The 54,831-nt window shown below is 73.3% G+C and carries 55 protein-coding genes (2 of these 55 only partly in view); 31 read left to right on the top strand and 24 right to left on the bottom strand.

The genetic code is table 11. From position 1 onward, the window contains the following. The 3 genes from AC6JBM_RS15065 to AC6JBM_RS15055 form a co-directional block, all read right to left on the bottom strand. Positions 1-241 carry the beginning of an outer membrane protein assembly factor BamB family protein gene (locus AC6JBM_RS15065; RefSeq protein WP_497984237.1) on the bottom strand. Its footprint begins 1,163 nt before the window's first position, so the window shows 241 of its 1,404 coding nt (coding positions 1-241); it begins with the start codon at positions 239-241; its stop codon lies off the left edge, out of view. Between the two features lie 618 nt (positions 242-859). Beyond that, complete coding sequence (locus AC6JBM_RS15060) at positions 860-1,117, bottom strand: CATRA system-associated protein (protein ID WP_497984236.1); 258 nt, start codon at positions 1,115-1,117, stop codon at positions 860-862. Between the two features lie 19 nt (positions 1,118-1,136). After that, positions 1,137-1,508 carry a sensor histidine kinase gene (locus tag AC6JBM_RS15055; protein ID WP_497984235.1) on the bottom strand — a complete coding sequence of 124 codons (372 nt, stop codon included), beginning with the start codon at positions 1,506-1,508 and terminating at the stop codon, positions 1,137-1,139. A 12-nt stretch (positions 1,509-1,520) separates the two neighbouring features. On the opposite strand from AC6JBM_RS15055, the gene AC6JBM_RS15050 reads away from it, so the two are divergent. Then, a complete protein-coding gene (locus AC6JBM_RS15050; RefSeq protein ID WP_497984234.1) occupies positions 1,521-1,775 on the top strand; it encodes a hypothetical protein in 255 nt (84 codons plus the stop codon). On the opposite strand, the gene AC6JBM_RS15045 is transcribed toward AC6JBM_RS15050, so the two are convergent. Further along, on the bottom strand, positions 1,768-3,741 hold the full coding sequence (locus tag AC6JBM_RS15045; protein WP_497984233.1) for a PQQ-dependent sugar dehydrogenase: 1,974 nt from the start codon (positions 3,739-3,741) through the stop codon (positions 1,768-1,770). The genes AC6JBM_RS15050 and AC6JBM_RS15045 overlap by 8 nt on opposite strands. Before the next feature lie 1,078 nt (positions 3,742-4,819). Between AC6JBM_RS15045 and AC6JBM_RS15040 the strand changes: the two genes are divergently transcribed. Genes AC6JBM_RS15040 through AC6JBM_RS15030 form a run of 3 tightly spaced genes read left to right on the top strand, consistent with a single transcriptional unit; the run spans position 4,820 to position 7,460 of the window. Beyond that, a complete protein-coding gene (locus AC6JBM_RS15040; protein WP_350626385.1) occupies positions 4,820-5,710 on the top strand; it encodes an amino acid ABC transporter permease in 891 nt (296 codons plus the stop codon). After that, on the top strand, positions 5,710-6,465 hold the full coding sequence (locus tag AC6JBM_RS15035; protein WP_497984232.1) for an amino acid ABC transporter ATP-binding protein: 756 nt from the start codon (positions 5,710-5,712) through the stop codon (positions 6,463-6,465). Before AC6JBM_RS15040 ends, AC6JBM_RS15035 begins: the two co-directional genes overlap by 1 nt. A gap of 17 nt (positions 6,466-6,482) precedes the next feature. Beyond that, on the top strand, positions 6,483-7,460 hold the full coding sequence (locus tag AC6JBM_RS15030) for an ABC transporter substrate-binding protein (RefSeq protein ID WP_497984231.1): 978 nt from the start codon (positions 6,483-6,485) through the stop codon (positions 7,458-7,460). Here AC6JBM_RS15030 and AC6JBM_RS15025 read toward each other — a convergent pair. Further along, complete coding sequence (locus AC6JBM_RS15025; RefSeq protein WP_497984230.1) at positions 7,457-8,473, bottom strand: polysaccharide deacetylase family protein; 1,017 nt, start codon at positions 8,471-8,473, stop codon at positions 7,457-7,459. The two genes, AC6JBM_RS15030 and AC6JBM_RS15025, sit on opposite strands and share 4 nt — an antisense overlap. Before the next feature lie 116 nt (positions 8,474-8,589). Between AC6JBM_RS15025 and AC6JBM_RS15020 the strand changes: the two genes are divergently transcribed. After that, positions 8,590-8,979 carry a hypothetical protein gene (locus tag AC6JBM_RS15020; RefSeq protein ID WP_497984229.1) on the top strand — a complete coding sequence of 130 codons (390 nt, stop codon included), beginning with the start codon at positions 8,590-8,592 and terminating at the stop codon, positions 8,977-8,979. Positions 8,980-9,054: 75 nt separating this feature from the next. On the opposite strand, the gene AC6JBM_RS15015 is transcribed toward AC6JBM_RS15020, so the two are convergent. Genes AC6JBM_RS15015 through AC6JBM_RS15005 form a run of 3 tightly spaced genes read right to left on the bottom strand, consistent with a single transcriptional unit; the run spans position 9,055 to position 11,641 of the window. Then, complete coding sequence (locus AC6JBM_RS15015; RefSeq protein WP_497984228.1) at positions 9,055-9,390, bottom strand: TraR/DksA family transcriptional regulator; 336 nt, start codon at positions 9,388-9,390, stop codon at positions 9,055-9,057. After that, positions 9,378-10,055 (bottom strand): response regulator, encoded by a 678-nt coding sequence (locus AC6JBM_RS15010; protein ID WP_497984227.1) that lies wholly within the window; start codon positions 10,053-10,055, stop codon positions 9,378-9,380. The genes AC6JBM_RS15015 and AC6JBM_RS15010 overlap by 13 nt, the downstream gene beginning before the upstream one ends. Further along, complete coding sequence (locus AC6JBM_RS15005) at positions 10,052-11,641, bottom strand: sensor histidine kinase (protein ID WP_497984226.1); 1,590 nt, start codon at positions 11,639-11,641, stop codon at positions 10,052-10,054. The genes AC6JBM_RS15010 and AC6JBM_RS15005 overlap by 4 nt, the downstream gene beginning before the upstream one ends. A 54-nt stretch (positions 11,642-11,695) precedes the next feature. Between AC6JBM_RS15005 and AC6JBM_RS15000 the strand changes: the two genes are divergently transcribed. Further along, positions 11,696-13,081: a cation:dicarboxylate symporter family transporter gene (locus AC6JBM_RS15000; RefSeq protein WP_497984225.1), complete on the top strand. Its 1,386-nt coding sequence runs from the start codon at positions 11,696-11,698 to the stop codon at positions 13,079-13,081. A 51-nt stretch (positions 13,082-13,132) separates the two neighbouring features. Here the strand turns inward: AC6JBM_RS15000 and AC6JBM_RS14995 are convergent, their stop codons facing one another. Then, on the bottom strand, positions 13,133-15,004 hold the full coding sequence (locus AC6JBM_RS14995) for a putative bifunctional diguanylate cyclase/phosphodiesterase (protein ID WP_497984224.1): 1,872 nt from the start codon (positions 15,002-15,004) through the stop codon (positions 13,133-13,135). Between the two features lie 331 nt (positions 15,005-15,335). On the opposite strand from AC6JBM_RS14995, the gene AC6JBM_RS14990 reads away from it, so the two are divergent. The 8 genes from AC6JBM_RS14990 to AC6JBM_RS14955 are packed head-to-tail and all read left to right on the top strand — an operon-like array spanning position 15,336 to position 21,850. Next, a complete protein-coding gene (locus tag AC6JBM_RS14990; RefSeq protein ID WP_497984223.1) occupies positions 15,336-15,485 on the top strand; it encodes a hypothetical protein in 150 nt (49 codons plus the stop codon). Positions 15,486-15,494: 9 nt separating this feature from the next. Further along, the gene (locus tag AC6JBM_RS14985; protein WP_497984222.1) at positions 15,495-16,592 is read left to right on the top strand and encodes a YeiH family protein; all 1,098 of its coding nucleotides are present in this window, start codon (positions 15,495-15,497) and stop codon (positions 16,590-16,592) included. Next, entirely contained in the window at positions 16,589-17,380 is a 792-nt protein-coding gene (locus tag AC6JBM_RS14980; RefSeq protein ID WP_350625194.1) for an ABC transporter permease, read from the top strand. The genes AC6JBM_RS14985 and AC6JBM_RS14980 overlap by 4 nt, the downstream gene beginning before the upstream one ends. A 14-nt stretch (positions 17,381-17,394) precedes the next feature. Next, a complete protein-coding gene (locus AC6JBM_RS14975) occupies positions 17,395-18,426 on the top strand; it encodes a taurine ABC transporter substrate-binding protein (RefSeq protein WP_497984221.1) in 1,032 nt (343 codons plus the stop codon). Next, a complete protein-coding gene (locus AC6JBM_RS14970) occupies positions 18,410-19,192 on the top strand; it encodes an ABC transporter ATP-binding protein (RefSeq protein ID WP_497984220.1) in 783 nt (260 codons plus the stop codon). The genes AC6JBM_RS14975 and AC6JBM_RS14970 overlap by 17 nt, the downstream gene beginning before the upstream one ends. After that, positions 19,189-20,025, top strand: a complete 837-nt coding sequence (locus AC6JBM_RS14965) for a TauD/TfdA dioxygenase family protein (RefSeq protein ID WP_497984219.1) — start codon at positions 19,189-19,191, stop codon at positions 20,023-20,025. The genes AC6JBM_RS14970 and AC6JBM_RS14965 overlap by 4 nt, the downstream gene beginning before the upstream one ends. Beyond that, a complete protein-coding gene (locus AC6JBM_RS14960; protein WP_497984218.1) occupies positions 20,022-20,957 on the top strand; it encodes a sulfotransferase family protein in 936 nt (311 codons plus the stop codon). Before AC6JBM_RS14965 ends, AC6JBM_RS14960 begins: the two co-directional genes overlap by 4 nt. Positions 20,958-20,968: 11 nt before the next feature. Then, the gene (locus AC6JBM_RS14955) at positions 20,969-21,850 is read left to right on the top strand and encodes a glycoside hydrolase family protein (RefSeq protein ID WP_497984217.1); all 882 of its coding nucleotides are present in this window, start codon (positions 20,969-20,971) and stop codon (positions 21,848-21,850) included. A 2-nt stretch (positions 21,851-21,852) separates the two neighbouring features. On the opposite strand, the gene AC6JBM_RS14950 is transcribed toward AC6JBM_RS14955, so the two are convergent. Then, entirely contained in the window at positions 21,853-23,325 is a 1,473-nt protein-coding gene (locus AC6JBM_RS14950) for a tetratricopeptide repeat protein (protein ID WP_497984216.1), read from the bottom strand. A gap of 9 nt (positions 23,326-23,334) precedes the next feature. Then, positions 23,335-23,640, bottom strand: coding sequence for an alpha/beta hydrolase (locus tag AC6JBM_RS14945; RefSeq protein ID WP_497984215.1), 306 nt, complete (start codon positions 23,638-23,640; stop codon positions 23,335-23,337). On the opposite strand from AC6JBM_RS14945, the gene AC6JBM_RS14940 reads away from it, so the two are divergent. Next, positions 23,611-24,105 (top strand): TetR/AcrR family transcriptional regulator, encoded by a 495-nt coding sequence (locus AC6JBM_RS14940; RefSeq protein ID WP_497984214.1) that lies wholly within the window; start codon positions 23,611-23,613, stop codon positions 24,103-24,105. The genes AC6JBM_RS14945 and AC6JBM_RS14940 overlap by 30 nt on opposite strands. A 91-nt stretch (positions 24,106-24,196) precedes the next feature. Here the strand turns inward: AC6JBM_RS14940 and AC6JBM_RS14935 are convergent, their stop codons facing one another. From AC6JBM_RS14935 to AC6JBM_RS14920, 4 genes are all read right to left on the bottom strand, one after another. Continuing rightward, complete coding sequence (locus tag AC6JBM_RS14935) at positions 24,197-25,546, bottom strand: hypothetical protein (RefSeq protein ID WP_497984213.1); 1,350 nt, start codon at positions 25,544-25,546, stop codon at positions 24,197-24,199. Positions 25,547-25,599: 53 nt separating this feature from the next. Next, complete coding sequence (locus tag AC6JBM_RS14930; RefSeq protein WP_497984212.1) at positions 25,600-26,184, bottom strand: hypothetical protein; 585 nt, start codon at positions 26,182-26,184, stop codon at positions 25,600-25,602. Next, positions 26,181-26,471, bottom strand: coding sequence for a hypothetical protein (locus AC6JBM_RS14925; protein WP_497984211.1), 291 nt, complete (start codon positions 26,469-26,471; stop codon positions 26,181-26,183). The genes AC6JBM_RS14930 and AC6JBM_RS14925 overlap by 4 nt, the downstream gene beginning before the upstream one ends. 470 nt (positions 26,472-26,941) lie before the next feature. Continuing rightward, positions 26,942-27,103 carry a hypothetical protein gene (locus AC6JBM_RS14920; protein WP_497984210.1) on the bottom strand — a complete coding sequence of 54 codons (162 nt, stop codon included), beginning with the start codon at positions 27,101-27,103 and terminating at the stop codon, positions 26,942-26,944. Between the two features lie 295 nt (positions 27,104-27,398). Here AC6JBM_RS14920 and AC6JBM_RS14915 point away from each other — a divergent pair, with 295 nt between their 5' ends. Beyond that, a complete protein-coding gene (locus AC6JBM_RS14915) occupies positions 27,399-28,376 on the top strand; it encodes a helix-turn-helix transcriptional regulator (RefSeq protein ID WP_497984209.1) in 978 nt (325 codons plus the stop codon). Between the two features lie 210 nt (positions 28,377-28,586). On the opposite strand, the gene AC6JBM_RS14910 is transcribed toward AC6JBM_RS14915, so the two are convergent. The 5 genes from AC6JBM_RS14910 to AC6JBM_RS14890 are packed head-to-tail and all read right to left on the bottom strand — an operon-like array spanning position 28,587 to position 33,949. Beyond that, positions 28,587-29,675, bottom strand: a complete 1,089-nt coding sequence (locus tag AC6JBM_RS14910) for an LLM class flavin-dependent oxidoreductase (RefSeq protein ID WP_497984208.1) — start codon at positions 29,673-29,675, stop codon at positions 28,587-28,589. Beyond that, entirely contained in the window at positions 29,672-30,712 is a 1,041-nt protein-coding gene (locus AC6JBM_RS14905; RefSeq protein ID WP_497984207.1) for an LLM class flavin-dependent oxidoreductase, read from the bottom strand. Before AC6JBM_RS14905 ends, AC6JBM_RS14910 begins: the two co-directional genes overlap by 4 nt. Continuing rightward, on the bottom strand, positions 30,709-32,034 hold the full coding sequence (locus AC6JBM_RS14900; protein WP_497984206.1) for an NtaA/DmoA family FMN-dependent monooxygenase: 1,326 nt from the start codon (positions 32,032-32,034) through the stop codon (positions 30,709-30,711). The genes AC6JBM_RS14905 and AC6JBM_RS14900 overlap by 4 nt, the downstream gene beginning before the upstream one ends. Further along, entirely contained in the window at positions 32,031-33,182 is a 1,152-nt protein-coding gene (locus AC6JBM_RS14895; RefSeq protein WP_497984205.1) for an LLM class flavin-dependent oxidoreductase, read from the bottom strand. Before AC6JBM_RS14895 ends, AC6JBM_RS14900 begins: the two co-directional genes overlap by 4 nt. After that, complete coding sequence (locus AC6JBM_RS14890) at positions 33,179-33,949, bottom strand: glutathione S-transferase C-terminal domain-containing protein (RefSeq protein ID WP_497984204.1); 771 nt, start codon at positions 33,947-33,949, stop codon at positions 33,179-33,181. Before AC6JBM_RS14890 ends, AC6JBM_RS14895 begins: the two co-directional genes overlap by 4 nt. Before the next feature lie 202 nt (positions 33,950-34,151). On the opposite strand from AC6JBM_RS14890, the gene AC6JBM_RS14885 reads away from it, so the two are divergent. From AC6JBM_RS14885 to AC6JBM_RS14835, 11 genes are all read left to right on the top strand, one after another. Then, positions 34,152-35,774 (top strand): ABC transporter substrate-binding protein, encoded by a 1,623-nt coding sequence (locus AC6JBM_RS14885; RefSeq protein WP_497984203.1) that lies wholly within the window; start codon positions 34,152-34,154, stop codon positions 35,772-35,774. Positions 35,775-35,781: 7 nt separating this feature from the next. Then, a complete protein-coding gene (locus AC6JBM_RS14880; RefSeq protein ID WP_350625234.1) occupies positions 35,782-36,702 on the top strand; it encodes an ABC transporter permease in 921 nt (306 codons plus the stop codon). A gap of 2 nt (positions 36,703-36,704) precedes the next feature. Beyond that, positions 36,705-37,541, top strand: coding sequence for an ABC transporter permease (locus AC6JBM_RS14875; RefSeq protein WP_350625236.1), 837 nt, complete (start codon positions 36,705-36,707; stop codon positions 37,539-37,541). Beyond that, the gene (locus AC6JBM_RS14870) at positions 37,541-39,136 is read left to right on the top strand and encodes a dipeptide ABC transporter ATP-binding protein (RefSeq protein ID WP_497984202.1); all 1,596 of its coding nucleotides are present in this window, start codon (positions 37,541-37,543) and stop codon (positions 39,134-39,136) included. The genes AC6JBM_RS14875 and AC6JBM_RS14870 overlap by 1 nt, the downstream gene beginning before the upstream one ends. Further along, positions 39,133-39,831, top strand: a complete 699-nt coding sequence (locus AC6JBM_RS14865) for a GNAT family N-acetyltransferase (RefSeq protein WP_497984201.1) — start codon at positions 39,133-39,135, stop codon at positions 39,829-39,831. The genes AC6JBM_RS14870 and AC6JBM_RS14865 overlap by 4 nt, the downstream gene beginning before the upstream one ends. A gap of 168 nt (positions 39,832-39,999) precedes the next feature. After that, positions 40,000-40,809, top strand: a complete 810-nt coding sequence (locus AC6JBM_RS14860; RefSeq protein ID WP_497984200.1) for an LLM class flavin-dependent oxidoreductase — start codon at positions 40,000-40,002, stop codon at positions 40,807-40,809. A 353-nt stretch (positions 40,810-41,162) separates the two neighbouring features. Beyond that, on the top strand, positions 41,163-42,161 hold the full coding sequence (locus AC6JBM_RS14855) for an LLM class flavin-dependent oxidoreductase (protein ID WP_497984199.1): 999 nt from the start codon (positions 41,163-41,165) through the stop codon (positions 42,159-42,161). Positions 42,162-42,219: 58 nt separating this feature from the next. Then, positions 42,220-42,729 carry a flavin reductase family protein gene (locus AC6JBM_RS14850; RefSeq protein ID WP_497984198.1) on the top strand — a complete coding sequence of 170 codons (510 nt, stop codon included), beginning with the start codon at positions 42,220-42,222 and terminating at the stop codon, positions 42,727-42,729. Positions 42,730-42,759: 30 nt separating this feature from the next. Further along, positions 42,760-43,260 (top strand): hemerythrin domain-containing protein, encoded by a 501-nt coding sequence (locus tag AC6JBM_RS14845; RefSeq protein WP_497984197.1) that lies wholly within the window; start codon positions 42,760-42,762, stop codon positions 43,258-43,260. Continuing rightward, on the top strand, positions 43,260-44,240 hold the full coding sequence (locus AC6JBM_RS14840) for an LLM class F420-dependent oxidoreductase (RefSeq protein ID WP_497986458.1): 981 nt from the start codon (positions 43,260-43,262) through the stop codon (positions 44,238-44,240). Before AC6JBM_RS14845 ends, AC6JBM_RS14840 begins: the two co-directional genes overlap by 1 nt. Positions 44,241-44,462: 222 nt before the next feature. Then, the gene (locus tag AC6JBM_RS14835) at positions 44,463-45,245 is read left to right on the top strand and encodes a DUF7919 family protein (RefSeq protein WP_497984196.1); all 783 of its coding nucleotides are present in this window, start codon (positions 44,463-44,465) and stop codon (positions 45,243-45,245) included. On the opposite strand, the gene AC6JBM_RS14830 is transcribed toward AC6JBM_RS14835, so the two are convergent. After that, a complete protein-coding gene (locus AC6JBM_RS14830; RefSeq protein ID WP_497984195.1) occupies positions 45,160-47,415 on the bottom strand; it encodes a catalase in 2,256 nt (751 codons plus the stop codon). The genes AC6JBM_RS14835 and AC6JBM_RS14830 overlap by 86 nt on opposite strands. A 292-nt stretch (positions 47,416-47,707) precedes the next feature. On the opposite strand from AC6JBM_RS14830, the gene AC6JBM_RS14825 reads away from it, so the two are divergent. Both AC6JBM_RS14825 and AC6JBM_RS14820 read left to right on the top strand, forming a co-directional pair. Continuing rightward, positions 47,708-47,926, top strand: a complete 219-nt coding sequence (locus tag AC6JBM_RS14825) for a CbtB domain-containing protein (RefSeq protein WP_433089431.1) — start codon at positions 47,708-47,710, stop codon at positions 47,924-47,926. A 14-nt stretch (positions 47,927-47,940) separates the two neighbouring features. Continuing rightward, positions 47,941-48,801, top strand: coding sequence for a CbtA family protein (locus tag AC6JBM_RS14820; RefSeq protein ID WP_497984194.1), 861 nt, complete (start codon positions 47,941-47,943; stop codon positions 48,799-48,801). A 48-nt stretch (positions 48,802-48,849) separates the two neighbouring features. On the opposite strand, the gene AC6JBM_RS14815 is transcribed toward AC6JBM_RS14820, so the two are convergent. Together AC6JBM_RS14815 and AC6JBM_RS14810 are read right to left on the bottom strand one after the other, a co-directional pair. Further along, entirely contained in the window at positions 48,850-49,617 is a 768-nt protein-coding gene (locus AC6JBM_RS14815) for a class I SAM-dependent methyltransferase (protein WP_497984193.1), read from the bottom strand. A 73-nt stretch (positions 49,618-49,690) separates the two neighbouring features. Next, positions 49,691-50,629 carry a TIGR03557 family F420-dependent LLM class oxidoreductase gene (locus tag AC6JBM_RS14810; RefSeq protein WP_497986457.1) on the bottom strand — a complete coding sequence of 313 codons (939 nt, stop codon included), beginning with the start codon at positions 50,627-50,629 and terminating at the stop codon, positions 49,691-49,693. Between the two features lie 91 nt (positions 50,630-50,720). Here AC6JBM_RS14810 and AC6JBM_RS14805 point away from each other — a divergent pair, with 91 nt between their 5' ends. Together AC6JBM_RS14805 and AC6JBM_RS14800 are read left to right on the top strand one after the other, a co-directional pair. Further along, complete coding sequence (locus AC6JBM_RS14805; protein ID WP_497984192.1) at positions 50,721-51,869, top strand: M48 family metalloprotease; 1,149 nt, start codon at positions 50,721-50,723, stop codon at positions 51,867-51,869. Positions 51,870-51,898: 29 nt separating this feature from the next. Next, positions 51,899-53,260, top strand: a complete 1,362-nt coding sequence (locus AC6JBM_RS14800; protein ID WP_497984191.1) for a helix-turn-helix transcriptional regulator — start codon at positions 51,899-51,901, stop codon at positions 53,258-53,260. A 51-nt stretch (positions 53,261-53,311) separates the two neighbouring features. Here the strand turns inward: AC6JBM_RS14800 and AC6JBM_RS14795 are convergent, their stop codons facing one another. After that, positions 53,312-54,831 carry the 3' portion of a putative bifunctional diguanylate cyclase/phosphodiesterase gene (locus AC6JBM_RS14795; protein WP_497984190.1) on the bottom strand. The gene runs 763 nt beyond the window's last position, so 1,520 of the gene's 2,283 nt are visible here — the last part of the coding sequence; its start codon lies off the right edge, out of view; it ends in the stop codon at positions 53,312-53,314.

The following is a 54,831-nucleotide window of genomic DNA, read 5'->3' as shown; positions in this document are numbered from 1 at the left end:
GGTCATCCAGCCATTCCAGGCCGAGCACCTCGCGGCCCAACTCGTCCTCGAACATCGACACAGTCGCGCTCATCTCCAGGTCCAGCACGAGCAGCTCGCCCTCGAAGAAGTAACCGCCGTCGTACTTGCCGGTACCGACCGCCAACAGCGGCAACGTCGGGTGGAACGCGAGCGCGTGCACGGGGTACCGCGACCGGAGAACCGCCCGGCAGCTCAGGTCACCGGTGTTGTAGACGGCCACCGGCGCCCCGTGGGACTCGCGGACAAAGTCGCCCGCGACCGCCAGACGGCCTTCGCCATGACCGCCAGAGCGGGCTCGCCGACCTCGGTGAAGGGGCGCTCTCCCAACGTCCGTTCGACGCGCAGCGGATCGATCACGTTCGGAATCATCGCAGGATTGGGGTTGAGCCCGACGCCGCATCAGGTCGTAGGTTCGCAACGCACCCCGTAAGGCGCCTGCATTCGCGTCTTCGCCATCCCGGCCTGTGTGTCTTCCGCCTTGTCGCCGCCGTCATCCTGCTCCCCTCCGGTCTCCGGCTCACCGTCCGCGCCGCCCGACCCGACGGCACCGACCGGCCACCTCTCTCTCACACCGCCACACGCAGCCGCGCCACCCACCGGAATACCGCAGGTTTCGAATACGTGACCTTCAGCAGCACTGGTCGCGGTTCGCCGCGGCGGTCATCACCACCAGCTCGGCGCCCGCCGGCACCACACGCCCGACGATCGTCACGTCGCGGGGCGGCCCGGAGCGCGTGGACGGCGTTGACGACGAGGTTCTGGGTGATCTCCACGCCCACGCGAAGAGCTGCACGAGGGCTGTGCGCGCCCGTCGATCGACGGATGCGTTGCCGAGGGGTCAGGAAATGCCGGCGCGCACGCGGCGGATGAGCGTGTCGATCTTCTCCGCGAGCGCCGGCGGGCACGCCGAAATGCCGTGGCCGCCGATCGACGGCGTCGGCCCGGGCCGCAGCAGCTCGAGGCGCTGGTGCGCGTCCCGCAGCGCGGCCGGATCGTCGTCGCGCAGCGCCCGGTCGACGCGAGCGGTTAGCCCGTCGAGCAGAATCCACGCCGCGGCGGGCAGCCGCCACCGCTGCGCGTCCGCGAGCGTGTCCACGATCCCGCGAGGCGTCCGCTCAGCCAACGCGACCCGCCGGGAAGAGCACCTCGACGCTCAGCCCGCCACCGGGGCAGGACCGAGCCTGGATGGTCGCCCCGTGCGCGGTCGCGATCGCGCGGACGATGGACAGCCCCAAGCCGTGGTGGCCGTCGTCGGCGACGCGGCGCAGGCGCTGGAACGGCTCGAATAGCCGCTCGACCTGGTCGGGCGGCACCACGGGGCCGGTGTTGGCGATGATCAGACGAGCGTACCCGTCCAGCCGCCGCACGCCCACCTCCACCGTGCCCCCGGGCGCGTTGTAGTGGATCGCGTTGTCGAGCAGGTTCGCCACGAGCCGAGCCAGCAACGTCGGGTCGCCGACGACGCGGGCCGGCCGGATCGTCGCCACCACGGTCAGCTCGTGCGGGGTGCTGTGAACCAGGTGTTCAACGCGGACGGCACGCCGTTCACGGCCGAGCAGAACAGGTCGTGCATGACCGGCGAGATGGCCAAGGACTTCGACTGCCTGGGCACGAAGAACCTGCATTTCCAGTACACGTACCAGCCCGGCAGCCGCTACTGGCCGTTCCAGTGGCTGGAGCTGGCGGCGTATTCGGTGCTCGCGGCGGCGCTGAGCGCGTTCGGGTTCTGGTGGATTCGCCGCCGGGTCAGCTGAGCTGCACGTGGAAGAGCTTCTCGTCGCTGTTGTTCGGAATGCTGTCCTTGTCGCCGAGGTTGGACGTGGTCAGCCAGAGGCCGCCGTCCGGGGCGGGTTCGACGGTGCGCAGGCGGCCGTAGGTGCCGTTGAAGTACACCTGCGGCGTCTGCAGCTCGGTGCCGTTGATCTGGGCGCGGTACAACCTGGTCCCGCGCTCGCACGCGATGTAGACGACGTTCCGCACGACGGTGAGCCCGGAACAGGAGCCCTCGGCCGTCGGGTACGTCCGCTTCGGCGCGATGTACCCGGCGGTGCCGCAGGTCCCCGAGGTCCCCTCGCAGGCGGGCCAGCCGTAGTTGCCGCCCCGGGTGATCAGGTTTGTCTCGTCCATGATCGAGTTGCCGAACTCCTGCTCCCAGAGCCGGCCCTGCGAGTCGAACGCGAGGCCCTGCGGGTTGCGGTGGCCGTAGCTCCACACGTAGTTGCCGAACGGGTTGTCCGACGGCACCGAGCCGTCCGGGTTGAGCCGCAGCACCTTGCCGTTAAGGCCATTGGTGTTCTGCGCGTTGTCGCCGTTCTGTGCGTCGCCGGTGGCCGCGTAGAGCTTGCCGTCGGGCCCGAAGCGCAGCCGCCCGCCGTCGTGGAACTTGTTGCGCAGGATGCCGCTGAGCAGCACCTGCTCGCTGCCCAGCCGGTCGCCGTCGAGCTGGATGCGCACGATCCGGTTGTCGGTCGGCGAGGTGTGCATGATGTAGAGCCAGTGGTCGGCCGCGAAGGTGCTCGCGATCGCGAGGCCGAGCAGCCCGCCCTCGCCGTCGGTGTTCTCGACGTTCGGGACCGTGCCCACGGTGGTCTTCGCGCCCGTCGCCGGGTTGAGCTTGACGATGTCGTGGGCGTCGCGCCGCGTGTAGAGGATGCTGCCGTCGGGCAGCGTGACCAGCCCCCACGGGATGTCGGTGTCGGTGCCGACCTGCGTCACCGCGCACACCGGACTGCCGCAGTCCGCGCCAGTGGTGACGGTCGCGGTGTTGCTGTGCGGCGACACGTTGGCCTGGGCGTCGCGGGCCACGACGTAGTACTGGTAGGTCGTGCTCGGCGCCAGCGCACTGTCGATGAACGTCGTCGCGGTGGCGCCCGTGACAGTGCCGACCTTGGCGTTGTCGCGATAGATGTCGTAGGCCCGCACGCCCACGTTGTCCGAGGCCGCCGCCCACGCCAGGCTGACCGACGTGCCGCTCGCGGTCGCGGTGAGGTTCCCGGGAGCCGTCGGCGCCTGCGTGTCGGGCTGGCACTGCGGCGGCGTGATGGGCACCGTCTTGCTCGCCTGCGAGACGTTCCCGGCGGCGTCCCGCGCGTTCACGTAGAGGCCCCAGGTCACCCCGGCGACGACGGTCAGGCCGGTCGAGAGCGTCGTCCCCGGGACCGACTTCATGAGCTGCCCGTCGTGGTACACGTCGTAGAACGCGACCCCGACGTTGTCGCTCGCCGCGTCCCACGAGAACGTGACGGCGTCGCACACCAGCTCGCTGACCCGCGGATTCCCCGGGACGGTGGGCGCCTGCGTGTCCCCGTTGCCGAGGCTGGTCCGCCACTGCTGGTTGCTCTGCCCGTGGCAGGTCCAGAGGTTCACCGGCGTGCTGTTACCGGTCCCGCCCCCGTCGACGTCGAGGCACAGCCCCGACTGCACGCCGACGATGCTCCCGTCGGCGTTGATGCGCCACCGCTGGTTGCTGCCACCGTTGCACGTGTAGATCTGCGCCCGCGCCGGCGAGGTGGTGTCCTGCCCCTCGACGTCGAGGCACTTCGTCGAGTCGTACACGCGCAGCTCCCCCGCCGCCGTGAACGTCCACGCCTGGTTGTCCTGCCCGTTGCAGTCGTAGATGTTGACGCCGGTCTTGTCGGCGTGGTTCTGCCCGACGACGTCGAGACAGCGCCCGGAGGCGACACCGACAATGGTGCTACCGGCCGCGGCTTGCGCGGGCACGAGCACAGCGGAGGTGACCCCGCCGACCGCAACGACGAGCGCCGCACCCCCGACGGCCAACCTCCCCCGCCGCCCAGCCATGCCGCGGACATGCCGCCCCGAAACCCGAGACGCCACAGCGCGCCAACTGCCCGTCCTCGCGGCCCTCCCCGCCGAGGCGCCCCCGGCCGAGTCGCCGGCTCCCGCCGAGCCTGCGGTGGACCGCCGAGCGGGCGCCACCACGTCACGGTCATGCCACGAACGCGGAGCAGGTCGCATCAGCCCTCCAGCCAGCCCGGCCACGACTCGGGCCGCGGCACTCTACGCACCCAGGCGCGCGCGCTGCGAGTAGAACCCGGGCGTGGGAGCGGCTGGCGGACCGCCCCACACATCCGGACATACACCATCGAAGATGCGCGATCCCCACATGTCAACCGCTGCAGCGAGAAATAAGGACCTACAAACGCAGCGTTAACCACCAGCCCAGCCACGCCTACCCCTCGCCCCGCTCGACCGCCGACCCAGACCGGATCGCGCCACCCATGCACGGCAAATTCCACCGTCACCACGCCCTCTGGCAGCACAATCGGCATACACGCGGCACCGCCGAGCCTGAAACGGCGGAGCGCACGATGCACACGAGAACGGCCGTGCACACGACGCGCGCGGGCTGGCCGAGTGCACGCTGCGTGCGGAGTGGCCGGACGTGCGGTGCGTCAACGGACATCTGGTGGTCGCGCGCGCGGCACCGCGTCCTCGTGGCCGGTGGCGGGTGGTGCATCAGCCGCTCCTACGTCTCGAGCGCGACCGGCGGCACCACGCCCGCCTGCCGAAGCCAGCCGTCGTGGAGCGCGGTAAAGAGCAGAGCGAGAGGGCTAAATACTAGTTTTCCGATAGGGATTGACAAGTTAGTCCCGCGCTCCTTATGTTGCCCTGTAAGCGGATGCGACCACGGTGTCCGTGTCGACGAAGGGGCGATGCCATGAACGCCGCGCAGTGTCGCGCTCGCCGTTCGGCCTGACGCCCCCCGCGACCGGCCCGCGCCGTCGCCCCGTCGTGCTCTCCAGCAACCCGGCCGTACCCGGATGGAGCAACTCGCATGAGCGAGACCGCAACCCTGCCGTCGCCCCCGAAAGACCGATTCGACCCGCTCCTGGCCCAGCGCCGGGTCACCCCGCGCCTGCGGCCGTGGCGGTGGGTCGTGAGCGCCGCCGTGCTGGTCGTGCTCGCCCAGTTCGTCGTGGGCGTGTTCACCAACGAGCACTACGAGTGGCCCAAGTTCTGGTCGTTCTTCACCCGCGAGTCGATCCTCGACGGCGTCGTGGTCACGCTGCAGGTCGTCGGGCTCAGCGCGGTCTTCGGGCTGCTGCTCGGCGTGGTCGTCGCGCTCGGGCGGCTGTCGGGCAACCCGCTCATCGGCGGGCTGGCCTGGGCGTACGTGTGGTTCTTCCGCGCCCTGCCGCTGCCCCTGCTGCTGATCATCACGTTCAACTTCTCGTACTTCTACCCCCGCCTCGGCGTCGGCATCCCCTGGGGCCCCGTCTTCGCCGAGGTGCAGACGAGCAGCCTGACCCCGCTGGCCATCGGCGTCATCGCGCTGAGCCTGAACGAGGCGGCCTACGCGGCCGAGGTCATCCGCGGCGGCATCCTGTCCGTCGAGCACGGGCAGATCGAGGCGGCCACCGCGCTCGGGCTGTCCAAGGCGCGGCAGCTGCGCCGGATCGTGCTGCCCCAGGCGCTGCGCTCGATCGTCCCGGCGTACGGCAACCAGCTGATCGGCCTGATCAAGGCCAGCTCGCTCGTGTACTACGTGTCGCTGCTGGACCTGTTCGGCGCCGTCTTCGTGCTGGAGTCGCGCCACCCCGAGTCCCTGGTGCCGATCCTCATCGTCGGCGCGGCCTGGTACCTCGTCATGACCGCCGCCCTGTCGGTCGTGCAGCACTACGTCGAGCGGTACTTCGCCCGGGGCACCGCGCGGAGGGGGTTCTGATGCCGGAGCCGGCGCTGGAGATCCGCAACGTGCACAAGTCGTTCGGGCCGCGGGAGGTGCTCAAGGGCGTCGACCTGACCGTCCGCCCCGGCGAGACGGTCGCGATCCTCGGGCCGTCCGGCTCGGGCAAGTCGACGCTGCTGCGCACCATCAACCACCTCGAGCGGCCCGACCTCGGCTACGTCGCCGTGCACGGGGAGCTGATCGGGGTCGAGGTCCGCGGCACGCACCTGCACGAGCTCCCGGAGCGGGCGGTACGGCGCCAGCGCACCCGGATCGGCTTCGTGGCCCAGAGCTTCAACCTGTTCCCGAACCTGACCGCCCGCGACAACGTCGCCGAGCCGCTCGTGGCCCACAAGAAGCCCGGGGCGCGGGAGCGGGCGATCGAGCTGCTGGCCCGGGTCGGGCTCGGCGACCGCGGCGACGCCTACCCGAGGCAGTTGTCCGGCGGGCAGCAGCAGCGGGTGGCGATCGCCCGGGCCCTGGCGCTGGAGCCGAGCCTGCTGCTGTTCGACGAGCCCACGTCCGCGCTCGACCCCGAGCTCGTCGGCGAGGTGCTGTCGGTGATCCGGCGGCTGGCCGAGGCCGGCACCACGCTCGTGATCGTCACCCACGAGATCGGCTTCGCCCGCGAGGTCGCCGACACCGTCGTGTTCCTCGACGAGGGCGTGATCGTCGAGCAGGGGCCGCCGGCCGAGGTGCTCGCCAACCCCCGACAGTCCCGCACTCGCGAGTTCCTCGCCAAAGTGCTGTAAATATCCCAAGGAGAGCCATGAAGCGAGCGGCAGCGTTGTTGTCCCTGGTCCTGCTGGCCGGCTGCGGCACCGGGGCCCAGGCGGAGCCCGATGCGCAGAACCCGGACACGGTGCGCATCGGGGCGCAGGCGAAGGGCATCGCGAAGCCCGCCGAGCTCAAGGTCGGCAAGCAGCAGAGCATCGCCGACGAGGTACCGGATGCGATCAAGGCCGACGGCAAGCTCACGATCGGCCTGGGCGCCCTGCCCACCGGCTTCCCGCCGCTGGCCCTCGTCGGCGACGACGACAAGACCGTCACCGGCGCCGAGCCCGACCTCGGCCGCCTCGTCGCCGCCGTGCTCGGCCTGAAGCCCGAGTTCAACAACGACACGTGGGACAACCTGTTCGTCGGCATCGACTCGGGGCGCAACGAGGTCGGGTTCTCGAACATCACCGACACCGAGCAGCGCAAGGAGAAGTACGACTTCGCCTCCTACCGCCAGGACAACCTCGGCTTCGCGGTGAAGGCGAGCAACCCCTGGACCTTCGGCAAGGACTACACGAAGCTCGCCGGGCTCAAGGTCGCCGTCGGCGCGGGCACCAACCAGGAGAAGATCCTGGTCGCCTGGCAGGACAAGCTCAAGGCCGAGGGCAAGACGCTCGACATCAAGTACTTCGCGGACACGCCGAGCACGTTCAAGGCCCTCGTGTCGGGGCAGATCGACGCGTACTTCGGCCCGAACCCCGGCATCGCCTTCCAGATCACCCAGACCCAGGGCACCGCCGACGCCGTGCGCAACGCCGGGGTCTACTCGGGCGCGGGCGAGTCGCTGCAGGGGCTGATCGCCGCGACCACCAAGAAGGACAACGGGCTCATCAAGGCCGTGGCCGACGCCATCAACTACCTGATCCAGAACGGCCAGTACCAGCAGTGGCTCGCCGCGTACAACCTCGACACCGAGGCCGTGCCCACCTCGCTGGTGAACCCGCCGGGCCTGCCGAAGTCCAACTCCTAGGAGACAGCCTGACCGAGCCGGTCGACGGTGACCAGGCCGTAGCCGTCGCTCAGCAGTGACTCGATGATGGTCGGCAGCGCTTCCACGGTCTGGGAGCGGTCGCCGCCCCCGTCGTGCAGCAGGACGATCGAGCCCGCCGTGGCCTTGTCAAGGGTACGGCGGGCGATCGCGTCCGCACCCGGGCACGCCCAGTCGCTGGACTCCACGTCCCACAGGGTGACCACCGACCCCTGCGCGGCGAGCCAGCCGAGCACCTCGGGCGTGCGGGAGCCGTACGGCGGCCGGAAGTACGCCGACGCCGACGCGCCCGCCCGCGCCAGCGCCTCGCTCGTCCGCTCGACCTGCCCGGCGAGCTCGGGCCGCGAGAGGTCGGGCAGGAACGGGTGCGACCACGAGTGGTTGGCCACGAGGTGTCCACTGTCGACGATGCGGGCCACCTCGTCCGGGTGCGCGGCGGCGTGCAGCCCGACGCAGAAAAACGTGGCCCGCACGTCGTAGCGCGCGAGGACGTCGAGGATCCCGCGGGTGTACGGCGGGCAGGGCCCGTCGTCGAACGTCAGCGCGATCTCCGCCCGGTCCCGGGCCCCGTGCGCGAGGAACCGTCCGGAGCCGGCCAGGTCCGCCTCGGCACCGGCGCTGGCCGCGATGCCGAGGCTGTACTCCTCGCCGCGCCCGTCGAGCGCCCCGCCGCCGGGCGCGATGCGCGCGAGGCCGGCCGCGGACCGGCGACCGGCGTCGGCGAGCGCGGCCGCGGTGACCGACCCGAACGCGGGACGCCCGGGCAGCTGGGCCGGGTCCGCGCGGTACACCTGGAAACCGGCGCTGAGCAGTCCGCCCTCGACGGTGCCGTTGGTGCTGTCGAAGACCACGGCGACGTCCCGCCCGGCGGCCGGCAGCGCCGCGACGACCTCGCCCGGGGTCCGCGCCCGCCGCCGTGCGACCGTCCGGCCGTCCTCGCCGGCCACCTCGATCTCGTACCCGTCGGCGGTCCAGGCAACTCCGGCGAACAGCATGCGAAGCAGTCTAGGGCCGCCGGCGGGTGGCACGTTTCCGGGATTTGACGCGCCGCGGGGCGCCTTAACGTTCTTCTCAACACCAACACGAAGTTTGATGCAGGGGAGATAGCGACATGAGCGACGTCGACTACGGGCAGTACGAGGCCGGCCAGGAGAGCGCCGAGCTGGACCAGCTGCACCAGGCCGAGGGTTCCGAGGCCGACTACAACAGCCAGTTCGGCGTGTACGAGCAGGACCACTCCGCCGCCGAGTCCACCGACTTCTCGCAGGGCCACCACGTCGAGTACGACGCCCCCGGCGCCGTGCACTACGAGTCGGACGACTACACCAACTACTCCCACGACGCCTCCGTCGACGACCACGTCTTCGCCGCCGAGGGCTCCGAGTCCTCGCACCAGGCCCAGTTCTCCGAGCTCGACATGCTCAAGGAGCGCTTCGCCTCCGGCTTCGAAAGCGGCACCATGTTCAGCGGCACCAACGCCGAGCTCGAGGCCGCGAACTGAGCACCCTGGCGTGACAAGCCCAGGGCAGCAGCACGGCCGGTCTCCTGTGGAGGGGTGACCGGCCGTGCTGCGTTTTCAGGCGCAGACGACGCAGGTGCGGGCGGCCGGGCGGGCCAGCAGGCGCTCGGGCGGGATCGGGCGGCCGCAGCGCTCGCAGATGCCGTACGTGCCCGCGTCCAGGCGGGCCAGGGCGTCGTCGAGGTCGGCGAGGCGCCGGCGGGTGGCGGCCAGGACCGCGGTGAGCTGGGCGCGCTCGTAGGCGATGGTGCTGCCCTCGGGGTCGTGCTCGTCGTCGGCGTTGGACTCGCGGGACGCCTCGAACACGGCGCGCAGGTCGGCCTCCAGCGCGGCGGCCTCGGCCGCGGCCGCGTCCCGGCGGTGCCGCAGCTCCGCCCGCATCACGGTATCCACCGGTACTCCACCTCCGGGCGGCCCGCGCCGGTGCCGTAGCGCAGGTGGCGGGCCGCGGCGCCGCGCTCGGCCAGATATTCAAGATACCGCCGCGCGGTCACCCGGGAGGCCTGCAACGACTGGGCCACCTCGGCCGAGGAGAGGCCGCCGGACGCCGTGCGGATCAGGTCCGCGACGGCCGCCAGGGACTCGGGGCTCATCCCCTTCGGCAGGTGGTTCGGGGACTGCCCGCGCAGGGTCTCCAGCAAACCGTCGACCTCGCCCTGGTCCGCGACGGACTCGGTGCGCGCGATCTGGGTCCGGTACTGCCGGTACCGCTCCAGCTTCTCCCGCAGCGCGGCGAAGGCGAACGGCTTGAGCAGGTAGTGCACGATGCCCTGCGACACCGCGGCGCGCACCACGTCCAGGTCCCGGGCCGAGGTCACGGCCATCACGTCGGCGGGATGGCCGGCCGCCCGCATCGCGCGCACCAGGTCCATCCCGTGCATGTCCGGGAGGTTCATGTCCAGCAGGACGAGGTCCACCCGCTCCTTCACGAGCACGCGCAGCGCCTCGGCGGCCGTCGCGGCCCGGGCCGCCACCGCGAAGCCGGGGACGCGCTCGACGTACATCACGTGGGCGTCGGCCGCGATGGGCTCGTCCTCGACCACGAGCACCCGGATCACGGCGCGACCGCCGCGGCGCGCATCGGCAGCCGGACGGTGAACGCGGCCCCGTCCACGTCGATGCCGCCGCCGTGGCGGTGCACCGCCTGCCCGGCGAGGGCCAGGCCGAGCCCGCGGCCCATGAGCGCCCCGGCCGCTGGCTTCGTCGACCAGCCGCGCTCGAAGGCGTGGGTGACGTCGGCGGGGTCGAGGCCGGGGCCGCTGTCGGCCACGCGCAGCACCAGCGCCCCGTCGCGCAGCAGCGCGGCGAACTCGACCCGGCGCGGGGGCGGGGCGGCGACGGCGGCGTCGATGGCGTTGTCGAGCAGGTTGCCCACGATCGTCACGAGGTCCCCGGGTGGGAGGGCTGCCTCCGGTACCTCCGCGTCGGCCGCGACCTCGAGGTCCACGCCGCGCTCGGCGGCCTGCGCGGCCTTGGCGAGCAGCAGCGCCGCCAGCACCGGCTCGCGCACGGCCCCCACCACCCGGTCGGTGAGCCGCTGCGCGACCGCGAGCTCGTTGGCGGCGAACGCGATCGCCTCCTCGGTGCGGCCCAGCTCGATCAGGGAGAGCATGGTGTGCAGGCGGTTCGCGGCCTCGTGGGCCTGGGCGCGCAGCGACTCGGCGAAGCCGCGCACCGAGTCGAGCTCGCCGGTGAGCGCCTGCAGGTCGGTGTGGTCGCGCAGGGTCACCACGGTGCCGAGCGGCGCGCCGGCGCCGGCGGTGCTCGCGGGCGCCTGGTTGATGACGAGCACCCGGTCGCCGGCCAGGTGGATCTCGTCGGTGCGGGCCCGGCCCTCGGCCAGCGCGCCGCCGAGCGCGGCGGGCAGCCCGGCCTCGCCGATCGGCCGGCCCAGCGCGTCCTCGCCGAGCGCGAGCAGGCGCCGGGCCTCGTCGTTGGCCAGCAGCAGGCGGCCGTTGCGGTCGAGCAGGAGCAGGCCCTCGCGGACGGCGTGCAGGACAGCGTCGTAGAACTCGTACATCCGCGCCAGTTCCGCCGGCCCGAGGTCGTGGGTCTGCCGGCGCAGCCACCGGCTCACCAGCCAGGAGCCGGCCCCGGCGAGCAGCATCGCCAGCGCGGCGGTCACGAGCAGCGACGGGATGCGGCCGCGGACCTGGCGGGCGACCGAGGTGAGCCGGATGCCGACCGAGACCAGCCCGGCGATCCGGTCGCCGTCGCGCACCGGGACGACGGCCCGCATCGACGGGCCGAGGGTGCCGGTGTAGGTCTCGGTGAGCGGGCGGCCCTCGGCGGCGGGGCCGATGGTGCCGAGGAAGTGCCCGCCGATCTGGCGACGATCCGGATGGGTGTACCGGATGCCGCCCGTCGTCATGATGACCACGAAGTCGGTCTCGGCGTCGCGGTTGAGCTGGTCGGCCAGCGGCAGCAGGACGGCGGTCGGGTCGGGGGCCGCGAGCCCGTCGCGCACGGCGGGCGAGTCGGCGACGCTCCACGCGATGCCGAGGACCTTCTGCCGGGCGGCGTCGAGGCTGGCCCGGTCGGCCTGCACGTACGCGCCGCCGAGGGTGCCGGCGACGAGCACGGTGATGACGGTCAGCTGGAGGCCGAGCAGCTGACGGGCGAGGCTCCAACGGCGCGGGGACATGTACGCAATGTACTTAATAGTGACCGGGGTCACTGCGGCTCGCATGCTCACGGTATGACGCCCCCAGACACCACCGCGGCCGCCCCCGCCCGGCGGCGCGACCGAACCCATCTGCTGTATCTGGCCGTGATCGTCGCGGTCGTCGCCGGCGCCGCGTTCGGCCTCCTGGCGCCCAAGGCGGCGCTGGAGATGAAGCCGCTCGGCACCGGCTTCGTCAGCCTCATCCGCATGATGATCAGCCCGATCATCTTCTGCACGATCGTGCTCGGCATCGGCTCGGTGCGCCGGCTCGCCCGGGTCGGCCGGGTCGGCGGCCTGGCCCTGGGCTACTTCCTGGTCATGTCGACCGTGGCGCTCGCGATCGGCCTCGTCGTGGGCAACATCCTGCAGCCCGGGGCGAACCTGCACCTGACCGAGGCGGCGAAGGCGGCCGCGGAGAAGCAGGCGCAGAGCGGCTCCGGCTCGACGACCGACTTCCTGCTCGGCATCATCCCGACCAGCTTCTTCTCGTCGCTCACCTCGGGCCAGGTGCTGCAGGCCCTGCTCGTGGCGCTGCTGACCGGCTTCGCGCTGCACGCGATCGGCGAGTCGGGACAGAAGATCCTGGCCGGCATCGGCCACCTGCAGAAGCTCGTCTTCCGCGTGCTCGCCATGATCATGTGGCTGGCCCCGATCGGCGCGTTCGGCGCCATCGCGGCCGTCGTCGGCGCCGGCGGCTGGAGCGCCATCGAGAGCCTGCTGCAGATCATGGCCGGCTTCTACCTCACCTGCGCGATCTTCGTGTTCGTGGTGCTCGGCGTCATCCTGCGCGCGGTGGCCGGGGTGAACATCCTGCTGCTGCTGAGGTACCTCGCGCGGGAGTTCCTGCTCATCCTGGGCACCTCGTCGTCGGAGTCCGCGCTGCCGCGGCTCATCGCCAAGATGGAGCACGCCGGCGTCTCGCGCACGGTCGTCGGCCTGACCGTGCCGACCGGCTACTCCTTCAACCTCGACGGCACCGCGATCTACCTGACCATGGCGTCGCTGTTCATCGCCGACGCGCTCGGCCAGCCGCTGAGCATCCCCCAGCAGATCTCGCTCCTGCTCTTCATGATCATCGCGTCGAAGGGCGCCGCGGGCGTGACGGGCGCCGGCCTGTCGACCCTCGCGGGCGGCCTGCAGGCGCACCGCCCCGAGCTCGTCGACGGCGTCGGCCTGATCGTGGGCATCGACCGCTTCATGTCCGAGGCCCGGGCCCTGACCAACTTCGCGGGCAACGCGGTGGCCACCATCCTGGTCGGCAGGTGGACGCACGACTTCGACCGCGCCCGCTGCGACGAGGTCCTGGCCGGCCGCCTGCCGTTCGACGAGCGCACCATGGTCGACGACCACACCCCGCGCCCCGCGGACGACGAGGAGCCGGCACCGCCACCGGCCCCGAGGACCGAGGCGGCGGTCTGAGCACCCCGGGGGGCGGGCGGGTCACCGCTCGCCCCTCGCCGTGCCCCGGCGTCAGCGCGCGCCGAGCCTCGCCGCCCCGTGCGTGGCCATCGCCCGGGTGCCGAGCCAGGTGACGACCTCGCCGGAGGGCATCGGGCGGCCCAGGTAGTAGCCCTGGATCTCGTCGCAGCCGAGGGCGTGCAGCTGCTCCCAGGTGGCCGCGTCCTCGACGCCCTCGGCGACGACGTGCATGCCGAGGTTGTGGCCGAGGTCCACGGTGGAGCGCACGATCGCGAGCTCGCTGGTGCGCTCGCGCATGTGGGTGACGAAGGAGCGGTCGACCTTGAGCTCCTGCACCGGGAGGTTCTTGAGGTAGGCCAGCGACGAGTAGCCGGTGCCGAAGTCGTCGATCGACAGGCGCACGCCGAGCTCGTGCAGGCGGTTGAGCACCTCCAGGGCGCGGTCCGGGTCGGTCATGATGACGCTCTCGGTGATCTCGACGACGAGCCGGTCGGCCGGGACGCCGTACTGCTCGGTGAGGCGCCAGATCTCCTCGGGCAGCTCCAGGTCGAGCAGGCAGCGGGCGGACACGTTCACCGACACGGAGATGTCGTGGCCGGCCGCGCGCCAGGCGTGGCAGTCGCGCAGGGCGGTCTCGAGGACGTACGAGGTGAGCTGGCGGATCAGGCCCGTGGTCTCCGCGAGGGGGATGAACTCGTTCGGGCCGAGCAGGCCGTGCTCGGGGTGCTGCCAGCGGACCAGGGCCTCGGCGCCGAGCACCCGGCCGCTGCCGGCGTCGGCCTTGGGCTGGTAGAAGATGACGAGCTCGCCGGCGGTGACCGCGCGGCGGAGCTGGCCGAGCAGCCCGAGGCGGTAGGGGTTGTGGCGGTCGAACCGGGGGTCGTAGACGACGTGGTGCTCGTGGCCGCTCTTGGCCGCGTACATCGCCACGTCCGCCCGCTGCAGCAGCTGGGCCGAGTCGGTGGCGTGCTCCGGGTAGACGGCCACCCCGATGCTGCTGTCCACCTCGAGCGACAGGCCCCCGAGCGCGAACGGCTCGTCGAGCGCGGCGGTGATCTCGGCCGCGGCCGCCGTCGCGTCCCCGGTGCCGCCGATGTCCGGCAGCAGTACCGCGAACTCGTCCCCGCCCAGCCGGGCCACCGTGGCACGCTCGCCCAGCACCCCGGTGAGCCGCCGCGCGACCTGCCGCAGCAGCAGGTCCCCGTTGTGGTGCCCGAGCGTGTCGTTGACCTCCTTGAACCGGTCGAGGTCGATGAGCAGCAGCGCGCTGGACCCGCCGCGGCGGTCGGCCGCGAGCAGCACCTGCTCGGCCCGCTCCAGCAGCAGCGCCCGGCTCGGCAGCCCGGTCAGCTGGTCGGTGAACGCCTGCTCGGTCAGGGCCTGCTCGCGCAGCCGCCGCTGGACGTCGTGCAGCCGCGCGGTGATCCAGCCGACGGACTCGCCGGCCAGCACGCACGTGGCCGTGACGTAGTACACCGAGCGCCCCAGCCCGGGAGCGTGCGACGCGATCGCCAGCGGAATCCAGTACGCGATCGCCAGGACGGGGCTGAGCGCGAGGGTGGTGCCGCGCCGCTGGGCGGTGCCGACCCAGACCGCGAGCAGGAAGTAGAGGATGGCGGCGAGGTACGGGTCCGGCTCCGCCCAGTTGCCCACCCCGAGCAGCAGCAGCGCGGGCACGACCGTCCACAGCGACGCGCGGCGGGGCCAGCGATGCCAGGGCAGGCGCCACATCACGAACCCGGCGACCATGGCGACGACGCCGACGACGCAGACCACGAGCGCGGCCATGCCGGACAGCGTCAGCGGGAGCCCGAGGGTGAGCAACCCGCCGGCGACGAACATGGCGCTGATGGCCCGGCCGGCGACCCGGCGGAACTCGCCGTCGGGCTCTTCCCGGGGTTGCGTTCGGGCAGTCGACCTCACGGCCCCTCCATCGGACCGCGCCCGCGCGCCTTGAAGGGGGCCCGGGGACCGCACCCGGATTGCTCCCGCAAGATCCGCCTCGGCCGGGCCTGGCGCCGCGGCCTAATTCTCTATCGGATAGATAGGGGATTGACCGACGGCGTTGCTATTGTCTACCGTATCGGCATGAATTCGCTCCGGTTGACCAGTCGGCGGTACGTCGACTGCTGCCGGACCTGCGCGTGCCTGTGTCCGGCCCGAGCCGTCTGACCGCCGCGCCCCAGCAAGCCGAAGCACCCGCGACCCGGCCGCCGCCGGGCGATTCCCCGTGCCCAGAACCCCGGGAGCCCCCATGTCCGAGAACCCGGAGACCGGGACGCGGCGCCGCGTCCCGCTCGACTGGATCGCCGTCGCTGTCGCCGCGGCCGTCGCCGCGCTCGCCGCCGCCCGCCTGCTGCCCGACATTCCGTGGGACAGCGTCACCGTCCCCCTCATCAAGTAGGACGCCGCCATGACCGCCGTGACCGCCGACCCGCCGAGCCGGGCCGAACGCTTCACCGCCATCCCGGTCCTGCGCTATGTGCCGGGCGTGCTGCTGCTCATCGCGATCGGCCTGGCCGGCAAGTGGGCCCAGGCCGAGCTCAAGGTCGTCGCCGCGAGCACGCACACGCACCTGCCCGACGTCGAGTACGTGCTGTGGGCCATCGTCATCGGGCTCGTCGTCGCCAACACCGTCGGGCTGCACCCGATCTTCCGGCCCGGCGTGGGCACGTACGAGTTCTGGCTCAAGATCGGCATCGTGCTGCTCGGGGCCCGGTTCATCCTCGGCGACCTCGCCAAGGTCGGCGGGGTCAGCCTGGGGCTCATCCTCATCGACGGCACCATCGCGGTCACCACCGTGCTGCTGCTGAGCAGGCTCTTCGGGCTCAAGGGCAAGCTGGGTTCGCTGCTGGCCATCGGTACCGCCATCTGCGGCGTGTCCGCGATCATCGCCGGCAAGGGCGCCATCGAGGCCGACGACGAGGAGTCCGGCTACTCGATCGCCGCGATCCTCGCGCTCGGCGCCGTCGCCCTGTTCTCGTTCCCGGCGATCGGCCACGGCCTCGGGTTGAGCCAGCACGAGTTCGGGCTCTGGGCGGGCCTGGCCGTCGACAACACCGCGGAGACCACGGCCACCGGCGCCATCTACGGCGCCGAGGCCCAGAACGTCGCCGTGCTCGTGAAGAGCACCCGCAACGCGCTCATCGGCTTCGTGGTGCTCGGGTTCGCGCTGTACTGGGCCTCCCGCGGCCAGGCCGCCACCATCGAGAAGGGCAGCCGGGCGAGGTTCCTGTGGGAGAAGTTCCCCAAGTTCGTGCTCGGCTTCATCGCCGTCTCGGCCCTGGCCACCTGGGGCGTGTTCACCAAGGCGGACATCACCAGCCTCGGCAACGTCTCGAAGTGGGCGTTCCTGCTGACGTTCGCCGGCGTCGGGCTCAACACCGACTTCCGTGCGTTCGCGCGCAGCGGCTGGCGGCCGTTCATCGTGGGCGCGCTCTCGCTCGCCGTCGTCGCCGTCACCTCGCTGCTGCTCGTGCTCGGCGCGACCGCCGTCTTCGATCTCGGATGAGCACCGCCGTCCGGACCGCGCCGCCGGCCCAGCGGGCCTGGGGCCTGCGGCTCGTCTCGATCGTGACGCTGGGCGTGCTGTGGCAGATCACCGCCACCGTCATGCACAACCCGGCGTTCATCCCCGCCCCGGCCGCCGTGTGGCACCGGCTCGTCCAGACCTCGACCGACGGCTACAGCGGCCACACGCTCGCCGAGCACCTGGGCGTGAGCCTGCGCCGCATCCTCATCGGCTCCGCGATCGGCGTCGCGGGCGGCCTGCTCGCGGGGGTCGTGATGGGCACCGTCGCCTGGGTCCGGGTCGTCACCGAGCCCGTTGTCACGTTCGTGCGGGCGCTGCCGCCGCTGGCGTACTTCAGCCTCTTCATCATCTGGTTCGGCATCGACGAGACGCCGAAGCTGTGGCTGCTGTCCATCGCCGCGCTCCCGCCCGTGGCCGTGGCCACCGCCTCGGCCGTCGGCTCGGCCCCCACCGCGCTCGTCGAGGCGGTCCGCGCGCTCGGCGCCGGCCGGTGGGCGGCCGTGCGCGACGTGGTGCTGCCCAGCGCCCTGCCGGAGATCTTCACCGGCATCCGGCTCGCCGTCGGCATCGCGTACTCCTCCGTCGTGGCGGCCGAGACCATCAACGGCGTCCCGGGCATCGGCGGCATGGTCCGCGACGCCCAGCGCTACTCGCAGACCGACGTCGTGGTGCTCGGCCTCTTCGCTATCGGACTCTCCGGGCTCGCCATCGACGGCGTGCTCCGGCTCATCGAACAGCGCCTCATTCCTTGGCGCGGCAGAAGCTGACCGAAGGAAACCCCTTGCGAATCAAGCGTCTCGCGATCCTCGCCGTCACCACCGCACTCCTCGCCGCGTGCGGCAACGGTGCCGCCGGCGGAAGCCCGGACAAGAGCGAGAAGACCATCCGGATCGCGTACCAGGCCTTCCCCAGCGGCGACCTGATCGTGAAGAACCAGGGCCTGCTCGAAAAGGCCCTGCCCGACTACAAGATCACGTGGACCAAGTTCGACTCCGGCGCCAGCATCAACACCGCGTTCGTCGCCGGCAGCGTCGACATCGCGGCCATCGGCTCCAGCCCGGTCGCGCGCGGGCTGTCGGCCCCGCTGAACATCCCGTACCAGGTCGCCTTCGTCCTCGACGTGGCCGGCGACAACGAGGCCCTCGTGGCCCGCAACGGCACGAACATCGCCACCGTGGCCGACCTGCGCGGGCACAAGGTCGCCACGCCGTTCGCCTCCACCGCGCACTACAGCCTGCTCGCCGCGCTGGACCGGGCCGGCGTCAAGGAGTCCGAGCTGACCATCGTGGACCTGGAGCCGCAGGACATCCAGGCCGCGTGGACCCGCGGCGACCTCGACGCCGCCTACACCTGGCTGCCGTCGCTGGACGAGATCAAGAAGACCGGCAAGGTGCTCGTCTCCAGCCGCGAGCTGGCCACCGCGGGCAAGCCGACGCTCGACCTCGGCGTCGTGTCCACCGCGTTCGCGACCGCGCACCCGGACGCGGTCGACGCCTGGCGCAAGGCCGAGGCGAAGGCGCTCGGCATCATCGCCGGGCAGCCGGACGCGGCCGCCGCGGCGGTCGCCAAGGAGCTCAACATCACGGCCGCCGACGCCGCGCACCAGCTGAGCCAGGGCGTGTTCCTCAAGCCGGCCGACCTGTCGTCGCCGGAGTGGCTCGGCACCGACGGCAAGGTCGGGGACCTCGCCCGGAACCTGCTCGCCGCGGCCCAGTTCCTCAAGGCCCAGAACAAGATCGACGCGGTGCCCGACGCGGCGGTCATCGAGAAGGCCATCTACACCAAGGGCCTGCCCGGTGTCCTCGCCGCCTGAGCCGGCCGTCCTCGTCGAGGACGTCGAGCACCGCTACGGGCCGGTGACCGCGCTCGGCCCGCTGAGCCTCACCGTCGCCGCGGGCGCGTTCCTCGTCCTCGTCGGGGCCTCGGGCTGCGGCAAGAGCACCCTGCTGCGGCTGATCGCCGGCTTCGAGCGCCCGAGCGCCGGCCGGGTCCGGGTCGCCGGCGCCGAGCCGGTGCCGGGGCGCGGCGCGGGGCTGGTGTTCCAGGCCCCGCGGCTGCTGCCGTGGAAGACCGTCGGCGGCAACGTGGCCCTGGCGCTGCGCTACGCCGGGGTCCCGCGCGAGGAGCGGGCCGGGCGGGTCGCGGAGCTGCTCGAACGCGTCGGGCTGCACGACGTGGCCGGGCGCCGGACCTGGGAGGTCTCGGGCGGCCAGCAGCAGCGCGTGGCGATCGCGCGGGCGTTGGCCGTACCGAATCCGCTGCTGCTGCTCGACGAGCCGTTCGCCGCCCTCGACGCCCTGACCCGTGAGCGGCTGCAGGAGGACCTCCGGCGCGTGAGCGAGGCGAGCGGCCGCACGTGCGTGTTCGTCACCCACAGCGTGGACGAGGCCGTGTTCCTCGGCAGCCGGGTCGTGGTGCTCGGCGACCGGCCCGGCCGCGTCGCGCTGGACCAGCCGATCGACCTGCCGCGCAGCGGCGTCGACCCGGAGGAGCTGCGGCGGTTGCCCCAGTACGCCGCCTACCGCGCCGAGCTCGGGCACGCCGTCCGGGCCCCGGAACAGCAGAGGAGTACCGTATGAAACTCGATCCGCTCGGCCCGGCCTTCGGGGCCGAGGTGTTCGGCGTCGACCTGGACCGCGCGACCGACGAGTCCATTGTGGACATCCGGGCGGCGCTCGTCGAGCACAAGGTGCTGTTCTTCCGCGACCAGCAGCTCGACGACGACGGGCAGGTGCGCCTCGGCCGCCGGCTCGGCGAGCTGACCGCGTCGCACCCGGTCGTCGGCGGCGTGGACGAGGCCCACCCGGAGATCTACGCGCTGGACAGTTCCGACGGCGGGTTCGCCGACGTGTGGCACACCGACGTGACGTTCATGCGCCGCCCGCCGCTGGGCTCGATCCTGCGCGCGGTCACGCTCCCGCCGACCGGCGGCGACACCAGCTGGGCCGACAGCCAGCTCGCCTACGAGTCCCTGTCGGCGCCGGTGCGCCGCCTCGCCGACGAGCTGACCGCGGTGCACGACGGCAACCGGGAGTTCGGCTATTACCTGGCCCAGCGCCGCGGCGGCCGGGGCAGCGAGTGGGACGGCGAGGTGGTGACCCGCCTCGACCCGGTCGAGCACCCGGTGGTGCGGGTCCACCCGGAGACGGGCCGCCGCGGGCTCTTCGTGAACCCGGGCTTCACCTCGCACATCGCCGGCGTGTCGGAGGCGGAGAGCCGCGGCATCCTCGACCTGCTCTACGCGCACCTCACCAAGCCCGAGCACATCGTGCGGCACCGCTGGCGGGTCGGCGACGTGGCGATGTGGGACAACCGCAGCACCGCGCACTACGCCAACCGCGACTACGGCACCGCGCACCGGGTCATGCACCGCATCACGCTGCGCGGCGACATCCCGAGCGGGGTCGCATGAGCCTCCCCGACTTCCTCATCGCCGGGGTGCCCAAGGCCGGTACCTCGGCGCTGCACGCCGCGCTCGCCCCGCACCCGCGGCTGCACCTGTCCGCCGTGAAGGAGCCCAAGTTCTTCCTGAGCGACGGCCCGCCCCCGCGCCGCGGCGGCCCCGGCGACGTGCAGACCTACCAGGAGCACGTGTGGCGGCGGGCCGACTACGAGGCCCTGTTCGACCCGGCCCCGCCCGGTGCCCTGCGCGGCGAGGCGACCCCGTTCTACCTGCACGACCTGGACTCGCACGCCCGCATCGCCGAGCTGCTGCCGGGCGTGCGGATCATCCTGGTGCTGCGCGATCCGGTCGACCGCGCCCACTCCAACTGGGCGCACCTGTTCGGCGCCGGCCTGGAGTCCGAGGCCGACTTCCTGCGCGCGGTGGAGCTCGAGCCGCGGCGCGTCGCCGCCGGCTGGGCGCAGTTCTGGCACTACACGGGGCTCGGGCGCTACGGCAGCCAGCTCGAGCACCTGCTGGCCCACGTGGAGCGGGAGCGGGTGCTGCTGCTGCGGTACCGCGACCTGCGCGACCGCCCGGCCGAGACCCTCGACCGCGTGTGCGCGTTCCTCGGCGTCGAGACCGGCCTGCTCGCCGAGGCCCCGCCGGAGAACGTGCGCGCGTTCGTCGACGACACGCGGGCCAACGCCGTCATCCGCCTCGCGTTGCGCACCGGCGGGCGGATCGGGCACCATTTTCCCCTGCCGGTGCGCAAGGTCTTCCGCACACCGCTGCTCGGCCTGCTGCACCGCCGGCACGGGTCGCGGCCGCGGGTGACCGCCGCGCAACGCGCGGCCCTGCTGCCTCGTTTCGCCGATGAGATCCGCAAGCTGGAGGACGTGAGCGGGGAGTCGTACGCCGACTGGCTCAGCCTCGAACACGCCAGCCGCTACCAGCCGTGAGGGGACGTACCGTGTCCGTGCCGCCGCTGCCCCGCCTGCACGACTCCGCCGTGGCGGTCGCCCCGCCCGACGGCGGCACCGGCACCTGGGCGGGCGCGCCGAGCGCCTGGCGCGAGGGCGAGGAGATCTACCTCGCGTACCGGCTGCGCCGCCCCGTCGGCGAGGGCCGCGGCTACGCGAACGTCGTGGCCCGCTCGGCCGACGGGGTGACGTTCACGCCCGTCGCCGAGGTGCACAAGGACCGCTTCGGCGGCGCCTCCCTCGAGCGCCCGGCCCTCGTGCGCACCCCCGACGGCCGGTGGCGGCTGTACGTGAGCGTGGCGACGCCCGGCACCAAGCACTGGCGCGTCGACGTCCTGGAGGCCGACTCGCCGGACGGGCTCGGCGACGCCCCGGCGCGCACGGTCCTGCCCGGCGACCACACGATCGGCGTCAAGGACCCGGTGGTGTACTTCGACGGCGTCCAGTGGCACCTGTGGGCGTCCTGCCACCCCCTGGAGTCCGACGAGCACGCGGACCGCATGTCGACCTGGTACGCGACCAGCCGCGACGGCCTGCAGTGGCAGTGGCAGGGCGTGGCCCTGGCCGGCCGCCCCGGCGCCTGGGACGCCCGCGGGGTCCGGGTCTCCGCGATCGTGCCCACGGCGACCGGCGTGCTCGCCACCTACGACGGCCGCGCGAGCGCCGAGGAGAACTGGGAGGAGCGCACCGGCGTCGCCACGGGCACCTTCGACGCCCTGACCGCGACGGACGCCGAGCCCCTGACCTCGCCGCACGCGCCCGGCGGGCTGCGCTACCTGAGCCTGGTCACCCTGCCGGACGGCCGCCACCGCGTGTACTACGAGATGACCCGCGAGGACGGCGCACACGAGCTGCGCACCGAGCTAGTCTGACGTCAATGCTGCGCCGCGAGGCGCCGGCGGAACTCGGCATGGGCGGACTGGCCGACCCCGTTGAGGCGCTCCAGCTCGGCCGGTGACGGCTCGCGGCGCAGGTGCACCTCGATCTTGAAGTCGCCGTCCTCGATCCGCACGCGCAGGTCCTCGAGCAGGTCCGGTGGCAGCTTGCTCAGCACGAACGCGCGGAACGCCTCGGCGAGGGTGCCGGGCATGTCGCCGCAGCCGCACGTGCGGCCCTCCAGCACCGCGCCGAGGTGGCTGCGCCCGACCATCGCGTCCGGGTGCACCGGGTCGAGCACGGCCAGGCCCTCCTCGATGACGGTGCGGGCCTCGCCGAGGCGGTTGCGGTGCTGCAGGAACAGTCCCAGCGCGATCCGGCCGCGGCCCAGCAGCTCCGGGTCGGCGCCGGTCTGCGCGATCCGCACGGCGTCGCGCAGGCACGGCTCGGCCTCGGTGAACCGCTCGGCCTCCTGCAGGGCCAGGCCCCAGTTGCGCAGCACCTGGCTGACCGGCTCGGGCCGGCCGATGCGCACGGCCCGGTCGTGGGCGGCCGAGTACGCGCGCAGGCCCGCCTCCGTCTCGCCGGCCTCGCCGTGCGCGAGGGCCAGGCCCATCGCGGCCATGAGCGCGGCCTCGGCGTTGCCCTGCCGGTCGTAGGCGGCGAGCACCCGCCGGATCGCCTCGACCCGCCCGGCCTGGTCACCGGCGTCGCGGCCGAGGTTGGCCAGGCTCGACAGGGCGTTGAGCGTGGCGCGGTGGTCCGGGCCGAGCCGCGCCTCCAGCAGCCGCACCAGGTCGCGGACGATGCCGGCGTACAGCCGCGGGTCCCCGGCCTCGATCCGCCGCTGCACGGCCAGCGCCAGCTGTTCGAGCACGGGCCCGGGCAGCCGGTCGGCGTCGGCGAACGCCTCCGCCCGCGGGTCCGCGGCGCGCACGATCTCGGCCCGCAGCGCCAGCGCGACCGCGACCCGCTCGTGCCCGTTGCGCCACAGGTTCGCGACCATCTCCTCGGCGGCCTCGTGCGCCGCGGCGAGGGCGCCCCGGCTCAGCAGCAGCTCGGCCACGGGCTCGAGGCCGAACGCGTAGCCGGGGTGCTCGCGGCCGTAGAACGCCTCGCGGGCGGCGAGCCCGGCGCGCAGCTCCGCCTCGGCCTCGTCCAGCCGGCCGGCGAGGCGCAGGGCCAGGCCGAGGTTGCTGCGGTACGTCAGGTGGTCCTTGTGCAGGCCGGGGAAGTCCCGCGGCGACACCGACACCGCCGCGCGGAAGCAGTCGACGGCCCGGCCGAGCTGGTCGGCGTTGAGCAGCACGTTGCCGAGGTCGCACTGGGCCGAGGCCCACTGCGGGCTGCCGGCGCCGTGGCGGGCGGCGACGGCGTCGAGTTCGCGCACCATGACGGCCTCGGCCTCGACCAGGCGGCCGTCCTGCAGCAGCGCCACGGCGGCATCGAACGGGGTGGGGGTGATGGTCACCGCGGGAGTCTAGGCCAGGTGCTCCCGGAGGAACGCGGCGATCTCGGTCCGCGCCGCCTTGGCCCGTCGCTGCACGCCCGGCATGCTCAGGAACGCGTGGACGGCGCCCGGGTGCTCGGCCAGCGTGACGGGCGTGCCGGCCGCGCGGAGCCGGTCCGCGTACGCGCGGCCCTGGTCGGCGAGGGGGTCGTCGGCCGGCACGACGACGAGCGCCGGGGCGAGCCCGGACAGGTCCTCGGCGAGCAGGGGCGAGACGGCCGGCCCCGCTCCGGCGTCGACGACGCGGTGTTCGCGGCCGCCCTGCGCACGGTCCACGAGCTCGGCTACGAGCGCGCGACCGTGGAGCGCATCGCGGCCGCGGCGGGCGTGGCGAAGACGACGATCTACCGGCGCTGGCCGGCGAAGGGCGCCCTGATCACGGCCGCGCTGGTGGACGCGTTCGGCCCGGCGCCCCTCGACGGCGACGATCCCCCGGCGATGCTCGCCACGGCGATCCGCTGGATCGCCGGGAAGATCGGCGAGCCCGGCGTCGGGGCGGCCTTCGCGGGCGTGTTCACCGACGCCGTCAGCGACCCGCAGCTGCGCGGCATCCTGCGCACGCGGCTGCAGGACCCGTACCGGATCGCGTTGCAGGAGGCCCTCGGCGAGCCCGAGCAGCGGGTCCTGTTCTTCATCGACGTGGTCGTCGGCACCCTGCTGCACCGGATGGGCATGACCGGCGAGCCGATGGTGGACGCCGACGTCGACGCGCTCGTGGCGATGGTGACGCGGGCCTTCTAGTGCTGGAGGTTCTCACGCCCGATGCCGCCGGCCGGTACGGCCGGAAAGGGGCGGCCCCGCCGTAGCGGAGCCGCCCCTTCCGGGTTCCGGGTCAGACCATGATCATCGACACGGGCCACTGGCCGCCGTTGTTGACCGCGCTCACCGTGGTGGCGTGCACGCCGGTGCTGCCCTTGTGCCAGCCGCTCGCGTCGCCGTAGATCTGGTACAGCGTGCCGCTGTCGGCCGCCATCGTCTGCGGCCACGTGCCGCTGAGGTACACCGCCGAGATCGAGGCCGTGCTCGACACCGCGACGCCGGTGTTGGCGTCGTGCCAGCCGGTGCCGTCCGCGTAGACCTCGTGCAGCACGCCGCCGGAGACCGTCATGCTGGTCGGCCACTGGCCACCCATGTTCACCGCGGACACCTTGGTCGCCGACTTGCCGGTGCTGCCCTTGTGCCAGCCGCTCGCGTCGCCGTAGATCTGGTAGAGCGTGCCGCTGTCCACGGCCATGACCTGCGGCCACTGCCCGCCCATGTTCACCGCGGAGATGCTGGAGCCGTTGGGCAGGGAGATGCCGGTGCTCGCCTTGTGCCAGCCGCTCGCGTCGCCGTAGATCATGTAGAGCGTGCCGTTGTCGACCGCCATGGTGTGCACCCAGGCGCCGGTCATGTAGGCCGCGGAGATCGAGGCGCCGGCCGAGAGCGTGATCCCGGTCGAGGCGTCGTGCCAGCCGGACGCGTCACCGTAGATCTGGTGCAGCACGCCGCCCTCGAGGGCCATCGTCTGCGGATGCGCGTCGCCGGGGACGAGCGCGGAGGTCATCGCCTGGACGTTGGAGCCGGTCGAGCCGTCGTTCCAGCCGTCGGTGTCGGCGTAGACCTCGTGCAGGCCGCCCGTGCCGGTGCCGCTGCCGCCGCTGCCGTCCTCGACGATCTTGTTGTACCGCCGGGCCACGTAGTCGCCGTTCGGGTGCGAGTCGAAGGTCGCGGCGTTGATCGAGACGTGGGTCTTGTGCTTCACCGGAGTGGAGCCGAAGGAGTAGTACGAGAAGTAGACGTGGTCCGGCTCCCACTGGTCGAACAGGATCACGTGGTCCTGGGCCGAGTTGAGGATGTCGCCGGGGCGCAGGTCCGACCGGTTGATCTGGGCGGAGATGTCGGACAGGTTGCCGGTCCAGTTGTCGGTCGACGTGTGCCAGGACATGTCCACGAAGCCGGAGCAGTCTCGGCGGTAGCTGCGCGAGCCGGTTGGATCGGGCGAGAACCCGGTCTGGCTGTAGGTTCCGGGCTGATGGTCCACCCAGTACTGCGCGCGTTCGATGACTTCCGAGCGGGTGATCGAGCCGCCGACCGAGGAGGTGAACGCGGCGTGGGCGGGCGTCTGGAGGGCGGCGAGACCGGTGAGGGCGACGGTCGCGGCGAGGGCGCTGCCCAGCAGGCGGCGAGCGAGGGTCTTCATGGCGTGGGCGCCTTTCGGGGATCGAGGGATGGGGCGGAAACGGTGCGGGTGGATCAGCAGGTGCCGAGCTGCTCGGCGACCGCGTCCGGCACGAATCCGGTGCAGTAGTCGGCGGTGCCGAGGTTCAGGGCCACCCACCGGTGGGTGGCGGACAGGTAGGCGAAGACGACGGTCGAGGGCTGCATGCGGCCGTCCGGCCTCGTGTGCGCGGTGGCGAAGCCCTGGGCGCAGGCCGGCTTCTCCAGCGCCGCCGGGCTGCCGGCGCGTTCGTGCATGTCGGCGTTGGCGTGCAGAGCGGTGAAGAGCGTGTCGGCGGTGACCGGGCACACGGCCGGGTCGACCGCGCCAGCCTTCGGCGCGCCGCCGACCGGCCGGGCCGGGATGACGGTCGAACCGGTGGCCGGGTTGGCGGCCGGATTGCCGGTCGGGTTGGCCGTCGGATTGCCGGTCGGGTTGACGGTCGGATTGCTGGTCGGATCGCTGCTCGGGTTGGCGGTCGGCCTCGCCGCGGCGGGGGACGTGGGGGTGGCGGCCGCGGGCCGCGCGGCCGGTGCGGGCGACGATGTGCCGCAGCCGGCGAGGGCCAGGGTCGCGGTGGCGGCCAGCATGACGCCGGCCAGGGCGCGTGCGCTGTTCATCGGAGTGCTCCCCGTGTGATGTCGTCGATTCGCCAGCCGGCGAAGATGGGCGTGTCGGCGACGGCCCGCCGCGCGAGCCGCTCGGCGCGGTCGCGGGCCGACTCCTCGGTCTCGGTGCGGTAGAACAGGCCCACGTCCAGTCCGCGCGCGGCCCGGCGGGCGCTGAGGTGTTCCAGTGCCTCGGTGGGCTCGGCCCGGGCCTGCAGTGCGTGCCGGGCGTCGGCGGGGTCGATGCTCTGGTACGCCGCGCCTGCGGTGGGCGACAGGTGCAGGATCACGAGGTGCATCGCCAAGCCCCTGTTCGCTTCGCCCGGCGCGCGGGCGGCGCCGGTCCGGCTCCGCGGACGGCCGCCGCCGGCCCGGCGGGGTGACGCCGGTGCGAGGGGGCCGGCGGCCGTTGGTCCTGGCGCTGCCGGTGGCCGGATCCGGTCCTCGCCGTGGGCGCAACCGGCCTGCGCCTGGTTCGGGCGGATGCGGCCATGACGATCCGCGCCGTGGTGTCCGATCGATTCATGAGAAACTCCCGGTGACAATTCCTCGTCCACTCGCCAGCCGGCGAAGATGGGTGTTTCGGCAATGGCCCGGCGCGCGAATCGAGCGGCGCGGCCGTGGGCCGTTTCCTTGGAATCGGTGCGGTAGAAGAGGCCTCGGTGGGCCCGGTCCGCGCCCGCAGCGCGCCGGCGGCGTCCTGCAGCCCGATGTACCGGTGCGCCGCGGCGCTGGCGGGCGACAGGTGCGGGATCACCGGCCGCACCGGCTACCCCCAGGTCCAGCCGTCGGTCGTGAACACCACCGCGTCGCCCGGGCCGTCGGCGCGCGTCTCGGCGCCGGTGGAGTGCGCCGGACCGAGTGCGAGGAATGCCGCGGTGGCCAGCAGGATGAGCGCGACAATGTTCTTGCGACGGCTGGAAAACGACATGGCTTCGCCCCTGTTCGAAAGCTGTGGTGTGATTTCGGTCCGTTTCCCGGTGGCTTTTCGTCCCGCCGGTGAGCAATACATTGCCGGACGCCGGGACCGCCGGAAAGGCTTTGCGGCTGGACGGTTCCGGCCTGGCCGGAACCGTCCAGAGAGGCCGCTTCCGGTCGCGGTATTGCCCGGATTCGAGGCTTTGCTGCCCCGTTTCGCCGATATCGACCTCTTGCTATGGACCGCTCGGCGCTGGGAAGATCTCTTCGCGCCCGCATCGCCGGGCGCTGCTACACGGGGGATCAACGTGCTTGAATATTTGGGACTGAACGCCACTTCGGAGGGCGTTTACCGCCTCATGCTCGACCACCCGTCATGGGGCGTGGCCGAGCTCGCCGAGCGGCTCGGCGCCGAGCCCGGCGAAGTCCGGTCCGCCCTGGACGAGCTCTTCGAGCTGGCACTGCTGCGCCAGTCGGTGGAGCGCGACGGGGGACTGCGGCCGGTCAGCCCGGCGGTCGGGCTGCAGATGCTGCTGGCCCGCCAGCAGGCCGAGCTGGAGCATCGCAAGCAACGCATCGCCGAGGGGCAGGCCGCGGTGGCGGCGATGGTCGCCGAATACTCCGCGCGCCCGGCCACGGTGGCCGAGGAGGCCGAGCGCGTGCTCGGCATGGACCAGATCCTGCGGCGGCTCGAGGAGCTCGCCGACACGGCCCGGGTCGAGGCGCTGAGCATCACGCCCGGCGTGCAGTCGGCGGCCTCGATCGAGGCGGGGCTGCGCAACAACGCGGCGCTCGTGGCCCGGGGCGTGAGCCTGCGCACGGCCATGCAGGACACCGCCCGCAACGACCGGCCGACCCTCGCCTACGCGCAGAGCCTCACCGACGCCGGCGCCGAGGTGCGCACCGCGCCGGTGCTGCCGCCGCGGATGCTCATCGCCGACCGCGCCACGGCGATCGTGCCGATGGACCCGGGCGAGACCTCGGCCGGGGTGCTCGTGCTGACCGGGCGCGGCGTGGTGGCCGCGCTCGTGGCGCTCTTCGAGCAGGTGTGGTCGACGGCCGTACCGCTGGGCGCCGCCAAGACCCGCGACCGGCAGGGCGTCACGGCGCAGGAGCGTGAGCTGCTGCACCTGCTCGGGCAGGGCCACACGGACGAGTCGGCGGCCAAGCGGCTCGGGCTGTCCGAGCGCACCTGCCGCCGGATGATGGCCGACCTCATGGAGCGCCTCGGCGCCCGCAGCCGCTTCGAGGCCGGCCTGCTGGCCGTGCGGGAGGGCTGGCTCTAGGGCCTGTTTCACAACTGGGGTGGGAGCGAGGCGGAGTCCAGATTTCGCGACGCCAAGGCTGGCCCGGCGCGCTGCGCCAGGCCGGCCCAGCCAAGGCGCTGCGTGTGCCCCGCGGAGGCCTGGCTACCGGTGTTGTAACCCGGCCTTCGCGGGGTGCGCGCAGGCGGAATCTGGGCCCGCCGCAGCCCCGCCTCAGTTGTGAAACAGGCCCTAGATCCAGGCGTCCGCCAGCAGCTCGAACGAGCGCACCCGGTCCGCGGGGTCGTGCGTGATGGTCGTGACGAGCAGCTCGTCCGCGCCGGTGACCCGCCGCAGGGTCTCCAGCCGCTCGGTGACCTGGCCCGCGTCCCCGACGAACCGGGTGTCCAGCCGGTCCCGCACGAGAGCCTGGTCCTCGTCGCTCCACGGCAGCGCGGCGGCCTCGGCCGGGGTCGGGAAGGGGATCGCGCCGGTGCCCGTGCGGATGCTGCGGACCCAGTGGCGGTACGGCGAGCCGAGGTGCCGGGCGAGCGCCTCGGACTCGGCCACGAGGACGTCGGCGGAGACGAGCACGTAGGGCCGGTCGAGCACCGCCGACGGCCGGAACGCGGCCCGGTAGGCCTCCACCGCCTCGAGCACGTTCGACGGCGCCACGTGGTAGTTGGCCGCGAAGGGCAGGCCCCGCTCCCCCGCCACCCGGGCGCTCTCGCCGCCGCTGGAGCCCAGGATCCACAGCTCGGCCTTGGCCCCCTCGCCGGGCGTCGCGTGCACGTCGAGCCCGTCGCGCTCGAAGGTGCCCGCGATCAGGTGCTGGATGTCCGCAACGGTCGCGGCGAACGGCGGCGGGGTGGCCCCCGGCTGGCGCAGCAGGCCCCCGTACAGCGCGAACCTCGGCGACCCGGCCAGCGTCGCGAAGTCGAACGGCGCCGGGATCAGCAGGCCGTCCACGACGCGGTCGGCGGCCGGGGTGACCGCGCCCGGCTTGCCGCCCGAGCGCCCCAGGCCCAGGTCCAGCCGGCCCGGGTGGATCGCGTCGACGAGGCCGAACTGCTCCACGATCGACACGGCGGTGGAGTAGCCGACCTGGACCGCGCCGGAGCCGACCCGGATGCGGTCGGTCGCGGCGGCGATCAGGCCGATGAGCACGGCGGGGGCGGCGCTGGCCACGCCGGCGGCGAAGTGGTGCTCGGCGACCCAGTACCGGTGGTAGCCCAGCGCGTCGGCGCGCCGGGCCACGTCGATCGTCGTGCGCAGCGCGGCTCCGGCGTCGGAGCCGGAGCTGATCGGGGCGAGGTCCAGGATGGACAGGGGGACGCTCATGCGCTCACCTCCAGGGCGGGGAACGGGCGGCTGGGGATCTCGCGGCGCAGCACCGGGGCGACCTCGGACTGGAACAGCTCCAGCGAGGCGCGGTGCTGCCGCTCGGTGAGGCCGTCGGCGTCGGCCTGCACGTGCATCACCTCGTGGCCGAGGCGGGCGTGGTATCGGTGGACCTTGTCGATGATCTGCTGCGGGCTGCCCACGAGGATGGAGCTGCGCTCGACGGCGTCCTCGATGCTCGTGAACACCGGCGGGACGCCGTAGCGCTTGAACGTCTCCAGCCGCGCCTCGAAGATCGGGCGGTAGGCGTCGATCGCCTCCTGCGAGCGCTCGTGCACGTAGAACCCGGCCGACCCGGCGCCGACGAGCGCGGTCGCGGGGTCGTGGCCGTGGAAGGCCAGCCGCTCCCGGTAGTGGTTGACGAGCTCCTCGTACGGCTCGACCGGGTTGGTGACGTTGGCCGAGAACAGCGGGTCGCCGTGCTGCGCGGCCAGCTCCACCGACGCCTTGCTCGTGGCGCTGCCGTGCCAGATGCGGATCGGCTGCTGCAGCGGGCGGGGCAGCACCTCGGCGTCGGTCAGCGACGGGCGGAACCGGCCGGACCAGGTGACCTTCTCCTCCCGCCACAGCTTCGTGAACAGCTCGTAGCCCTCGCGGTTGCGGTCCCACTGGTCGTCGGCGGTCACGTGGAACAGCTCGGCCTGGGCCGCGCCGTTGCCCTTGCCGACGATGAGCTCGAGCCGCCCGCCGGAGAGGTTGTCCAGCGTCGCGTAGTCCTCGTAGGCCCGGACCGGGTCGAGCAGGCTCAGCGTGGTGACGGCGGTGAACAGCCGGATGGTGCGGGTGCGGGCCGCGATGTGGCTGAGCACGACCGGCGGCGAGGAGGAGATGAACGGCCGCTCGTGGCGCTCGCCGACGCCGAAGCCGTCGAAGCCCAGCTCCTCGGCGAAGACCGCGTTGTCGACGACCTCGCGCAGCCGTTCGCGCGGGGACTTCCCGCGGTCGTGGACGATGAGGGTGATGGCCAGGAATTTCATGCGGTCAGCCCGAGGTGCTCGCCAAGGGTCGTGGTGGTGTAGTCGCGGCGGAAGACGCCGCGCTCCTGCAGCAGGGGCACGACGGTGTCGACGAACTCGTCGAGGCCGCCGGGCACGATGTGCGGGACGAGGATGAAGCCGTCCGCGGCGTCCTGCTGCACGAAGTCGTCGATCGTCTCCGCGATCTTGGCGGCGGTACCGATGAAGGTCTGTCGTCCCGTGAGCTCGATGACGAGATCGCGGATCCCGAGCCCCTTCTCCTCGGCGATGGCGCGCCACTTCGCCGCGGTCACCAGCGGGTCGTCGAAGATCCGGGCCCGGCCCTTGATGATCGAGTCCTGCTCCGGCACCGGGTCGAACGACGGCAGCGGCCCCTCGGGGTCGTGGTCGCTGAGGTCCTTGTTCCACAGCTGCTCCAGCAGCAGGATCGCCGTCTGCGGGCTGACCTGCTGCCGGCGCACGTGGCGGGCCCGCTCCTGCGCGTCGGCCTCGGACGAGCCGAGCACGAAGGTGCTGGCGGGCAGGATCTTCAGCTGGTCGGGGCGCCGGCCGTGCCTGGCCATGCGGCCCTTCACGTCGGCGTAGAAGGCCTTGCCCTCCTCGAGGGTGCCGTGCCGGGAGAAGATGGCGTCGGCGTCGCGGGCCGCGAACTCGCGCCCGGCGTCGGAGTCGCCGGCCTGGATGATGAGCGGGCGCCCCTGCGGGCTGCGCGGCACGTTGAAGTGCCCGTGGATGTCCACGTGCCGGCCGGTGTGCGCGAACGCGCCCGGGTCGGCGTGGCGGGACCAGGTGCCGGCGGCGCGGTCGGCGACGATCTCGTCCGCGGCCCAGGTGTCCAGCAACTCCTTCACGGTCTGCAGGACCTCGGCGGCGCGGCTGTAGCGGTCGTCGCGCTCGAGGTAGCCGCCGCGGCGGAAGTTCTCGCCGGTGAAGGCGTCCCAGGAGGTGACGACGTTCCAGCCGGCCCGCCCGCCGGAGAGGTGGTCGAGCGAGGCGAGCTTGCGGGCCAGCTCGTAGGGCTCGTTGAAGGTGGAGTTGACGGTCGCGGTCAGCCCGAGGTGGGTGGTGACCGCGGCCAGCCCGCCCAGCACGGTGACGTTGTCGGGCCGCCCGACGACGTCGAGGTCGTGGATGCGGCCCCGCTGCTCGCGCAGGCGCAGGCCCTCGGCGAGGAAGAAGAAGTCGAACTTGCCGCGCTCGGCGGTCTGCGCGAGGCGGCGGAACGACTCGAACGCGATCTGGCTGCCGGCCTCGGGGTCGCTCCACACCGTGGTGTTGTTGACGCCGGGGAAGTGCGCGGCGAGGATCACCTGCTTGGTCACGCCGAGACCTCCTGGGGCGCGTAGCGGTTGGCGGCCGCGGGTAGCCCGAGGTGGCCGCGCAGCGTGGTGGACGTGTACTCGGTGCGCAGTGCCCCGCGCTCGCGCAGCAGCGGCACGAGGCCGGTGACGATCGCGTCGAGGTCGGCGGGCAGGACGCCGGGGCGCAGCCGGAAGCCGTCGAGGCCGGCCGAGCGCCATTCGAGGAGCAGGTCGGCGAGGCCGGCCGCGTCGCCGGCGTAGGTGTGGGCGTCGCTGGCGTAGGGGGCGCCGGCGAGCGCGTCGAGCCGGGCCTTGCGCTCGGGGTCGAGGAACACGTTGAGGTCGGCGAAGACGAGCAGGGGCCGGTCGGTGAGCGAGCGGACCTCGCCGGCGATGGCCCGGGCGTGCTCCGCGCTCGCCGGGGTGACGTAGACGACGTCGGCCGCGGCGGCGGCGAACTCGTACGGCACCCTCGCGTGCGCGAGCGCGGTGACGACCGGCTGGCCCTGCGGCGGCCGGGGCGTGATCGAGGGGCCCTTCACGCTGAAGTGCCCGCCCGCGAAGTCGATGTAGTGCAGCTTGTCCCGGTCGATGAACCGGCCGGTGGCGGCGTCGCGGATGACGGCGTCGTCCTCCCAGCTGTCCCAGAGCCGGCGCACGACCTCGACGTGGTCGGCCGCCTCGGCGAAGAGCTCGGCGACGAGGGCCCGCACGGGCGGGGAGTCGAGGTCGGCGGTGGCCGGGTCGATCGCCGGGATCGCGCGCCGGCCGAAGTGCTCGGCCTCACCGGGGCGGGCCGAGACCTGGGCCCGCCAGCCGGCCCGGCCGGTGCTGAGGTAGTCGAGGGTGGCCAGCTGGGTGGAGACGTGGAACGGCTCGGTGTGGGTGGTGGTGACCGTCGGGACCAGGCCGATGTGGCTGGTCAGCGGGGCGACCCGGGCGGCGACGAGCAGCGCGTCGAGGCGGCCGCGGACCGTGCCGGGGCCGGGGAGGCCCAGGGAGTCCTCGATGGTGACGAAGTCCAGGGTGCCCCGCTCGGCGAGGCGGACCAGGCGCAGCCAGTACTCCGGCGTGAACAGGTCCCCGGTCTCGGCGGACGGGTCGCGCCAGGCCGCCGGGTGCCAGCCGGCCCCGTCCAGCGCGACGGCGAGGTGCAGGTGATCGCTCATGCGAGGGTCCAGTCGGGGTGGGCGAAGGTGGTGAAGTCGGTGGTGTCGCGGAACGCCGGGATCGCGTACAGGGCGCGGGCGTAGCGCAGCAGGTTCGGGTGGTCGGCGAGGCTCGGGCCGAGCCGGGCCAGGTGCACCCACAGGCGGATGTCGGCCTCGGTGAGCACGCCGCCGACCAGGTACTCGCGCCCGGCCAGCCGCTCGTCGAGCGCGGCGAGCCTCGCGGGCGAGCCGATGGACAGGTCGAGGCTCTCGATCTCCTCGCGCAGCGCCTCCGGGTAGGTCTCGGCCACCGGGTTCGCGAGCCGGCCGAAGCGGGTGGCCAGGTCGATGCCGATGCCCGCGAAGTCGTTGCTGACCACCCGGGCGAGGTGGCGGTCCCAGAGCGTCGGCACGCTCACGTGCCCGTCGAAGCCCTCCTCGGTGGCCTCGTACGCGTGGCGCAGCAGGGTGAAGCCGTTGACCGGGTCGGGGCCGTAGCGCTCGCGGAACGCCCAGCCGCGCCCGTCGCGCTGGTTGTCCACGTAGGACACGGTCACGGCGTCCTCGAGCCCGGCCAGCGCCCGGGCGATGGTGACGCGCTGTGACCACGGGCAGAACCAGCCCGCGTAGATGTGGTACCGGCCGGGCTGGGGGTCGTCGACCACGTGGCCGGTGAACCGGTACAGCGGGCGGGGGTCGTCGGGGCGCTGGGGTATGCGGTACTCGCCGTGGGCCACGGTGTCGACCGGGCTGGCCAGACGGCTGGAGCGGGGCAGGCTGGACATGGGGACCTCCGTGGAGCCGGAAGCAATAGCCGACTAATCCTACATGTAGAGTAGGATTATGGCGAGACCCGCGTGACATGCCCCTCACCGACCCCCATCGAACGTTGACAGTCACGCAGGGTCGCTGCTGCACTGGCCGACACCACCCGAGCCGAACGCCTTGGCGCGCCGGGTCTTCGCCGTCTGAAATCGAGGCATCCCCATGCGTAAATCCCTATCGATGCTTGCCGCGGTCGCCCTCCTGGCCGCCGGCTGCGGTGGCACCGCGTCCGGCGAGCCCGGGGCCGGCGCCGGCGCCCCGGTCACCGGCGGCAGCCTCACCTGGGCCGTGGAGACCGAGCCGGTCACGTTCAACCCGCACCTCTACGCCCAGGCCAAGGCCCGCCTGCTGGTCTGGAACAGCTTCGAGGCGCTGCTCACGCACGACGAGCATGGCGGCTACGTGCCCTGGCTGGCCAAGTCCTACGAGGTGTCGGCCGACGGCAAGGCGTACACCTTCAAGCTCCGCGACGACGTGACCTTCCACGACGGCGAGAAGTTCGACGCCGCCGCGGTCAAGGCGAACCTCGACCAGCTCCTCGTGCCCGGCTACGCCCCGGGCGTCACCTCGACGCAGCTGAAGCACTACGCGGGCGCGAAGATCGTCGACGCCTCCACCATCGAGGTCGACCTCAAGCAGCCCGACGTGCTCATCCTCGACTTCTTCGCCTCCCCGCAGGGCGCGCAGATCTCGCCGAAGTCGCTCAAGAGCCCGGACCTCAAGGCGGGCGGCCCGGACGTGGTCGGCACCGGCCCGTTCATCCTCGACCGCTACAGCAAGGGCCAGGAGGTGCACTACAAGAAGAACCCCGCCTACAAGTGGGCTCCGGCCAATGCCGGCCATCAGGGTCCCGCCTACCTCGACGAGGTGACGTACCGCTTCCTCAAGGAGTCCTCGGTGCGCGTCGGCGCCCTGACGTCCGGGCAGGTCGACGTGATCGAGGGCGTCCCCGCCACCGAGCAGGGGCTGGTCAAGGCCGACCCGAGCCTCCAGTTCGCCCAGCACCTCAACAGCGGCACGGCGTACAACTACTACTTCAACCAGGCCAAGGCGCCCTTCGACGACATCAACGTGCGCAAGGCGTTCCGCGACGCGGTCGACGTCGACGGGGTGCTGCAGGGCGTGTACCGCGGCACCGCGACCCGGGCGTGGAGCGTCCTGAGCCCGTCGGGCCCGTTCTACGACCCGTCGCTGGAGAAGACCTACGGCAACGACCCGGCCGAGGCCAACCGCCTGCTCGACCAGGCCGGCTGGGCGGCGAAGGACGCCGACGGCTTCCGCACCAAGGACGGCAAGCGGCTCACCGTGCGCATCGTGCTCTCGGCGCCGTTCGTGCGGGACAAGCGCGACATCCTGGCCCAGGCCGTGCAGGCCGCGGTCAAGCAGTCCGCCGGCATCGACCTGCAGGTGAAGGTCGTCGACCAGGGCACCGCCACGGACGCGCTGAACAAGGGCGAGTTCGAGGTCTTCGACAACTCCCGGGCCGACACCGACGCCGGCGCCGCGCTCACCCTGATCGTGCCGAAGGGCGCGCCGATCAACCGGCACGGCTTCACCAGCCCGGAGCTGGACGCGCAGGTCGCGGCCGGCTCGGCGACGAGCGACACGGCCAAACGCAAGGAGATCTACACCGGCATCCAGAAGACCCTCACGGACAACGCCACCCTGCTGCCGCTCTACGCCCCGGCCGACCAGATCGCGGCGCAGAAGACCGTCGGGGGCGTCGGCTTCGAGCCCACCGCGGGCGTGCCGGCGAGCGCGTACAACGTGTGGATCGGAAAGTAGGCAACCCATGTGGCGTCCCGTCCTGCGGCGCCTCGGCAGCGGGGTGGTGGTCCTCTGGGCCGCCGCCACCGCCGCCTACCTGGCGCTGCACCTGGCCCCGGGCGACACCGTCGACACCCTCGTCGGCGACGGGCCCGACACCCCGCAGATCCGCGCGCAGATCGCGGCCGACCTCGGCCTGGACCGCCCGGCCGCGGTGCAGTACGTCACCTACCTGTGGCGGCTGCTGCACGGCGACTTCGGCCGCTCCTACGTGCTGCAGCGCCCGGTCCTCGACATCATCGGCAGCCAGGTCTGGCCGACGGTGAAGCTGACGCTGGTCGCGTGCGCGTTCAGCGCGGTCATCGCGGTCGTGGTCGCGCTGGTGAGCACCGGCCGGTCCCGCTGGGTCCGCGGGCTGGTGTCCGCCCTGGAGCTCTCGGTCGTCTCCGCGCCCGGGTTCCTCATCGGCATCCTGCTGCTGAGCGTGTTCTCGTTCCGGCTCGGCTGGTTCCCGGTCTCCGGCGACCGGGACGTCTCCGCGCTCGTGCTGCCCGCGCTGTCGCTCGCCCTGCCCATCGGCGGGCTGCTCAGCCAGGTGCTGCGCGAGGGCCTGGAGCGGGCGCTGGACGAGCCGTTCGCGGTGACCGCCCGGGCCCGGGGCCTGACCCGGCGGGCGCTGCTGTGGCGGCACGCGCTGCGCCACGCCCTGCTGCCCGCCGTCACCCTGGCCGGCACGCTGATCGGCTTCCTGCTCAGCGCGGCCGTCGTGGTGGAGCGGGTCTTCGGCCGGCCCGGGCTCGGCCAGGTCGCCACCGACGCGGTCGGCACCAAGGACATCCCGGTGGTCCTCGCGGTCGTGATGCTCTCGGCCGCCATCTACGTCGGGCTGAGCACCCTCGCGGACCTGACGTACCTCGCCGTCGACCCCCGGCTGCGGAAAGGCTGACCATGTCCATCGCCCTGCCCGTCCCCGCCGCCGCGCCGCGCCTGGCGCGCTGGTGGTGGGCCCCGGCGCTCGCGCTGGCCGTCATCGTGCTCGCCGCGCTCGCGCCCCGGCTGCTCTCCGGCGCCGACCCGCTGGCCGCGGACCCGCTCGCCGCGCTGCAGCCGCCGAGCGCCGAGCACTGGTTCGGCACCGACCAGCTCGGCCGGGACGTCTTCACCCGCACGGTCTACGGCGCCCGCTACTCCCTCGCCATCGGCGCCGCGTCGACCCTGCTCTCGCTGGTCGCGGGCGGGCTCGCGGGCCTGCTGGCCGGGCTCGCGCCGCGCTGGGCCGACGAGGTGCTCAGCCGGGCCCTCGACGTGCTCTCGGCGTTTCCCGAGGTGCTGCTGGCGCTGCTGTTCATCGCCTTCACCGAGCCGGGCACGCCCAGCCTGGTGCTGGCCATCGCGCTGGCGTTCGCGCCCCGCTACGGCCGGATCGTGCGGGCGCAGACGCTGCTGGTGCGCCGCTCCGGCTACGTCGAGCAGGCGGTCACCTTCGGCCTGTCCCGCGCCCGGCTCGCCTGGCGGCACATCCTGCCCAACGTGCTCGGCCCGCTGCCGATCCTGGCCACCATCGGCCTCGGCACCGCGATCGTGAACGCCTCGGCGCTGTCGTTCCTCGGCATGGGGCCGCAGCCGCCGTCGCCGGAGTGGGGCGCGATGCTCTCGGAGAGCCGCAACTACCTGCGCGTCGCGTGGTGGTCGGCGATCCTGCCGGGCGCCGCCCTGACCGTCACCGTCATCTCGCTGACCGCCCTCGGCCGGCGGCTCCAGCGGCGCTTCGAGGGGCGGCACTGATGGCACCCCTGGTCGAGGTGGACAACCTCCGGGTCACGTTCCCGGGGCCGGTGCCCGCGGTGCGGGGCATCAGCTTCACCGTCGAGCGCGGCGAGTGCGTGGCCATCGTCGGCGAGAGCGGCTCGGGCAAGAGCGTCACCGCCCGCTCCCTCGTCGGGCTGGCCGGGCCGGGCGCGGACGTGCGGGCCGACGCGCTGCGGCTCGACGGCCGCGACACCGCCGGGTTCACCGACCGGCAGTGGCGGCGGCTGCGGGGCCGCGTCGCCGGGCTCGTGCTGCAGGACGCGCTCGTCTCCCTCGACCCGCTCAACCCGGTCGGCCGGGAGATCGGCGAGGTGCTGCGCGCGCACGGCATCGGCACGCCGGGCGAGCGCGAGGCCCGGGTCGCCGCGCTGCTGGAGGCGGTGCACGTGCCCGATCCGGCCGAGCGGGCGCGGCAGTACCCGCACCAGCTCTCCGGCGGCCTGCGCCAGCGCGCGCTCATCGCCTCCGCCATCGCCGCCGACCCGCCGCTGCTCATCGCCGACGAGCCGACGACCGCGCTCGACGTCACCGTGCAGGCGCAGCTGCTGCGGCTGCTGGCCGAGCGCCGGGCCGCCGGGTCGGCGCTGCTGCTCGTGAGTCACGACCTGGCCGTGGTGGCCGGCATCGCCGACCGGGTGCTGGTCATGCGCGACGGGGTGATCGTCGAGCAGGGGCCGACCGCGGAGGTGCTCAACGCGCCCCGGCACGAGTACACCCGGCTGCTGCTGGCCGCCGTGCCCACGGCCGCGTCGAAGGGGCTGCGGCTCAGCAGCACCGCGCGGGAGCCTCTGCCACCGCGGGCGGTCGACGCGGAGCGGATCGTGCTGCGGGCCGAGGGCCTGCACCACCATTACGGGGACCGGCACGTCGTCGACGACGTCGGCTTCACCCTCGCCCGCGGCGAGACCCTCGGCGTCGTCGGCGAGTCCGGCTCGGGCAAGACCACCCTGGCGCGCATCGCGCTCGGGCTGCTGGAGCCGGAGGCGGGCACCGTGCACCTCGGGGACGCGCGGTGGAGCGGGGTACCGGAGCGCCGGCGGCGGCCGCTGCGCCGGCGGGTGCAGGTGATCGCCCAGGATCCGCGGTCGTCGTTCGATCCGCGGTACACCGTGGAACAGCTCGTCGCGGAGCCCCTGGGGCTGCGGGGTCCGGCCCGCCGCGACCGGGTCGTGGAGCTGCTCGAACGCGTCGGGCTCGGCCCCGCCCACCTGCGCCGCCACCCGCGCGAGCTCTCCGGCGGGCAGCGGCAGCGGGTCGCGATCGCCCGCGCCGTCGGGCCCCGGCCGGACGTGCTGGTCTGCGACGAGCCGGTCTCCGCCCTCGACGTGTCCATCCAGGCCCAGGTCCTCGATCTGCTCGCCGAGCTGCAGGCCGCCGACGGCACCGCCCTGCTGTTCATCTCCCACGACCTCGGGGTCGTGCACCACCTCGCCGACCGGGTGCTCGTCATGCACGACGGGCGGGTCGTCGAGCAGGGCCCCGTCGGCTCGGTCTTCGACCATCCGGTGCACGACTACACCAAGACCCTGTTGGCCGCCGTACCCACTCTCGAACCAGAGGCCGCCCGATGACCAAGCACGTTCTGGACAACCCCGCCTGGTACGCCCTGCACGGGCCGCACGCGCGTTTCGCCGAGTCCGTCGGCGACGCGGTGCGCTACCACCCCGACGTGGCCCCGTTCCTGACCGTCCACCCCGACGCCGGGCCGGAGGTGTGGCCGGACGTGGCCGCCCTCGCCGGGCCGGGCGCGGTCATCCCGGTCACCGGGGACGGGCCCGCCCCGCCGCCCTCGTGGGAGGTCGTGGAGGACGCGGGCGCCGTGCAGCTGCTCGACGTCGCCGTCGAGGCGCGCCCCGACCCGGAGGCGGTCGTGCTCAGCGCGGTCGACGTGCCCGAGATCCTGGACCTGGTCGCGCGGACGAAGCCGGGCCCCTACCGGCAGCGCACCATCGAGCTCGGCACCTACCTCGGCATCCGGCGCGAGGGGCGGCTGATCGCGCTGGCCGGCGAGCGGCTGCACCTGGACGGGTGGACGGAGATCTCGGCCGTGTGCACCGATCCCGCGTTCCGGGGCCAGGGCCTCGCCACCCGGCTCGTGCGGGCGGTCGCGCACGGCATCCGCGCCCGGGGCGAGCGGCCCCTGCTGCACGCGGCGGCGACGAACACGAACGCGATCAGGCTGTACGAGTCCATCGGCTTCGAACTGCGGCGCCGCACCGCGTTCCGGGTCGTGCGGGTGCCCGCGCTCGTGGGTGGGACCGCATGAGCGGTCCGGAGCGAAGCGGAGGGGCCGCTCATCATGAACGCAGTTTCCTCATGCCGGCGCCGGAGCTTGCGGAGGCGACGGCATGAGCGGTCCGGAGCGAAGCGGAGGGGCCGCTCATCATGAACACAGTTTCCTCATGCCGGCGCCGGAGCTTGCGGAGGTGACGGCATGAGCCTGTTGTTCGCGGCGGAGGTTGACGCTTCCGACCTCGAGTCCCTGCAACGGCGGGTGCTGGAGGCCGAGGCGGCCGGGTACGCCTTCGTCACCCTCCCCGACGACCCGCTGCGCGGCGGGGTCGAGGCGGGGGTGCGGGCCGCGTTCCTGGCCCGGCGCACCACCCGGATCGGGCTCGCCCCGGCGCTGCACACCAGCACCACCGAGCCGTTCCACCTCGCGACCCAGCTCGCCAGCCTCGACCACGCGTCGCTGGGCCGGGCCGGCTGGGTGGTCGGGGCCACGAGCGACCCGGCCGCGCTGGCCACCGTCGGGCGCACCGGGGTCGACCCGGGCGAGGTCCGCGACGTCGTCGACGTCGCCCGCGGGCTGTGGGACTCCTGGGAGGACGACGCGGTCATCCGGGACGTGGCGACGGGCCGGTTCCTGGACCCGGCGCGCGTGCACCACGTGCGCTTCGAGGGCGAGCGGTTCTCCGTCGTCGGCCCGCTCATCACCCCGCGCCCGCCGCAGGGCCAGGTGGTCGTGATCGGCTCGGCCGCGCTCGGCATCACCGACCGGCTCGACGTCGTCGTCGCGGAACCGGACCGGCTGCCCGCACGCGGCGGCCCGCTCGTGTTCGCGTCGGTGCCGGTGTCGTACGACATCGAACAGCTCCGGGGCGTCGCCGACGGGGTGCTGTTCCAGGATACCGGCGGAGCCCTGCCGCGGGTGCCCGCTCCCTCGACCGCCGGCACGCTGCGGGAGGCGCTCGGCCTGCCGCGTCCCGAGAACCGCCACGCGCTCGCCCGGAGGCACGCATGACTGGTCCGGAGCGAAGCGGAGGGGCCGGTCATCATCAACTCAGCTCCCAGGTCGTGCGACCGGAGCGAAGCGGAGGTCGCATGACCCGCCAGTTGCACCTCGGCGTCTTCTTCACCGGCGTCGGGCCCAACCTGCTGTGGACCGAGCCGGACTTCGCCGACCACACCCACATCGACACGTTCGTCCACGTCGCCAAGACCCTCGAGCGCGGCCTCTTCGACGCGTTCTTCCTGGGCGAGGGCCTGCGGGTGCGGGAGCACCGCGGGCAGGTCCACGCGCTCGACGTGGCCGGCCGTCCCGACGCCATAACCCAGCTCGCCGCGCTCGCGGCCGAGACGACCCACATCGGGCTCGTGGCGACCCAGAACACCACCTACAACTACCCGGCCGACCTGGCCCGCCGCCTCGCCAGCCTCGACGCCGTCTCCGGCGGCCGGGCCGGCTGGAACATCGTCACCACCGACAACGCCTGGACCGGGGAGAACTTCCGGCACGGCGGCTGGCTGGCGCACGAGCGGCGCTACGAGCGGGCCGGCGCGTTCGTGGAGACGGCGAAGGCGCTCTGGCGCGGCGAGCGGGTCACGGCCGCCACGGACATCCTCACCCTCGACGCCGCGGGCGCGGTGCCGCCGAGCCCGCAGGGGCGGCCGGTGCTGTTCCAGGCCGGCGACTCCCCCGGCGGCCGGGAGCTGGCCGCGCGCCACGCCGACGTGGTGTTCTCGGCGAACACGTCCTACGACAAGGCGGCCGCGTACGCCGCGGACCTGCGCCGCCGCCTCGCCGCGCACGGGCGGGCCCCGGACGCGGTGCGCATCCTGCCGGGCGCCTCCGTCGTGCTCGGCGACACCGCGGCCGAGGCCCGGGACCGGGCCCGCTGGATCAGGCGCGAGCAGACCACCGGTCCGCGGGCGATCGCGTTCCTGGAGCAGTACTGGGGCAGGGACCTCTCCGCCTACGACCCCGACGGCCCGCTGCCGGACGTCGACCCCACCGACGACGAGCTGGACCCGTCGCGCGGCACGATCCCGATCGAGCACCGCACCGGCAAGCTGGCCCGGATCGCGGCCTGGCGGGAGCTGGCGGCCGCGCGGCACCTGTCCATCCGGGACCTCGTCATCGAGGTCAGCCCCGGCCACGGCAGCTTCGTCGGCACGCCCGGCGAGGTCGCCGAGGAGTGGGGCCGCTACCTGCGCGACGGCGTGGTGGACGGGTTCAACCTGCTGCCCGATCGGCTGCCGGGCACCGTCGAGGAGATCGTCGACCGGCTGGTGCCCGAGCTGCAGACCAGGGGGTTGTACCGCACCGAGTACGCCGGCACCACGCTCCGGTCCCACCTATCCCTATCGCTTTAGTAGGACTTCGGCTAGACTTCTCATGACCGGTACACCAGCGGAAAGCAGGGCCGATCCGATGACCGCTCCCGCATTGCTCTCCCCGACCGACCTGCGCCGGGTCTTCGGCGCGTTCCCGACCGGCGTCACCGCCATCGCCGCCGTCGTCGACGGCATCCCCGTCGGGCTCGCCGCCAGCTCGTTCACGTCGGTCTCCCTCGACCCGCCACTGGCCTCGGTGTGCATCGCCCGCACCTCGACCACGTGGCCGGCGCTGCGCCGCGCGAGCCGGCTCGGCGTGAGCGTGCTCGCGGCCGACCAGGAGCGCCTGGGCCGGCAGCTGTCCCAGCGCGGCGGCGACCGCTTCGCCGGCGCGACCTGGCGGGCGAGCCGCGACGGCGAGATCCTGCTCGACGGCGCGTGCGCGTGGCTGGAGTGCAGCATCCACGAGGAGTACGCGGCCGGCGACCACGACATCGTGCTGCTGCGCATCCACGACCTCGACGCGGACCACTCGGCCGCGCCGCTGGTCTTCCACCGCAGCGGATTCAACCGTTTGCGCAGCTCCGAGGTGGGTACGCGGACCTGAGACAGGCCCCGTACCCGGCAAGGAGAGTCGATGTCGACCGACGCCATTGTGCTGCTGAAGGAAGACCACAAGCACGTCAAGCGGCTGTTCAAGGAGTTCCAGGCCGCGCAGGACGGCCCCGCCGAGGCCAAGGCGAAGATCGTCGAGCGGATCCTGCACGAGCTCACGGTGCACACCTACATCGAGAACGAGGTCATGTACCCCGAGGTCCGCCGGCTGCTGCCCGACCTCGAGGAGGACATTCTGGAGTCCTACGAGGAGCACCACGTGGCCGACGTGCTCTGCTTCGAGCTCGCCACCATGGACGCCGGCGACGACCACTTCGACGCGAAGGTCACCGTGCTCATCGAGAACGTGACCCACCACATCGAGGAAGAGGAGCAGGAGTGGTTCCCGAAGGTCCGCGAGGGCCTCGGGCGCAACCAGCTCCAGGAGCTCGGCGCGAAGATGCTGGAGCTCAAGCCGAAGGCGCCGACGAAGCCGACCCAGCCGGCGGCGCTCAAGAAGGCGCTGGACGCCGTCCGCGCGTGATGGTCGGCTTCGGGTACACCCTCATGACCGAGCAGAGCGGACCCCGGGAACTCGTCCGCTACGCGGTGCAGGCCGAGCGGATCGGCTTCGACTTCGAGGTCTGCAGCGACCACTACTCGCCGTGGCTGACCGAGCAGGGGCACGCGCCCTACGCCTGGTCGGTCCTCGGCGCCGTGGCCCACGCGACCTCCCGGGTCGAGCTCGCCACCTACGTGACGTGCCCGATCCAGCGGTACCACCCGGCGGTCGTGGCCCAGAAGGCGGCGACGATCCAGCTGCTGTCCGAGGGGCGGTTCATCCTCGGCCTCGGCGCCGGGGAGAACCTCAACGAGCACGTCACCGGGGAGGGCTGGCCGCCGGTCGCCCAGCGCCAGGACATGCTCGAGGAGGCCGTGGCGATCATCCGGGAGCTGCACACCGGCGAGCTCGTCACCTGGGACGGCGACTACTTCCGGGTCGACTCGGCCCGGGTGTGGGACTGCCCGGACGACGGCGTGCCGATCGGGCTGGCCGTCTCCGGCGAGCACTCGGTGGAGCGCTTCGCGCCCATCGGCGACCACCTCATCGCCGTCGAGCCGAAGGCCGAGCTGGTGTCGGGCTGGCACGACGCCCGGGGCCCCGGCTCGCCGAAATCGCGGGCCATCGGGCAGATCCCGATCTGCTGGGCCCCCGACCGGCAGCAGGCGATCGATCTCGCCCACGAGCAGTTCCGCTGGTTCGGCGGCGGCTGGTTCGTCAACGCGGACCTGCCGACCCCGGCGGGCTTCACGGCCGCGTCGCAGTTCGTGCGCAAGGACGACGTGGCCGGCTCCATCGCGTGCGGCCCGGACCTCGACGAGCTCGCCGAGAGCGTCAAGCCGTACTGGGAGGCGGGCTTCACCGACATCGCCCTCGTGCAGGTCGGCGACGCACTGCAGCAGCGCTTCCTCGACGAGGCCGCCGGGCCGCTGCTGGAGCGGCTGCGGGCCCTCGCGAAGTGACCGGCCGGGTGGGCACCCGGGGCGCACCCGGTTGCCCACCCGATCCACATCGGTCGTCCCTGGGCCAACCCACCATCACCGGCAACGCCCCGACCCGCATCGCCGACCTGCGCGAGCACCCGGCCGGCGACCGCCCGCTGCTGCGCGGCGGCGCGCTGCGGTCCTACGCGGGCGCGCCGCTCCTCGCGTCCCTCGGCCGCCCCGTCCGTCGGCACGATCCGCGTGCTCAGCGTGGAGGTCGGCACCTTCACCGACACCGACCTGCACGTGCTGGCGAGCCTCGCCCGCGACGCGGCCGCCCTGCTGCCCGGCGTCGCACAGCACCGTAGAGCGTGTCTGAGCCCTGCTTGCGCGCCTGACGCCGTACCTTCACTCGTGGCCTACTTCGCGGACCTGACGCCCTACGCCTACTCGCACGCCGGCGAAGAGATCGTCTGGCGCGAATGGGGCGAGCTGAGCTACCGCCCGCGGTACGAGCGGCGCAACGTCGGCTGGCTGGCCGCGCCGCACCCGTTCGACAGGGGCCCGGTCCCGGCCTGGTTCGCCGACGCGCTGCTCGACATCATCGACGGCCCCGCCGTCAACGAATGCCGCGGCCTGCACGACTGCGAGTTCTGCCCGCCGGGCACGGGCGGCGTCGCCCATCCGCGACCGAGCCGGAACTGGCTGGCGTACTACGAGATCAGGGTGCCGGCCGAGCCGGGCGTGATGTTCGCGGCGCCGTCGCTGATCTGGCATTACGTCACCGCGCACGACTACCGGCCGCCGGCGGCGTTCGTCGAAGCGGTGCGGCGCTACGACGCCGGCTGGGCCGCTGAGCCGAGCCCTTGGATCCCGCCCGACGCGGAGCGCGACATCTGGGACCGCACAGGCGAGTCGCCACGGCCCGCCGGGCCGCGATCGACGCGCTGGTCCGCGCTCAGCCGGCGAAGCGCTCCCACACCCGGTGGGTCGCCAGCAGGGGCTGGAGCGACTCCAGGGCCGCCGTCCCGCTCTCGGCCGTGACGACGCCGGCCGTCTCCGACACGCCGGCCTGGCGCAGCACCTCCACGCCGCGGCTCCACGCGCCGATCGGCTTCGCGTGCCGCCAGCACTCCTCCACCATGAGCAGCACCCGCGGGTCGACGGTCGGCGAGTCCGACGCGCCGGCCTTCGCGTCCCGGGACGCGAGCGCGTCCGGGCCGGGCGCGGGCGCGGCGGCGAGCAGCAGCGCGTCGAACTCGACCGAGCGTGTCCCGGCGAAGGTCCGCTGCACGGTGAGGTCGCCGATCACGCCGCCGCGCGGGCCGATCACCAGGGGCACCATGCCCGCGCCGAGGACCGCGCGGCGCAGTCCCTCGACCCCGTCGGCGTCGGCGGGCTCCGGGCCGATCACGATGCCGATGACCCGGCCGTCGGCGGGCCACTCGCCGCCCAGCTGGGACAGCGCCGGGCTGGGCGTCACGTCGGCCAGGGGCAGCGTCGCCTCGGGCACCGGCAGGCCCAGGCCGGCGGCGACCAGCTCGCACAGGACCGGGTCGATGTTGGCCAGGCTGAGCAGCTGGCGCTCGCGGATTTCCTGCTGGTAGCAGCGGGAGAGCTCGAACGTGTACGCGTTGACGATGTGCTCGCGCTCCACCGGCGACATGCTCAGCCAGAACAGGCGGACCTGGCTGTAGTGGTCGTCGAACGAGGCCGGGTTCGCCCGCACCTTGGGCGCCTCCGTGACCACCACCGGGGCCTCGACGAACGCGCCCTCCTCGGCGGTCGCCGTGAACGGGTTGCCGGCGTCGAGGGAGTTGGGGCGGTACGGCGCCACCCCGCCGTGCACCGCGTCCTGGTGGAAGCCGTCGCGCAGCATGTCGTTGACCGGCGCGTGGGGGCGGTTGATCGGGATCTGGTTGAAGTTCGGGCCGGCCAGCCGGGTCAGCTGGGTGTCGAGGTAGGAGAAGAGGCGGCCCTGCAGCAGCGGGTCGTTGGTGACGTCGATGCCGGGCGGCAGCTGGGCGAGGTGGAAGGCGACCTGCTCGACCTCGGCGAAGAAGTTCGTCGGGGTCCGGTCCAGCACCATGCGGCCGATGGGCTGCACCGGGGCCAGCTCCTCGGGGACGATCTTGGTCGGGTCCAGCAGGTCGACGCCGGCGAAGGTCTCCTCGGGCGTGTCGGGGAGGACCTGCACGCCGAGCTCCCACTCCGGGAACGCGCCGGACTCGATGGCGTCGTAGAGGTCGCGGCGGTGGAAGTCGGGGTCGATCCCGCCGATGAGCTGGGCCTCCTCCCAGGTCAGGGAGTGCACGCCGAGCTTGGGCTTCCAGTGGAACTTGATCAGGGTCGTCTCCCCGGCCCGGTTGATCAGCCGGAAGGTGTGGACGCCGAAGCCCTCCATCATGCGGAACGACCGGGGAATCCCCCGGTCCGACATGGCCCACATCGTGTGGTGCTGGGCCTCGGTGTGCAGCGAGACGAAGTCCCAGAACGTGTCGTGCGCGGACTGCGCCTGCGGGATCTCCCGGTCCGGGTGCGGCTTGGCGGCGTGGATCACGTCCGGGAACTTGATCGCGTCCTGGATGAAGAAGACCGGTATGTTGTTGCCGACCAGGTCGAACGTGCCCTCGTCGGTGTAGAACTTCGTGGCGAAGCCGCGGGTGTCGCGAACCGTGTCGGCGGAGCCGCGGGAGCCCACGACGGTGGAGAACCGGACGAACACGTCGGTGCGCACGTCCTTGTTCAGGAACTTCGCCTGGCACAGCCGGTCGGCGGTGCCGTAGCCCACGAAGTAGCCGTGCGCGCCGGCGCCCCGGGCGTGCACGACGCGCTCCGGGATGCGCTCGTGGTCGAAGTGCGTGACCTTCTCGCGGAAATGCTGGTCCTGCAGCAGGATCGGCCCGCGCGGACCGGCCTTGAGCGAGTGGTCCGTGTCGGGCAACCGCGCGCCGTAGGACGTGGTGAGGTAGTCGCCCTGCTGCGCGTTGGCGGTCGCCGGGCCTCCGGCCGCCGCACCCGTCGGGGTCTGCGGCGCCGGCGTGCCCTGCTCCGGCGAGGGCGGAGGCGGGCCGGTCGGCGTGGTCGGCTCGGTCGGCGACGGGGTGACGCTCCCGGGCTTGCCGGGCACGTCCGGGGTGGCCGCGTCGGTGACCTTCGCGGCGGCGGCCTCCACGACGTCCTTGACGACCTCGGTCGGTTTGCGGGCGTTCATCCGTTCAATCCCCTTCGCGACAATTGCGGGCTGTCCTGCCGCTACCCGTCACCGATGGCGCGAAACACTCGCGCACGGGCCCTCAAGATCGTGAATCGCGGCACTGCCGGTGGCCTGCGATTGACGGTGTGCCCGCACGGGCCGTAGCGTCGGCGCAATCGACGGTGACAGGAAGCCGGTGTGAGTCCGGCACGGTCGCGCCACTGTGAACCGGGTCCGCCCGGTGAGTCAGACCCTCCGCCGTCGCACCGCCACTACAAGAGGGACGCAGAATCCCTGAAGGAGGCTCCTCGTGAGCGTGTCCTCGCCCACCCCCGGCGCCGTCGCGACGCCGGTCGTCATCCCGCTGTCCCGGTCGCTGGTGTGGCTCGCCGGCACCGCGGCGCTCGCCCTGCTCGTGTACTACTTCATCGGCGTCGACCAGGGCGCGGTGTCGATCTTCGGCAACGACGCCCACGTGCACGAGTTCGTGCACGACGGCCGGCACTTCCTCGGCTTCCCCTGCCACTGAGCGCGGGAGGCATCGTGGAAAAGCGGATCATCGCCCGTGGCGCCCTGGCCGGGCTCGTCGCGGGCCTGGTCGCGTTCGTGTTCGCGCGGATCTTCGCCGAGCCGCTGATTCAGGACGCGATCGACTACGAGAGCGGCCGCGACGAGGCCCAGGAGGCCCTGGAGCACGCCGCGGGCGCGGCCGACCACGCGCACGAGGGCGGGGAGCTGTTCAGCCGCACCGTGCAGGGCAACCTCGGCATCGGCGTCGGCATGGTGCTGTTCGGGCTCGCGATGGGCGCGCTGTTCGCGGTCGCCTACGCGATCTGCCTGGGCCGGGTCGGCAACGTCCGCCCGCGCAACCTGGCGCTGCTGCTGGCCGGCTCCGGCTTCCTGACCATGTACCTCGTGCCGTTCCTCAAGTACCCGGCGAACCCGCCCGCGGTCGGGCACGAGGAGACGATCGGGCAGCGCAGCGCGTACTACCTGATCATGGTCCTGGCCTCGGTGCTGCTGCTGATCCTGGCCGTGATCCTGGGCCAGCGCCTGAAGCCGCGCTTCGGCACCTGGACCGCGACCCTGCTCGCCGGCGCCGCCTTCGTCGTGGCGACCGGCCTGCTCATCGCGCTGCTGCCGGACTTCGGCCGGCTCCCGACGAACGTCGCCGACTACGGCAAGCACGCGACGGAGACGCCGCTGCCGCTGCGCAACGAGGCCGGCGACATCGTCTTCCCCGGCTTCGACGCCGACCTGCTCTACGAGTTCCGCCTGTACGCGGTCGCGGCCCAGGCGCTGCTGTGGGGCGTGATCGGGCTGGTCTTCGCGCCGCTGGCCGAGCGGCTGCTGGGCAACCGCCCGGTCCGCGTGACCCCGGCCCAGGAGAAGGCGGCGGTCTAGCCGACACGGCCGTGGCCCGCACTCCGCGGCGGGCCACGGCCGATCAAGTCAGCGCACGCCGGCCACGGCCGCGTCGGGGCCGCCGCGCCACACCACGCCGGCCTCCGCGTATCCGGCCGCGCGCAGCGCCTCGAGGTGCCACGCCACCGTGGGCGTGAACTCGGCGGCGTGCCCGGACGGGTAGATCTCGTGCCGCCGGGCGACCAGGTCGGTCAGGGCGGGCATCGTGGCCACGTGCTGCCACCACTGCGTCCACGACAGCGCGGCCCCGGCGGCGACCCGGGCGTCACGCCGCGCCTCCCCCGCCGCGAGGAGATCCTTGGTGAGCGCCGGCAGGCCGTCGTCGGGCATGTGGTCGGCGTTGACGAACACGCCGCCCGGGCGCAGCAGTCCGCGGATCTCGCCGTAGAGGGCGGCGAGGCGCTCGGCGGGCAGCCAGTGCAGCGCGGTCGCGGTGAGCACCGCGTCGAAGCCGCCCGCGGGCAGCCCGGCGGTCCAGTCCGGCCCGGCGAGGTCGGCCTCGACGACGGTCGCGCGCCCGGCGAGGCTGCTGCGCGCGATGGCCAGCAGCGCCGGGTCGAGATCGAGGACGGTCGCGGCGGCGCCGGGAAAGCGGCGCAGAGCCCGCAGGGTGATCGAGCCGGTGCCGCCGGCCAGGTCGAGCAGGCGCAGCGGGGCGTTCGCCGTGACGGCGGCGACGGTGTCGAGCATCGCGGCGAAGCGGTGCTCCCGGTCCGGCAGGTACGCCTCCTGCTGCCGATCCCAGCTCTCCTGCAGCGCGGCGGCGTCCAGGGCGGACAGTGCGGTCGGATGCATGGACCCACCATCCCGCACCCATCGGTAAGTTGCAATAAGGATTCCGTGCCTTACTCGTCCGTATCGGGTTCCCCTACAGGAATTCCTTGCGGTACAGGTCGATGAGCTCCGCGTAGTGCGGGCCGACGTTCGCGACGTACACCTCGTCGAAGCCGGCATCCTCGTACTGCCGCAGGAACGAGGCCTGCGCCGCGGGGTCCGGGCCGCAGGCGATCGCCTTCGCCGTCCGCTCGGGCGTGACCAGCTCCGAGGCCTGCTCGAAGTGCTTCGGCGACGGCAGCACCTGGGACAGCTCGCCGGGCACGCCGGCGTTCGCCCACAGCCGGTGCGCGGTCGCGACCCCCTCCTCCTCGGTCGGCGCCCACGAGGCCTTGAAGCCGCCCTGGACCGGCTTGTCGCCGCCGCCCGCCTCGCGGAAGTCCCGCACGAGGTCGCCGTCGGGCATGGTCAGGATGTAGCCGTCGGCGATCCGGCCGGCCAGCTCCACGGCCTTGGGACCGAAGGCGGAGACGTAGACGGAGGGCGGCGTCTCCGGCCGCGTGTACACCTGCGCCTGCTCGACCGTGTAGTACTGCCCGCGGTGGTTGACGAACCCGCCGTCCCACAGCTTGCGCATCACCTCGATGGACTCCTCGAGCATCTCCAGCCGCTCGGCCGCCGAGGGCCAGCGCTCGCCGGTGATGTGCTCGTTGAGGGCCTCGCCGGAGCCGACGCCGAGGATGAACCGGCCGTCGTGCAGCACCGCGCTCGTGGCGGCCGCCTGGGCCACGATCGCGGGGTGGATGCGCTGGATGGGGCACGTGACCGCCGTGGTGATCGGGATCGTCACGACCCGGCTGAGCGCCCCGATGATCGACCAGACGAACGGGCTCTGCCCCTGCTCGTCGTTCCACGGATGGTAATGGTCGGAGATCCACAGCCCCTGGAACCCGGCGTCCTGAGCCAGGCGCGCCTGCTCGATCAGCTGGGCCGGGGTGTACTCCTCGCACGACAGGAAATATCCGATACGCATGCGGGCCTGGTACCCACCCAGCATGGCCCGTACCGTATCCCCGTCCCTGTCCGCGCCGAACGGCTTGGCGCCGGCGACTACCATCGATGCGATGAACCGCGACCTCGCCCGGGACGAGCGGCTCGCGGCCGAGCTCGCCGGGCACGTTCCGGGGCCGCCCGGCTGGGGTCCCGCCCGGGTGGTCGTCACGCTGGTGGCCGTGCTCATCCAGCTCGCCGCGATCGCCTCGCTCGGCTGCGGCGCCTGGCTCGTCGTGCGGGACTTCCCGAGCTTCACGATGCTGCCGGGCGTGGTGCTGCTGGCGTTCGGGGCGGTGCTGCTGCCCCGGCCGGCCGGGCTCCCCCGCTACTCGACGCGGCTCGATCGCGCCGGCGCGCCACACCTGCACGCGTTCGTCGCCGGGGTCGCGGCCGCCGTCGGCACCCCGTGCCCGCGGATCATCGTCGTGGACGACTCCTTCGAGGCCGACGGCGGGACGACCGGGCTGCTGCGGCGGCGGTACCTGCGGATAGGCGTCCCGCTGTTCGCCGTGCTGACCCCGCTGCAGCGCACCGCGCTCGTGGCCCATCAACTCGCCCACTTCACCAACGGCGACCCGCTGCGCAGCGGCCCGGCCGGGTCCGTCGACCGCAGCCTGACCGCCCTCGTGTCCCTGTTCGAGCCGAGGCGCGACACCGCGATCCGGGCGTTGCAGGACCCGGCGATCCTGGGCGCGATGGCGGGCGCGGGCGGCGGCCCGATGCGCGGCAGCGTCGGCTCGGTCTGGTACGCCGAGCTCATCCTCAGCCCCGTGAACGCCGTCCTGCGCTGGATCACGGCGGGCGTCCGGCGCCTGTTCGCGAGCATGGCCCGCGCCGACGTGCACCGCGCCGAGTACCACGCCGACGCCGAGGCCGCCCGGGTCGCGGGCTCGACCGCGACGCTCGCGATGCTCGGCACGCTGGGCCTGCGCGAGCCGGTGGTGACGGTCCTGCGCCGCCACATCCGTCAGGCCGGCGACGACCGGCCCGATCTCACCGCCTGGCGTGCACTCGGTGACGGCGTGCGTGCGCACGCCCCCGCCGAGCCGCCGCTGTCCACGTCGCCGTTCGCGGGCCACCCGCCGCTGGCCCTGCGCGTCCGGCTGGTGCGATCGCGGCCTGCGCTGGAGCCTTCACTGCCGGACCCGGCCGACGCGGGCGTCGACGCCGACCTCGCAACCGAGTACCGTCGCCTGGCCCGAGATCTCCGTTACGGCTGACCGGCGCGGCCTCCAGTAGGTGTGCGCGCATGACCAGCAGTTCCGCCGTCGCGCCGGCCCGGCAACGGCTGCCCGTGGTCGCCGCGGCCACGGCCGGCGCCGCCGGCGTCACCCTCGGCGGTCTGGGCCTGGCCGGGCATGGCGGGTTCGCCACCGATCCGGTGGGTGTGCTGGCGCTCGCGCTGGGTGCCGTCGGCACCGCCGTCGCCGGGGCCCGCCTGAGCCGGGCCGGCAGCCGCGCCGCCGGGCGGTACGCGGCCGGGCTCGCCGCGGCGCTGCTGGCCTATCTCGTGCTGACCGCCCTCGCCATGGCCGCGCACGCCGCCGGTCACCCGCTGACCGGCGCGGCCGTGGCCCTGTGGAACTCCGCCTGGATCCCGCCCCTCGTGCTCATGCAGCTCACCGCCTCGGCCGCGGTCCGCCGGGCGGCGCCGTGGACGCACCGGGCCGTCGGCGTGGCGATGGGTGTGGTCGCGCTGGCCAACGCGCTGCTGACCTCGGCCGGGGAGCCGTTCGCCGGGCTGCCGACGATCGCGCCCGAATCGTGGCGGACCGTGCTCGCGCCGGTGGATGCCGCCGCGACGCTCCTCGGTGGCGTCGCGTTGCTCGTGCTGCCCGTCGTGCTCTGGCGCGCCGCGCTCGGGTCGCACGGGACGGTCCGGGGCCGGCTCGGGGTCGCGGCCGCCGGGACCACCGCGGCGCCCTCACCGCCGCGTTCTGCGTGCTGCTCGCCGTCGCCCGCGCGCCCGGCGGGGTGGAAGCCGGAGCCGGGCTCGGTCGCGTTCCTCGTCGCGCTCGGCGGGGCCGCGGTGTGCAGTGGCGCGTGCGCGCTCGTCGCCGCCCGCGGCGCTGTGCCGCCCGCGCACCTGACGCTCGCCGTCCGTGGTGCCGGCCTCACCGCCGCCGCGCTGGTCGTCGCCGGCACCGGAACGGTCGTCGCCGCGCCGGGACTCGCGCTCGGCGCCACGCCGGTCGCCCTCGTCGTCGCGGCGATCACGGCGGCCGCCGGAGCCGCCGCGTGGGCGGGCACCGGCCGGCTCGCCCGGACCCTGGTCCCCTCGGCGCCCGCCGACAACGCCGTCCCGGCCGGCACCGCCGCCCCGGCCGCACCCGAAGACCCGGCGTCACCCGCCGACACCGCCGCCCCGGCCGGCGGCGGCGCGGTCGGCCGGCTCACCGCGCGGGAGGCCGAAGTGCTCGCCGCGCTCGCCGAAGGCGCCAGCAACGCGGGCATCGCGGCACAGCTGGTCGTCTCCGAACGGACCGTCGACGCACACCTGCGGGCCATCTTCGCCAAGCTCGACCTCTCCCCGGAGTCGGGCGGCAACCGCCGGGTCCAGGCCGCCCGCTGTTGGATCGAGCGCGCCCGGCCTGCGGTTTCTCCGAAATAGGTGCTGAGGCCGATGCCACCGGCGACCCGCCAGCGGCACGGTGGGCGGCCCTCAGGCCGCGGTCGTGAGGTGCTGCGCGGCCAGGAGGGCGGTCAGCTCCCCCGCCGGCATCGGGCGGGCCAGGTGGTAGCCCTGGCCCAGGGAGTACCCCAGCTCGATGAGGCGGTCGGCCTGCTCCCGGTTCTCGATGCCCTCCGCGACCGTGTCCAGGCCCAGCGCCAGGGCCAGCTGCATGACCGCGCGGGCCACGGCCTGGCGCGCGTCGGCCTCGGGTGAGCCCGGCTCGTCCAGCTCGATGCCGTCGACGAAGGACTTGTCGAGCTTGATGATCGCGGCGGGGAAGGCGCGCAGCAGGCTCAGCGAGGACTCGCCGGTGCCGAAGTCGTCCAGGGCCATGCGGACGCCGAGGCCGTGCAGCTCGCGCAGGGTGCGCGAGACCTGCTGGCCGCGCAGGGCCGCGGACTCGGTCAGCTCCAGCACCAGGCGGTCGGCGGGCAGGCCGCCCTCCGTGAGCGCGGCCTGGACGTCGGCCACGAAGTCCGGGTCGTGCAGCTGGCGCGCGGAGACGTTGGGGCCGGCCTTCTGCAGGGTGTCCGGGCCGAACTCGGCCAGCCACACCGCGGCCTGGCGGCACACCTCGCGCAGGACGTACCGGCCGAGGGGGACGATCAGCCCGGTGCTCTCCGCGGCCGGGATGAACTCGGCGGGCGAGATCATGCCGCGGGCCGGGTGGCGCCAGCGGGCGAGGCCCTCCACGCCGACGATGCGGCCGGTGTGCAGGGACATGATCGGCTGGTAGTACACGGTGAACTCGCCGGCGTCGAGGGCCCGGCGCAGCTCGCCGCCGAGCTGGGCGTGGCCCACGACCGCCTGCTCCATGCCGTCGCGGTAGCGGACCCAGTTGTTCTTGCCGCGCTCCTTGGCGGCGTACATGGCCACGTCGGCGTCGCGCAGCAGGCGGTCCAGCGGGGCGCCGGCCGGGGCCGTGGCGATGCCGAGGCTGGCGTGCACGAGGAGCCGGTGCTCGCTGAGCGGGCCGGTGAACGCGTCGAGGATGCGCTGGGCGACGGTCTCGCCGAGGACCGTGGGCTCGGTGATCAGCACGGCGAACTCGTCGCCGCCCAGGCGGACGGGCAGCCCGTCGGGGCCGGCGCCGGCGCGCAGTACCGATGCCACGGCCATGAGCAGATGGTCCCCGACGTCGTGGCCGAGAGAGTCGTTGATGGTCTTGAAGTCGTCGAGGTCGACCAGCAGGACCGTGGCGCCGCCCGTCTCGAGCTGCTCGCCGAGCCGGCGGCGGAACAGGGCCCGGTTGGCCAGGCCGGTGAGGCCGTCGTGGGTGGCCTCGTGCTGCAGGCGCTCCTCGGAGGCGCGCTTCTCGCGCAGCAGGCGGGCGTTCTCGCGGAAGACGACGTACTGCCGGATCGTGACGAGCCCGGTCACGCACACCGAGGCCACGATCACGAGCCTGTCGGTCCAGGTCAGGGCGCCCGGGATCACGGCGATGAGGGGCACGTCGACGGCGGCGACGGCGAGGTACGGCAGCCAGGTGTTCGACCGCCGCACGCGCG

The sequence above is a fragment of the Dactylosporangium thailandense genome (genome assembly GCF_059739745.1).
Note: the sequence above shows the minus strand (reverse complement) of the source record. Positions and strands in the feature narration are given on the sequence as shown.

What these genes read in the sequence shown, in the direction of transcription:
- AC6JBM_RS15040 (WP_350626385.1), top strand. Translation starts at nt 4,820, where the DNA reads ATGAGCGAGACCGCAACCCTGCCGTCGCCCCCGAAAGACCGATTCGAC.
- AC6JBM_RS15035 (WP_497984232.1), top strand. Translation starts at nt 5,710, where the DNA reads ATGCCGGAGCCGGCGCTGGAGATCCGCAACGTGCACAAGTCGTTCGGG.
- AC6JBM_RS15030 (WP_497984231.1), top strand. Translation starts at nt 6,483, where the DNA reads ATGAAGCGAGCGGCAGCGTTGTTGTCCCTGGTCCTGCTGGCCGGCTGC.
- AC6JBM_RS15025 (WP_497984230.1), bottom strand. Translation starts at nt 8,473, where the DNA reads ATGCTGTTCGCCGGAGTTGCCTGGACCGCCGACGGGTACGAGATCGAG.
- AC6JBM_RS15020 (WP_497984229.1), top strand. Translation starts at nt 8,590, where the DNA reads ATGAGCGACGTCGACTACGGGCAGTACGAGGCCGGCCAGGAGAGCGCC.
- AC6JBM_RS15005 (WP_497984226.1), bottom strand. Translation starts at nt 11,641, where the DNA reads ATGTCCCCGCGCCGTTGGAGCCTCGCCCGTCAGCTGCTCGGCCTCCAG.
- AC6JBM_RS15000 (WP_497984225.1), top strand. Translation starts at nt 11,696, where the DNA reads ATGACGCCCCCAGACACCACCGCGGCCGCCCCCGCCCGGCGGCGCGAC.
- AC6JBM_RS14990 (WP_497984223.1), top strand. Translation starts at nt 15,336, where the DNA reads ATGTCCGAGAACCCGGAGACCGGGACGCGGCGCCGCGTCCCGCTCGAC.
- AC6JBM_RS14985 (WP_497984222.1), top strand. Translation starts at nt 15,495, where the DNA reads ATGACCGCCGTGACCGCCGACCCGCCGAGCCGGGCCGAACGCTTCACC.
- AC6JBM_RS14980 (WP_350625194.1), top strand. Translation starts at nt 16,589, where the DNA reads ATGAGCACCGCCGTCCGGACCGCGCCGCCGGCCCAGCGGGCCTGGGGC.
- AC6JBM_RS14965 (WP_497984219.1), top strand. Translation starts at nt 19,189, where the DNA reads ATGAAACTCGATCCGCTCGGCCCGGCCTTCGGGGCCGAGGTGTTCGGC.
- AC6JBM_RS14960 (WP_497984218.1), top strand. Translation starts at nt 20,022, where the DNA reads ATGAGCCTCCCCGACTTCCTCATCGCCGGGGTGCCCAAGGCCGGTACC.
- AC6JBM_RS14935 (WP_497984213.1), bottom strand. Translation starts at nt 25,546, where the DNA reads ATGAAGACCCTCGCTCGCCGCCTGCTGGGCAGCGCCCTCGCCGCGACC.
- AC6JBM_RS14930 (WP_497984212.1), bottom strand. Translation starts at nt 26,184, where the DNA reads ATGAACAGCGCACGCGCCCTGGCCGGCGTCATGCTGGCCGCCACCGCG.
- AC6JBM_RS14925 (WP_497984211.1), bottom strand. Translation starts at nt 26,471, where the DNA reads ATGCACCTCGTGATCCTGCACCTGTCGCCCACCGCAGGCGCGGCGTAC.
- AC6JBM_RS14920 (WP_497984210.1), bottom strand. Translation starts at nt 27,103, where the DNA reads ATGTCGTTTTCCAGCCGTCGCAAGAACATTGTCGCGCTCATCCTGCTG.
- AC6JBM_RS14910 (WP_497984208.1), bottom strand. Translation starts at nt 29,675, where the DNA reads ATGAGCGTCCCCCTGTCCATCCTGGACCTCGCCCCGATCAGCTCCGGC.
- AC6JBM_RS14905 (WP_497984207.1), bottom strand. Translation starts at nt 30,712, where the DNA reads ATGAAATTCCTGGCCATCACCCTCATCGTCCACGACCGCGGGAAGTCC.
- AC6JBM_RS14895 (WP_497984205.1), bottom strand. Translation starts at nt 33,182, where the DNA reads ATGAGCGATCACCTGCACCTCGCCGTCGCGCTGGACGGGGCCGGCTGG.
- AC6JBM_RS14890 (WP_497984204.1), bottom strand. Translation starts at nt 33,949, where the DNA reads ATGTCCAGCCTGCCCCGCTCCAGCCGTCTGGCCAGCCCGGTCGACACC.
- AC6JBM_RS14885 (WP_497984203.1), top strand. Translation starts at nt 34,152, where the DNA reads ATGCGTAAATCCCTATCGATGCTTGCCGCGGTCGCCCTCCTGGCCGCC.
- AC6JBM_RS14880 (WP_350625234.1), top strand. Translation starts at nt 35,782, where the DNA reads ATGTGGCGTCCCGTCCTGCGGCGCCTCGGCAGCGGGGTGGTGGTCCTC.
- AC6JBM_RS14875 (WP_350625236.1), top strand. Translation starts at nt 36,705, where the DNA reads ATGTCCATCGCCCTGCCCGTCCCCGCCGCCGCGCCGCGCCTGGCGCGC.
- AC6JBM_RS14870 (WP_497984202.1), top strand. Translation starts at nt 37,541, where the DNA reads ATGGCACCCCTGGTCGAGGTGGACAACCTCCGGGTCACGTTCCCGGGG.
- AC6JBM_RS14865 (WP_497984201.1), top strand. Translation starts at nt 39,133, where the DNA reads ATGACCAAGCACGTTCTGGACAACCCCGCCTGGTACGCCCTGCACGGG.
- AC6JBM_RS14860 (WP_497984200.1), top strand. Translation starts at nt 40,000, where the DNA reads ATGAGCCTGTTGTTCGCGGCGGAGGTTGACGCTTCCGACCTCGAGTCC.
- AC6JBM_RS14850 (WP_497984198.1), top strand. Translation starts at nt 42,220, where the DNA reads ATGACCGCTCCCGCATTGCTCTCCCCGACCGACCTGCGCCGGGTCTTC.
- AC6JBM_RS14845 (WP_497984197.1), top strand. Translation starts at nt 42,760, where the DNA reads ATGTCGACCGACGCCATTGTGCTGCTGAAGGAAGACCACAAGCACGTC.
- AC6JBM_RS14840 (WP_497986458.1), top strand. Translation starts at nt 43,260, where the DNA reads ATGGTCGGCTTCGGGTACACCCTCATGACCGAGCAGAGCGGACCCCGG.
- AC6JBM_RS14830 (WP_497984195.1), bottom strand. Translation starts at nt 47,415, where the DNA reads ATGAACGCCCGCAAACCGACCGAGGTCGTCAAGGACGTCGTGGAGGCC.
- AC6JBM_RS14815 (WP_497984193.1), bottom strand. Translation starts at nt 49,617, where the DNA reads ATGCATCCGACCGCACTGTCCGCCCTGGACGCCGCCGCGCTGCAGGAG.
- AC6JBM_RS14810 (WP_497986457.1), bottom strand. Translation starts at nt 50,629, where the DNA reads ATGCGTATCGGATATTTCCTGTCGTGCGAGGAGTACACCCCGGCCCAG.
- AC6JBM_RS14805 (WP_497984192.1), top strand. Translation starts at nt 50,721, where the DNA reads ATGAACCGCGACCTCGCCCGGGACGAGCGGCTCGCGGCCGAGCTCGCC.
- AC6JBM_RS14800 (WP_497984191.1), top strand. Translation starts at nt 51,899, where the DNA reads ATGACCAGCAGTTCCGCCGTCGCGCCGGCCCGGCAACGGCTGCCCGTG.